The sequence below is a fragment of the Paracoccus salipaludis genome, assembly GCF_002287065.1.
GTDB classification, from domain to species: Bacteria; Pseudomonadota; Alphaproteobacteria; order Rhodobacterales; family Rhodobacteraceae; genus Paracoccus; species Paracoccus salipaludis.
Window position 1 is genome coordinate 110,806 of the sequence record NZ_NSJZ01000007.1, and the last position, 50,739, is coordinate 161,544.

The 50,739-nt window shown below is 69.3% G+C and carries 41 protein-coding genes (1 of these 41 only partly in view); 24 read left to right on the plus strand and 17 right to left on the minus strand.

Annotated elements, in window-relative coordinates:
* From CK240_RS10320 to CK240_RS10330, 3 genes are all read right to left on the minus strand, one after another.
* Positions 1-1,256, minus strand: the 5' portion of a protein-coding gene (locus CK240_RS10320) for a CHASE domain-containing protein (protein ID WP_167650015.1). Its footprint begins 364 nt before the window's first position; the window shows 1,256 of its 1,620 coding nt (coding positions 1-1,256); the start codon lies at positions 1,254-1,256; its stop codon lies beyond the left edge, outside the window.
* 249 nt (positions 1,257-1,505) lie between these two features.
* Positions 1,506-3,557, minus strand: coding sequence for an ATP-binding protein (locus CK240_RS10325; RefSeq protein ID WP_240517372.1), 2,052 nt, complete (start codon positions 3,555-3,557; stop codon positions 1,506-1,508).
* A 92-nt stretch (positions 3,558-3,649) separates the two neighbouring features.
* Positions 3,650-4,801: an RsmB/NOP family class I SAM-dependent RNA methyltransferase gene (locus CK240_RS10330; RefSeq protein ID WP_095640256.1), complete on the minus strand. Its 1,152-nt coding sequence runs from the start codon at positions 4,799-4,801 to the stop codon at positions 3,650-3,652.
* A gap of 254 nt (positions 4,802-5,055) precedes the next feature.
* Here CK240_RS10330 and recA point away from each other — a divergent pair, with 254 nt between their 5' ends.
* The 4 genes from recA to CK240_RS10350 all read left to right on the plus strand — a co-directional run bounded on the left by recA (position 5,056) and on the right by CK240_RS10350 (position 11,121).
* Positions 5,056-6,126 (plus strand): recombinase RecA, encoded by a 1,071-nt coding sequence (gene recA / locus CK240_RS10335; RefSeq protein WP_095640257.1) that lies wholly within the window; start codon positions 5,056-5,058, stop codon positions 6,124-6,126.
* A 130-nt stretch (positions 6,127-6,256) separates the two neighbouring features.
* Entirely contained in the window at positions 6,257-7,474 is a 1,218-nt protein-coding gene (locus CK240_RS10340) for a serine hydrolase domain-containing protein (protein ID WP_095640258.1), read from the plus strand.
* A 77-nt stretch (positions 7,475-7,551) separates the two neighbouring features.
* Positions 7,552-10,212 (plus strand): alanine--tRNA ligase, encoded by a 2,661-nt coding sequence (alaS, locus tag CK240_RS10345; RefSeq protein ID WP_095640259.1) that lies wholly within the window; start codon positions 7,552-7,554, stop codon positions 10,210-10,212.
* A gap of 114 nt (positions 10,213-10,326) precedes the next feature.
* Positions 10,327-11,121 (plus strand): class II glutamine amidotransferase, encoded by a 795-nt coding sequence (locus CK240_RS10350; RefSeq protein ID WP_095640260.1) that lies wholly within the window; start codon positions 10,327-10,329, stop codon positions 11,119-11,121.
* On the opposite strand, the gene aroC is transcribed toward CK240_RS10350, so the two are convergent.
* Together aroC and CK240_RS10360 are read right to left on the minus strand one after the other, a co-directional pair.
* A complete protein-coding gene (aroC, locus tag CK240_RS10355; protein WP_095640261.1) occupies positions 11,118-12,218 on the minus strand; it encodes a chorismate synthase in 1,101 nt (366 codons plus the stop codon). The genes CK240_RS10350 and aroC overlap by 4 nt on opposite strands.
* A 905-nt stretch (positions 12,219-13,123) precedes the next feature.
* Positions 13,124-13,723: a recombinase family protein gene (locus CK240_RS10360; protein WP_095640262.1), complete on the minus strand. Its 600-nt coding sequence runs from the start codon at positions 13,721-13,723 to the stop codon at positions 13,124-13,126.
* Between the two features lie 231 nt (positions 13,724-13,954).
* Here CK240_RS10360 and CK240_RS10365 point away from each other — a divergent pair, with 231 nt between their 5' ends.
* A complete protein-coding gene (locus CK240_RS10365) occupies positions 13,955-14,176 on the plus strand; it encodes a hypothetical protein (protein WP_095640263.1) in 222 nt (73 codons plus the stop codon).
* A gap of 101 nt (positions 14,177-14,277) precedes the next feature.
* Positions 14,278-15,954 carry an RNA-directed DNA polymerase gene (locus CK240_RS10370; protein WP_095640264.1) on the plus strand — a complete coding sequence of 559 codons (1,677 nt, stop codon included), beginning with the start codon at positions 14,278-14,280 and terminating at the stop codon, positions 15,952-15,954.
* A gap of 1 nt (position 15,955) precedes the next feature.
* Here CK240_RS10370 and carB read toward each other — a convergent pair whose 3' ends face one another.
* From carB to CK240_RS18675, 4 genes are all read right to left on the minus strand, one after another.
* Positions 15,956-19,294: a carbamoyl-phosphate synthase large subunit gene (gene carB / locus CK240_RS10375; protein ID WP_095640265.1), complete on the minus strand. Its 3,339-nt coding sequence runs from the start codon at positions 19,292-19,294 to the stop codon at positions 15,956-15,958.
* 424 nt (positions 19,295-19,718) lie between these two features.
* Entirely contained in the window at positions 19,719-20,381 is a 663-nt protein-coding gene (locus tag CK240_RS10380) for a flagellar hook capping FlgD N-terminal domain-containing protein (protein WP_095640266.1), read from the minus strand.
* Positions 20,382-20,389: 8 nt separating this feature from the next.
* Positions 20,390-20,896 (minus strand): flagellar hook-length control protein FliK, encoded by a 507-nt coding sequence (gene fliK / locus CK240_RS18670; RefSeq protein ID WP_167650016.1) that lies wholly within the window; start codon positions 20,894-20,896, stop codon positions 20,390-20,392.
* Positions 20,897-22,094: 1,198 nt separating this feature from the next.
* The gene (locus tag CK240_RS18675; protein WP_167650017.1) at positions 22,095-22,388 is read right to left on the minus strand and encodes a hypothetical protein; all 294 of its coding nucleotides are present in this window, start codon (positions 22,386-22,388) and stop codon (positions 22,095-22,097) included.
* Here CK240_RS18675 and CK240_RS10395 point away from each other — a divergent pair.
* The 5 genes from CK240_RS10395 (at position 22,387) to CK240_RS10415 (ending at position 25,425) form a co-directional block, all read left to right on the plus strand.
* Positions 22,387-22,701 (plus strand): hypothetical protein, encoded by a 315-nt coding sequence (locus CK240_RS10395; RefSeq protein ID WP_095640269.1) that lies wholly within the window; start codon positions 22,387-22,389, stop codon positions 22,699-22,701. The genes CK240_RS18675 and CK240_RS10395 overlap by 2 nt on opposite strands.
* 174 nt (positions 22,702-22,875) lie before the next feature.
* Positions 22,876-23,718 (plus strand): flagellin N-terminal helical domain-containing protein, encoded by an 843-nt coding sequence (locus CK240_RS10400; protein ID WP_095640270.1) that lies wholly within the window; start codon positions 22,876-22,878, stop codon positions 23,716-23,718.
* A gap of 80 nt (positions 23,719-23,798) precedes the next feature.
* Positions 23,799-24,164 (plus strand): flagellar biosynthesis regulator FlaF, encoded by a 366-nt coding sequence (locus tag CK240_RS10405; RefSeq protein ID WP_167650018.1) that lies wholly within the window; start codon positions 23,799-23,801, stop codon positions 24,162-24,164.
* Between the two features lie 86 nt (positions 24,165-24,250).
* Positions 24,251-24,652: a flagellar biosynthesis repressor FlbT gene (gene flbT, locus CK240_RS10410; protein ID WP_095640272.1), complete on the plus strand. Its 402-nt coding sequence runs from the start codon at positions 24,251-24,253 to the stop codon at positions 24,650-24,652.
* Positions 24,649-25,425 (plus strand): DUF1217 domain-containing protein, encoded by a 777-nt coding sequence (locus tag CK240_RS10415; RefSeq protein WP_095640273.1) that lies wholly within the window; start codon positions 24,649-24,651, stop codon positions 25,423-25,425. The genes flbT and CK240_RS10415 overlap by 4 nt, the downstream gene beginning before the upstream one ends.
* Positions 25,426-25,778: 353 nt before the next feature.
* Here CK240_RS10415 and ubiB read toward each other — a convergent pair whose 3' ends face one another.
* Entirely contained in the window at positions 25,779-27,305 is a 1,527-nt protein-coding gene (gene ubiB, locus CK240_RS10420; RefSeq protein ID WP_095640274.1) for a 2-polyprenylphenol 6-hydroxylase, read from the minus strand.
* 1 nt (position 27,306) lies between these two features.
* Positions 27,307-28,071: a bifunctional demethylmenaquinone methyltransferase/2-methoxy-6-polyprenyl-1,4-benzoquinol methylase UbiE gene (gene ubiE, locus CK240_RS10425; RefSeq protein ID WP_095640275.1), complete on the minus strand. Its 765-nt coding sequence runs from the start codon at positions 28,069-28,071 to the stop codon at positions 27,307-27,309.
* Between the two features lie 54 nt (positions 28,072-28,125).
* Between ubiE and mutM the strand changes: the two genes are divergently transcribed.
* From mutM to CK240_RS10460, 7 genes are all read left to right on the plus strand, one after another.
* Positions 28,126-28,968, plus strand: a complete 843-nt coding sequence (gene mutM / locus CK240_RS10430) for a bifunctional DNA-formamidopyrimidine glycosylase/DNA-(apurinic or apyrimidinic site) lyase (protein WP_095640276.1) — start codon at positions 28,126-28,128, stop codon at positions 28,966-28,968.
* Between the two features lie 69 nt (positions 28,969-29,037).
* Positions 29,038-29,814, plus strand: coding sequence for an enoyl-CoA hydratase (locus CK240_RS10435; protein ID WP_095640277.1), 777 nt, complete (start codon positions 29,038-29,040; stop codon positions 29,812-29,814).
* A gap of 160 nt (positions 29,815-29,974) precedes the next feature.
* Positions 29,975-30,244, plus strand: a complete 270-nt coding sequence (rpsT, locus tag CK240_RS10440; RefSeq protein ID WP_090752703.1) for a 30S ribosomal protein S20 — start codon at positions 29,975-29,977, stop codon at positions 30,242-30,244.
* A gap of 509 nt (positions 30,245-30,753) precedes the next feature.
* Positions 30,754-32,178: a chromosomal replication initiator protein DnaA gene (dnaA, locus tag CK240_RS10445; RefSeq protein WP_095640278.1), complete on the plus strand. Its 1,425-nt coding sequence runs from the start codon at positions 30,754-30,756 to the stop codon at positions 32,176-32,178.
* A gap of 93 nt (positions 32,179-32,271) precedes the next feature.
* Positions 32,272-33,390: a DNA polymerase III subunit beta gene (dnaN, locus tag CK240_RS10450; protein ID WP_095640279.1), complete on the plus strand. Its 1,119-nt coding sequence runs from the start codon at positions 32,272-32,274 to the stop codon at positions 33,388-33,390.
* Positions 33,387-34,466, plus strand: coding sequence for a DNA replication/repair protein RecF (gene recF, locus CK240_RS10455; protein ID WP_095640280.1), 1,080 nt, complete (start codon positions 33,387-33,389; stop codon positions 34,464-34,466). Before dnaN ends, recF begins: the two co-directional genes overlap by 4 nt.
* Positions 34,467-34,544: 78 nt before the next feature.
* The gene (locus tag CK240_RS10460; protein WP_095640305.1) at positions 34,545-34,982 is read left to right on the plus strand and encodes a VOC family protein; all 438 of its coding nucleotides are present in this window, start codon (positions 34,545-34,547) and stop codon (positions 34,980-34,982) included.
* A gap of 15 nt (positions 34,983-34,997) precedes the next feature.
* On the opposite strand, the gene ade is transcribed toward CK240_RS10460, so the two are convergent.
* Positions 34,998-36,779 carry an adenine deaminase gene (gene ade, locus CK240_RS10465; RefSeq protein ID WP_095640281.1) on the minus strand — a complete coding sequence of 594 codons (1,782 nt, stop codon included), beginning with the start codon at positions 36,777-36,779 and terminating at the stop codon, positions 34,998-35,000.
* A 70-nt stretch (positions 36,780-36,849) separates the two neighbouring features.
* Here ade and recO point away from each other — a divergent pair, with 70 nt between their 5' ends.
* Entirely contained in the window at positions 36,850-37,749 is a 900-nt protein-coding gene (gene recO, locus CK240_RS19205; RefSeq protein WP_240517373.1) for a DNA repair protein RecO, read from the plus strand.
* Between the two features lie 5 nt (positions 37,750-37,754).
* On the opposite strand, the gene CK240_RS10475 is transcribed toward recO, so the two are convergent.
* On the minus strand, positions 37,755-38,174 hold the full coding sequence (locus CK240_RS10475) for an META domain-containing protein (protein ID WP_095640282.1): 420 nt from the start codon (positions 38,172-38,174) through the stop codon (positions 37,755-37,757).
* Between the two features lie 122 nt (positions 38,175-38,296).
* Positions 38,297-39,925, minus strand: coding sequence for an acyl-CoA dehydrogenase family protein (locus CK240_RS10480; protein ID WP_095640283.1), 1,629 nt, complete (start codon positions 39,923-39,925; stop codon positions 38,297-38,299).
* Positions 39,926-40,098: 173 nt separating this feature from the next.
* On the opposite strand from CK240_RS10480, the gene CK240_RS10485 reads away from it, so the two are divergent.
* From CK240_RS10485 to CK240_RS10500, 4 genes are read left to right on the plus strand one after another with little or no spacing between them, the layout of a single operon-like run.
* A complete protein-coding gene (locus tag CK240_RS10485) occupies positions 40,099-40,875 on the plus strand; it encodes a sulfite exporter TauE/SafE family protein (RefSeq protein WP_240517374.1) in 777 nt (258 codons plus the stop codon).
* The gene (dapE, locus tag CK240_RS10490; protein WP_095640285.1) at positions 40,872-42,008 is read left to right on the plus strand and encodes a succinyl-diaminopimelate desuccinylase; all 1,137 of its coding nucleotides are present in this window, start codon (positions 40,872-40,874) and stop codon (positions 42,006-42,008) included. Before CK240_RS10485 ends, dapE begins: the two co-directional genes overlap by 4 nt.
* Positions 42,005-42,418, plus strand: coding sequence for a GNAT family N-acetyltransferase (locus CK240_RS10495; RefSeq protein WP_095640286.1), 414 nt, complete (start codon positions 42,005-42,007; stop codon positions 42,416-42,418). The genes dapE and CK240_RS10495 overlap by 4 nt, the downstream gene beginning before the upstream one ends.
* A gap of 7 nt (positions 42,419-42,425) precedes the next feature.
* On the plus strand, positions 42,426-42,920 hold the full coding sequence (locus CK240_RS10500; RefSeq protein ID WP_095640287.1) for a hypothetical protein: 495 nt from the start codon (positions 42,426-42,428) through the stop codon (positions 42,918-42,920).
* A gap of 86 nt (positions 42,921-43,006) precedes the next feature.
* Here the strand turns inward: CK240_RS10500 and CK240_RS10505 are convergent, their stop codons facing one another.
* The 3 genes from CK240_RS10505 to CK240_RS10515 all read right to left on the minus strand — a co-directional run bounded on the left by CK240_RS10505 (position 43,007) and on the right by CK240_RS10515 (position 49,583).
* Complete coding sequence (locus tag CK240_RS10505; protein ID WP_095640288.1) at positions 43,007-45,433, minus strand: OmpA family protein; 2,427 nt, start codon at positions 45,431-45,433, stop codon at positions 43,007-43,009.
* Positions 45,434-45,616: 183 nt separating this feature from the next.
* Positions 45,617-49,051, minus strand: coding sequence for a pyruvate carboxylase (locus CK240_RS10510; protein ID WP_095640307.1), 3,435 nt, complete (start codon positions 49,049-49,051; stop codon positions 45,617-45,619).
* Positions 49,052-49,136: 85 nt separating this feature from the next.
* Positions 49,137-49,583 carry a nucleoside deaminase gene (locus CK240_RS10515; RefSeq protein ID WP_095640289.1) on the minus strand — a complete coding sequence of 149 codons (447 nt, stop codon included), beginning with the start codon at positions 49,581-49,583 and terminating at the stop codon, positions 49,137-49,139.
* Positions 49,584-49,982: 399 nt separating this feature from the next.
* Here CK240_RS10515 and CK240_RS10525 point away from each other — a divergent pair.
* Positions 49,983-50,739: pseudouridine synthase (locus CK240_RS10525; protein ID WP_240517376.1), on the plus strand; the 757-nt coding region annotated here is incomplete at its 3' end.

Below are 50,739 nucleotides of genomic sequence, written 5' to 3' on the forward strand. Positions count from 1 at the left end.
ACGACCCCGCCGATCTCGCCCAGCAGAAGCTCGCGCAGGTCCGCCGAGTCGCGCCCGTCGCGGTTGATCGCGTCCTGCGCCTTGGCCATCGCCGACAGCCGCGCCCCGAAGATGCGGCCGAATTCGGGAAGGTCGTTGGCCGAGCGCATCGTCTGGCGGGCGATCGCCTGGATGCGGGCCAGGTGGTTCTTGATCCGGTGCTGCATCTCGCGCAGCAGGAGCGCGCGCTGCTCGGCCTCGCGCCCCGAAAGCGCCGCCGCCCGCTCGGCCTCGGCCAGCGCGCGGATGAAGTTCCACGTCGCTCCCCCGACCGCGATCACCAGCAGCAGCGACAGGACGCCCACCATCAAGCTGGCCGAGTGGTTCATCCATCCCGAGAACTCCGCCGTCGGGGTCATGGTCATCTGCCACCGGCGGCCGGCGACCGAAATCTCGCGCGTGATCGCGTGCGCGGCCAGTGAGGCGGGGATTTTCGCGGAGCTGTTGTCGAAAAGCGGCTGGTCGGGGGCAAGAACGTCCACGGTCCGCAGCCTCAACGGCAGGTCCGGCAGGGTGGCCAGCACGGCGGCATGCAGGTCCCCGGCCCGAAAGGGGGCATAAACGAAGCCGCCATCGCGCCGCGGCCTCATCCCGAACAGCCCGGCCCGGGTCGGGACGTAGATCAGGAAACCCGCCTGCTTGTCGGAGGTGATCTCCTGCACCAGCTCGACCGGCCCCGTGGCCCGCGGCTCGCCCGTCCCGAGCGCCGCCGCCATGGCCTCGCGCCGGGCGGGCTCGGAATACATGTCGTAGCCGATCGCATGGAGGTTCCGCTCGTCCAGCGGCTCCAGCATGGCGATGGGTCCGACAAGGGCCTGGTCGCTCGGGGGGCGGGCCGCGACCCGGCGTCCATGCGCGGCCGCGATCAGGTCGTGCGCCCGTCCGGCCTCGGCTGCGGAAAGCAGCGCGGCGAAGCCGATGCCCTGAATCCCCTGGTAGTCGCCCCGAAGGTCGAGTCCCGCGACATAGCGTGCGAACTCAGGGACCGTCACGGGCTGGGTTCCCGCATCGAAGTAGCTTGCCGTGGCACGCAGCAGCGCGACATGCTGGATCATGCGCTGCTGGACCCGGCCGGACACGAGATCGGCAAGCCGCGCGAAGCGAATGGCGATGGCCTGGTTTTCCAGGCGGACCGTGGCGACGGTCAGCCCAAGGCCCAGGGCCAGCGTGACGAGCACGGCGCCCAACATCAGAACGGTCTGGCGGGCGCGTGTCATTCCGTGCTCGGGAAAAGGAAGGCCGCGTCGGCTGCGGCGATCGAGGGAAGGAGGCGGGACGCGGCGCGCCTCGCCCGCTCCCCTACGCTGCGGGATGAGGCCTGTCCAGAGCGCCCCGGGGCTTTCAGGGCGGGGCTTGTCATTCAGCCATGGCAAGGAGATGGCCGGCTTGCCCCTGCAGCCTGCGTGCCGCATCGGGGGCCTTCCGCGACCTTGCGCAGCCCCCCGGCCTGTCGCCCGAGGAAAGCGTCACTGCAAGGCAAGCCCGCCGCCATCGGCCGGCTGGGCCGGGCCGGGGCGCCCCGCCAGGTGGCTTTCGACGCTGGCGACCAGGTCCGAAAGCGAGAAGGGCTTGGGCAGGAACAGCGCGTTCGGGATCGTTGCATTGCCGTCCGACAGCGTTGCCTCCATGTAGCCGGACATGAAGATGACGCGCGTGCCCTCGCGGGTGTGCAGGGCCGTGCGGACCCAGGCAGGGCCATCCATGCCGGGCATGACGACATCCGTCACGAAGATGTCCACCGCCAGCGCGGCGTCGGACAGGATCTCGATCGCACGTTCCCCGCTGTCAGCCTCGATGACGTCGAAGCCATGCAGCTTCAGGGCGCGGGCGGCGAAGGCGCGCACGGGCGCCTCGTCCTCGACCAGCAGCACGGTGCGCCGGCGCTCTTCGGGCAGGTCGTCCGGGGGGGCGGATGCCGGTGCCGGGGCCGGCTTGGCCGCCGCCGGCCGGGCGTGCTGGGCGGGAAAATACAGGGTAAAGGTCGTGCCCTCGCCCGGAACGCTGTCGCAGAAGATGTAGCCGCCTGTCTGCTTGACGATGCCGTAGGCCGTGGAAAGCCCCAGGCCGGTTCCCTCGCCCTGCTTCTTGGTGGTGAAGAACGGGTCGAAGATCTTGTCCAGCGCCTCGGGCGGGATGCCGCAGCCCTGGTCCGAGACCGTGATGCGCACGTATTCGCCCTTGGGAATGCTGGCCCGTTCCAGCGTCAGCGGGGACCGCAGGCGGACATTCTCGGTGCGGATCGCGACCTCGCCGCCGCCGGGCATGGCGTCGCGGGCGTTCACGACGAGGTTCATCAGCACCTGCTCGAACTGCCGGGCGTCGGCGCGGATCGGCCGCAGCGAAGGGTCATGCGTCACGGTGACCACGACCCGCTCTCCGACGAGACGGTTGAGAAGATGGCTGAGGTCGGACAGCGCGTGCCGCAGGTCGATGAGCTGCGGCGTCAGCGTCTGCTTGCGCGAGAAGGCGAGCAGCTGGCGCACCAGGGCCGCCGCCCGGTTGGCGTTCTGCGAGATCTGGTGCAGGTCCGCGTAATCGGGGTCGGTATTGTCGCGCCGCAGCATCAGAAGGTCGCAATGGCCCGTGATCGCCGTCAGCAGGTTGTTGAAGTCATGCGCGATGCCGCCCGCCAGCTGGCCGATGGCCTGCATCTTCTGGCTTTGCACGAACTGCGCTTCCAGCGTCTTCAGCGCGCTGACATCCGTCAGCACCGCCACGATGCGGTCCGATCCGGGACTTGCCCCCATCGTGACCTGCAGCGCACGCTCGGGCTCTCCGGTGCGGGTTTGCAGCACCTCGCCGCGGCCGGTGTCGCGGCCCTCTCGGACCTCGGCGATCCAGTCGCCCAGGGGGCGCCCGGGACCCTCGACCAGGTCGCCCAGGAAGGTGCCGCGCGCGACCGGGCCCAGCAGCGCCTGCGCGGCGGGATTGGCCGTGAGCACCCGTCCCGAGGCGTCGAGATCGACCAGCGCGATGGGAAGTGTCAGGTAGTCGAAGCCCGCGTCCGTTGCCGGTCCCAGCGTCGAGGGCACCGTCTCGGGGCGCGGGGCCTCGTGCCGCCACAGCTGCAGTTCGGTGCCGGGAAGGCGGCGGGCGGTCAGGCGGGTGCCATCCCCGAGCGGCAATCGGGCGGGCCGATCGTCGCTGACGCGCGCCAGCAGTCCGGCCGCGGCGGCAGCGGGGCGCGCGCGGTGACGGGTCAGAAGTGCCGCGGCATCCCGGCCCGCCATGTCCTGCATCCGCTCGGCCTCGGCCGATTGCGCCCGGATGGCGCCACGGGCATCGACGATCCAGGCGCAGCCCGGTTCGTCCGCCAGCATCCGCCGCGCAGACCGGACCTGCCGCATCACCGTCAACTCAGACAAGAGCCTCTGTCCCGCGAAGATGCCCCCCAGCAGGTACCAGGCCACGGCGGCGGTTCCCGCCACGACCAGCACCCGCGCAGGCACGGCCCCGGGTGCAAGCGCCAGCCACAGCGCCCCGATGATCGTCGGCAGCATCAGGACCGGCACCATCATGAGGCCGCGCGAGGGCAAGATCCCGTTCTGCTTCATTCCCGCCTCAAGACCGATTCGCGCCCGAGGATACTGCCCTGCCGGTTAAGCGACGCTTAACGGGCAAGCTTCGCCAGGAAAAAACCGTCGCTCGCCGTCATGGGCGTCCATGTGACCGCCTCCTGCGGGCGAAATCCGGGATGCTGCGCCACAAATCGGGCGACCTGTTCCTCGTTCTCGCGCGCCAGCAGCGAGCAGGTCATGTAGGCCAGCGTCCCGCCGGGCCGCACATGGGTGGCGGCGCGCGCCAGGATCCCGGCCTGCGTGCGCGTCAGCTGCGCGAGATCCCCGGGCGAAAGCCGCCATTTCGCATCCGGCGTCCGCCGCCAGGTGCCCGAGCCCGAGCAGGGCACGTCCGTCACGACAAGATCGAACAGCCCGGCCGGTCCGGCGGGTTCCGCGACGGTTATCCTGACCCCGGCGCGGGCCGCCCGCGCGGGCAGGTCGCGCATCCGTGCGGGCGCGGCATCCCAAGCCGTCACCCGCGCACCGCGTGCGGCCAGCGCCAGCGACTTGCCGCCGCCGCCCGCGCAAAAGTCCAGGACCGTCGTTCCCGGGCCCGCGTCCAGCGCGGCGCAGGCCATCTGGGGGGACAGGTCCTGCAGTTCCACCAACCCGTCGCGGTAGGCGGCCGAGGACTGGATCCGCCGCCCGCCCGCCGTCACGCGCAGGGCGGTCGCGCAGCGGGGATCGGGCTCGGCCTCGATGCCTTCGGCGGCCAGGGCCGCGCGCGCGGCCTCGGGCGTGGCGCGGGCAAGGTTCGCGCGCAGCCAGACGGGGGCGCGGTCCCGCAGCGCTTCGGCCACCTTAGGAAAACCGGGGCCGAGATCAGCCGCGAGCGCCTGCGCGATCCAGTCGGGCAGGTCCGTCGCTTCTGCGGGGGAAGGGGCGCGGCCGCCTGCGGCTTCGGCGGGCGTCAGGGGGGCGGGGGCGTGGCCTTCCCCCGTGAAGATCGTCGCCGGGTCGGTCCCGGCCTCGCGCAGGGCGCCGAGGATCAGGCCGCGCCCGCTGTCCGCGCCGCCCAAGGCCGCCCGGCTGCGCCGTCGACGCAGCGTGTCATAGACAAGGTCGCGCACGGCGGCGCGGTCGCCCGAGCCCGCAAAGCGGCTGGTGCGCGCCCAGCGGGTCAGCTGCGCCTCGGCCGGTTCGCCCTGGAGGATGGCGTCGAGAATCTGGATGGCGGCGGCCGCGCGGGCTGCGGGGGTCACGGCCGGACCCCGGCGCGGAGAAGAAAAAGGTGCATGGGCGCCAGTTTATCCCCTCGGCGCGCAGGCTCAAGCCGGACCCCGGAAAACGGGTCAACGCTTTCTTAAGATTCTTGCCCCAGACTGTGATTCAAGGGCTGCAAGTCCTTGTGGACAGACGCGTAAATGACCATCTGGGATCCAGAACATCAGGTGAACAAGAGATGGCTGCGCCGCATCGTTGTGCAAGGCCATGCGCTGCAATAGAGTAGGTGAAAATGTCTGGGGCGAGCATCCTGAAGATGGACGACAAACGCAGCGCGGACCGGCAGAAGGCGCTCGACAGCGCCCTGGCGCAGATCGAACGCCAGTTCGGCAAGGGCTCGATCATGAAGCTCGGCGCCGACAACCCGGTGGCCGAGATCGAGGCGACCTCGACCGGCTCGCTGGGGCTGGACATCGCGCTGGGGATCGGCGGGTTGCCCAAGGGCCGCATCATCGAGATCTTCGGGCCGGAAAGCTCGGGGAAGACCACGCTGACGCTGCATGTGGTCGCCGAGGAACAGAAGAAGGGCGGCGTCTGCGCCTTCGTGGACGCGGAACACGCGCTTGATCCGCAATACGCCCGCAAGCTGGGCGTGAACCTGGACGAGCTGCTGATCTCGCAGCCCGACACGGGCGAACAGGCGCTGGAGATCGTGGATACGCTGGTGCGGTCCGGTGCGGTCAGCCTGGTCGTGGTCGACTCGGTCGCGGCGCTGACGCCCAAGTCCGAGATCGAGGGCGACATGGGCGACATGCAGATGGGCAGCCAGGCCCGCCTGATGAGCCAGGCGATGCGCAAGCTGACCGCCAGCATCGGCCGGTCGAACTGCATGGTGATCTTCATCAACCAGATCCGCATGAAGATCGGCGTCATGTTCGGCAACCCGGAAACGACGACGGGCGGCAACGCGCTCAAGTTCTATGCCTCGGTGCGCCTCGACATCCGCCGCACGGGGTCGATCAAGGACCGTGACGAGGTGGTGGGCAACTCGACCAAGGTGAAGGTCGTCAAGAACAAGGTGGCCCCGCCCTTCAAGCAGGTCGAGTTCGACATCATGTACGGCGAGGGGATCTCCAAGGTCGGCGAGCTGATCGACCTCGGCGTCAAGGCCGGCGTGGTCGAGAAGTCGGGCGCCTGGTATTCCTACGGTGACGAGCGGATCGGGCAGGGGCGCGAGAATGCCAAGCAGTTCCTGCGCGACAACCCGCAGGTGGCGCTGGCCATCGAGGACCGCATCCGCGCCAGCCACGGCCTCGATTTCGGCGCAAGCCCGGACGAGGACGACTCGCTGACCGAGGAGTGAGCGGCGTCACCGATCACCCATGATCCTGCCGACTACGGGCGCCCCTCGCGGGCGCCCTTTTTCATTCCGGGGATGGCGCACCGCCGGACGGACGTGCAGGCTGCCGACGAGCCATCATGGAGCCTGCCCGATGAGACCTTCCGCTGCCATCCGCCTCGCGCTTGCCGCCCTTGCCCTCGCGGGGCCCGCGCTGGCCGAGACGCCCTATCGCCATGCGGAGGAACCCATCGGGACGGTCGAGCAGATCTATGACGGCGACCTTCTGCCCGACGATGCGGTGGCGACCTTCCGCAACATCGACCGGCTGTTCCCGACCCGCAGCATCGCCCCCTCGGCCACGCCGCGCGCCCTGGAACCCTCGGACCTGAAGCTGGGGCGGCTGGACCTGACGCTGGACGGCAAGACCTATGACCTCGACGACGTGATCGCGCTGGACAGCATCACCGGGCTGATCGTCCTGAAGGACGGCAAGGTGGTGACCGAGATCTACCAGCGCGGCAACGGCCCCGACACGCGCTGGATGTCGATGTCGCTGGCCAAGTCCGTGACCTCGACGCTGATCGGCGCCGCGATCCGCGACGGCGCCATCGCGGGCGAAGAGGCGCTTGTCACCGACTATGTCCCCGCGCTGAAGGGCAGCGCCTATGACGGAGTGACGGTCGGCCAGATCCTGGCGATGACCTCGGGCGTGCAGTGGGACGAGACCTACACCGACCCGGCCTCGGACCGCCGCGCGTTGCTGGCCGCGCAGATCGCGCAACAGCCGGGCGGGCTGATGAAGGTCATGGCGGCGCTGCCCCGCGCGGCCGAGCCGGGCACCGTGCACAACTATTCGACCGGCGAGACCCAGGTCGCGGGCGAGATCGTGACCGGCGCCACCGGCAAGACGCTGTCCGACTATCTGGCCGAGAAGATCTGGCAGCCCTACGGCATGGAGGCCGAGGCCAAATGGTGGCTGGACAGCCCCGAGGGCCACGAGATCGGCGGCAGCGGGCTTTCGGCCACGCTGCGCGACTTCGCCCGTTTCGGGCAGTTCTTCCTGGAAGGCGGCATGATCGACGGCAAGCCGGTCCTGCCCGACGGCTGGACCGATCGCGCGGGCCTGCCGATCACGCTGAAGGACGGCAGCACGGCGGAATACGGGCTGATGTGGTGGCCCGCATGGACCGAGCAGTCGGTTGCGCACAAGGCCTATGCCGCGGTCGGCATCCAGGGCCAGAACATCTACATCGATCCGGCCGAGCGGGTGGTCATCGCCACCATCGCGGCCCAGCCCGAGCCCCTGGGCAAGGAGCCGGTCGATCCCATGGCCTTCTTCGACGCGCTGGTGAACGCGATCGGCAAGTAAGTCCCGGCGCGCGTTCTGGACAGGAAGGGGCGGCGGTCTTACATGTGACCGCTGCCAATCCCCGCAGGAATCCGCCCATGCCCAGCCTGAACGACATCCGCTCGACCTTCCTCGACTTCTTCGAACGGAACGGCCACCGGCGCGTGGACAGCTCGCCCCTGGTGCCGCGCAACGACCCGACGCTGATGTTCACGAACTCGGGCATGGTCCAGTTCAAGAACCTGTTCACGGGGCTGGAACACCGCGACTACACCCGCGCGACCACGGCGCAGAAATGCGTGCGCGCGGGCGGCAAGCACAACGACCTCGACAACGTGGGTTATACCGCGCGGCATCACACCTTCTTCGAGATGCTGGGCAACTTCTCGTTCGGCGACTACTTCAAGACCCAGGCGATCCCCTATGCCTGGGAACTGCTGACCAAGGACTTCGGCATCCCCAAGGACAAGCTGCTGGTCACCGTCTATCACACCGACGAGGAAGCGGCCGACCTGTGGAAGAAGGTCGCGGGCCTGACCGACGACCGCATCATCCGCATCGCGACGGACGACAACTTCTGGCGCATGGGCCCGACCGGCCCCTGCGGCCCCTGCACCGAGATCTTCTTCGACCATGGCCCCAGCGTCTGGGGCGGCCCGCCCGGTTCCGCCGAGGAGGACGGCGACCGCTTCATCGAGATCTGGAACCTCGTCTTCATGCAGTTCGAGCAGTTCGAGGACGGCTCGATGAAGCCGCTGCCGAACCCCTCGATCGACACCGGCATGGGGCTGGAGCGGATCGGCGCGCTTCTGCAGGGCAAGCACGACAACTATGACACCGACCTGATGCGGTCGCTGATCGAGGCCTCGGCCCATGCCACCAACTCGGACCCCGACGGGCCGGGCAAGGTGCATCACCGGGTCATCGCCGACCACCTGCGGTCCACCAGCTTCCTGATCGCGGACGGGGTGATGCCGTCGAACGAGGGCCGCGGCTATGTGCTGCGCCGCATCATGCGCCGCGCCATGCGCCACGCGCACATGCTGGGCGCGCAGGACCCGGTCATGCACCGGCTGGTTCCGGCACTGGTCCGGCAGATGGGCGCGGCCTATCCCGAACTGTCGCGCGGCCAGGCGATGATCGAGGAAACGCTTAAGGGCGAGGAGACGCGCTTCAAGCAGACGCTCGACCGCGGGCTGCGGCTGCTGTCGGACGAGGTGGCGCGCCTGCCCGAGGGCGCGGACCTGCCGGGCGAGACGGCCTTCAAGCTTTACGACACCTACGGCTTCCCGCTGGACCTGACGCAGGACGCGCTGCGCGAGCAGGGCCGGGGCGTCGAGGTCGCGGGCTTCGACGCCGCCATGGCCGAGCAGAAGGCCAAGGCGCGGGCCGCCTGGGCGGGCTCGGGCGAGACCAAGGACGCCGCGATCTGGTTCGACCTGGCCGAGCGTCACGGCGCGACCGAGTTCCTGGGCTATGACACCCAGGCGGCCGAAGGCGCGATCCTTTCGCTGGTGCAGGACGGCGCCGAGGTCGAGGCGGCGGGCGAGGGCCAGCAGGTCCAGATCGTCGTCAACCAGTCGCCCTTCTACGCCGAAAGCGGCGGTCAGGTGGGCGACACCGGCCTGATCAAGACGGAAACCGGCGCGGCGCAGGTCACGGATACGAAGAAGTCGGGCAACCTGTTTGTCCATTTCGCCACCGTGACCATGGGCCAGATCGCCCGCGGGCAGGGCGCGACCCTGTCGGTTGACGCCGACCGCCGGGGCGCGATCCAGGCCAACCACTCGGCCACGCACCTGCTGAACGAGGCGCTGCGGAATGCCCTGGGCGAGCATGTCGCCCAGAAGGGCAGCCTCAACGCCGAGGACCGGCTGCGCTTCGACTTCAGCCACGGCAAGGCGTTGACGGCCGAGGAACTGGCGCAGATCGAGGCCGAGGTGAACGCGGTGATTCGCCAGAACACCCCCGTCGAGACGCGGGTGATGGCGCCCGACGACGCGCGCGAAATGGGCGCGCAGGCATTGTTTGGCGAGAAATACGGCGACGAGGTGCGCGTCGTGTCTATGGGCCGGCGCGAGGGTTCGGGCAAGGGCACGAACCGCGACATCTACTCGATCGAGCTCTGCGGCGGCACCCATGTCACCCGCACCGGCGACATCGGCGCCTTTGTCCTTCTGGGCGACAGCGCGTCCTCGGCCGGCGTGCGGCGGGTCGAGGCGCTGACCGGTCAGGCGGCGCTGGCGCATCTGCGCGAGGCCGAGCGGCAGTTGTCCGAAATCGCGGGGCTGCTCAAGGCGCAGTCGGGCGACGTGGTGGGCCGGGTCAAGGCGCTGGCCGACGACCGCAAGGCCATGCAGAACGAGATCGCCCAGCTCAAGCGCCAGTTGGCGATGGGCGGCGGCTCCGAGGCTGCGCCCAAGGACATCGGCGGCGTGCAGGTGATCGCGCGGCGGGTCGAGGGCGTCAGCGGCAAGGAACTGGGCGCGCTGGCCGACCAGATGCGCTCGGGCCTTTCGACCGGCGCGGTGGTCGTGATGACCGAGGACAACGGCAAGGCCACGGTCGCGGCGACGGTGACGCCCGATCTGGCGGAACGGGTCAGCGCGGTGTCGCTGGTCCAGGCGGCGGTCGCCGCGCTGGGCGGCAAGGGCGGCGGCGGCCGTCCCGACCGGGCGCAGGGCGGGGCGCCCTCGCTTGATGCGCTGGATCAGGCTATCGCGGCCGTCGAGCAGGTCATCGCCGAGGCGGCTGCCTGAGTTTCGGGCAGGGCGCGGGCTTGTGATCCGCGCCCTGCCACCTGTCCCCCGAAAGCGGCTGAAAACCTGCAAGGGCGCTGCTAGGATGGGGAAAAAGAACGCATGGGGGCAGGAATGTGTCGCTGGGCGGCCTATCTGGGCAGGCCGATCTTTCTTGAGGACATCGTCAGCCGGCCGGGACATTCGCTGATCCGGCAAAGCCACGGCGCCGTCCGCTGCCAGACCCCCGTGAACGCCGACGGCTTCGGCCTTGCCTGGTATGGCGAGCGGGACGAGCCCGGCCTTTACCGCGATGTCATGCCCGCCTGGTCCGACCCGAACCTGCGCAGCCTGACGGCGACGGTGAAGTCGCCCCTGTTCATGGCCCATGTGCGCGCCTCGACCGGCACGGCCACCAGCCGCAACAACTGCCATCCCTTTGCGGTGGGCCGCTGGTCCTTCATGCACAACGGCCAGTTCGGCGGCTATGACGGCTGGCGCCGCGCGGCCGAACTGCTGATCCCCGACGAGCTTTACCCCCACCGCAAGGGCGCGACCGACAGCGAGGCGCTGTTCCTCTGCGCCTTGGGCGAGGGGCTTCAGGACGATCCCTGCGGCGCCCTGGCCCGCGCCACGGCGCGCTTCGAGGCGCTGGCGCGGCTGCGTGGCACCGCGCCCCATGTCCGCTTGACCTGCGCCTTCTCGGACGGACGGCGGCTTTATGCGGCACGCTACGCCACGGACGACCACGCGCCCACGCTGTTCCACCGCTGGTCCGACAGCCGGATGGGCCGGGCCGTCGTCTCCGAGCCGCTGGAAACGGACGAGGCCGACTGGCTGGAAGTCCCGCCCGGTTCCTTCTGCGTCTTCGAGGGCGAGACCGTCACGATCACGCCCTTCGTGGTCCAGCGGTTGCGCGAGGCCGCCTAGCCGATCTCGCCGCGCCGCCCGCCCGTCTGGGCGCGGTCCAGCAGCAGGTGGTCGAGGACCACGCAGGCCGCCATCGCCTCGGCCACCGGCACCGCGCGGATGCCGACGCAGGGATCGTGGCGGCCCTTGGTCACCAGGTCGATCTCTTCGCCCGCGCGGTTGATGGTCCGGCGCGGCGTCAGGATCGAGCTGGTGGGCTTGACCGCGAAGCGCAGCACGATGTCCTGCCCGGTCGAGATGCCGCCGAGGATGCCGCCCGCATGGTTCGACAGGAACTCGGGCCCGTTCGGACCCATGCGGATCTCGTCGGCATTCTCGGTGCCGCGCAGGCGGGCGGCGGCCATGCCCTCGCCGATCTCCACGGCCTTGACCGCGTTGATCGACATCATCGCCGCCGCAAGGTCGGTGTCGAGCTTGCCGTAGACCGGCGCCCCGAGGCCCGGAGGGCAGCCCCGGATCAGCACCTCGACCACCGCGCCGACGCTGTCCTGCTCCTTGCGGATGCGGGACAGGTAGTCGGTCCAGGCGGGGACCGCCGCTGCGTCGGGAAGGAAGAAGTCGTTGCGGGTGATTTCCTCGGGGTCGAAGCGCGAGCGGTCTATTTCCAGCTCGCCCATCTGCACCATGTACCCCGTGATCGTCACCTGTGGCGCCAGTTCCCCCAGGGCCGCGCGGGCGACGCCCCCAGCGGCGACGCGGGCGGCGGTTTCGCGGGCGCTGGATCGGCCGCCGCCGCGATAGTCGCGGTGGCCGTATTTCAGGTGATAGGTGATGTCGGCATGGCCGGGGCGGAAGGCCTGGGCGATCTCGCCATAGTCGCGCGAGCGCTGGTCGGTGTTCTCGATCATCAGCTGGACGGGGGTGCCGGTCGTCCGACCCTCGAAAACGCCGGACAGGATGCGGACGGAATCAGGCTCTTGGCGCTGCGTGGTCATCTTCGACTGGCCGGGGCGGCGGCGGTCGAGGAAGGGCTGGATCGCGGCCTCGTCCAGCGGCACGCCGGGGGGGCAGCCGTCCACGGTGGCGCCGAGCGCGGGGCCGTGGCTTTCGCCCCAGGTGGTGACGGTGAAGATGCGGCCGAAGCTGTTGACGCTCATGCGGAAAACCCCTTTGCGACGGCATAGGCGAGGGGGACGCGGGGCGCAACGGTGTAGGTTTCAGCGCTGACCGGCACGGACCTGTCCGCGCCGCTGTGTGCATCGTCGTCAGCGCAGAGGGCCGATCCGCCCTTGCGTGGTGATCCATCCTTCATAGTCAGGAGCACCACCAGATGCTCGGCATCCTGTGAAACAACAGTGTCATGCCGGAGGAGCGCCGCATCGCCCGCTGCGACAGCCTCCGCGCGACGCTCCTGCCGCAGCCGGCATTGCCGCCTCGGCTTGGGCGCTTCCTGCACAGGATCGCGGCCGCAGCCTTGTGGTGTTCCTGTCGCGCTTGGGCAACATGCGGGTGCGGGCAGGCGCCCTGTTCCGCCGGTTCGGCGCGGAGAGCTGCGCCCGCGCGATCCCTGGCCTGCGGACTACGAGGAGATGATAGCTGGGGCCACGCAGATGCGCGAGCAGGACGGCGCGCTGTCGCTGGCGCCTCGGAATCTGACCGGCACCGGTGCCGTGTTCCACGGCTTGCCGATCCGGGGCATGGACCTGCCCGCCGTGACCCCCAGCTTCCTGCGGCGACGACCTGGCAGGCAGGACCGTGGTCCCCTGCGTCACGCGCGGCTATGGAGCAGGCGATGCGCTTCAGACGGCGCGCCCTCCGGCCCCGAACGCCCGGTTCCTCGCCCCCCTCGTCCTGCGCTGCGGCCATGAACGCGACACCCTGCGCAACTTGGACAAATGCCCGGCTAAGGCCCGGTTCCCCTTCGTCATGCCGACTAACAGCAAGGCGCCGCCGGTTGACCTTGCCCCGGCACTTTGGCGTTCCGTGGTCAGGCAGCCCCGCGCCTCGGGGCAGTCAGCCTTGCCAGCCTGCCGGCTTTTCCCAAGCCGGGGCCGCTATCCCCTCAGGTCGTTCCGATGGGGACAGGCGCGGCGGCCTGACGGTGAAGCGTCCGGTAGACCGTCGGTCGTGAAATCGAAAACAGTTCGGCGAGATCGCTGATCGAGTAATCGCCTGTGTCGTACATGCGCCGCAGTTCCTTCTGCTGGCGCTCGGACAGCTTGGGCTTCTTGCCCCGCAGCTTGCCCTTGGCGCGGGCCACGGCCATGCCCTCGCGGGTACGCATCCGGATGAGATCGGCCTCGAACTCGGCAAAGGTGGCAAGAATGTTGAAGAACAGCTTGCCCATCGGGTCGTTCGGGTCGTGAACGGCCGCGCCAAGCTGCAGCCGAACCCCTCGCGCGGATAGGCTGTCGGCAATCTCGCGCGCGTCGGGAACCGAGCGCGCCAGCCGGTCGAGCTTGGGCACCACCAGCGTGTCGCCCGGACGCAGGGCTGCCAAGGCCTGATCGAGACCGGGGCGGGCGCGGTTCGTGCCGGTGAAGCCGTGGTCGGTGTAGATGCGATCCGGCGCGACCCCCAGCCCCGAGAGGATGTCCTTCTGGGCGGCGAGGTCCTGTTTGTCGGTCGAGCAGCGGGCGTAGCCGATCAGCGTATGGGTCATGGGTCCAGCATGTAACGCTCAAGCCCCCCTCGATGCAAAACATCCAGGTGGGACTCGGGCCGGGCAGGCATTGCGAGCCTGTCCGCATGCTCCTTTGAAGGACGACCACCGCCCCCATAGGGGCCGCGGCGAAGCGCATCCGGGTGACGATCGCGCCGGGGGAGGACGTGGTCCGCTTCTTCCGCGGCATGGGCGAGGGCCCCGCATGAACGCGGTGCGAGCGGCACCTTCATGCGCGCGGCTGGCGGGTCTTCTGCGCGGGGCGAGACGATGGACTACCTGTCGAGCCGCGAGGAGGAGGGGCTGGACGGCCACAAGCCGGGCTGGGGCGAGGCGCAGGCGGCCTACGACGACCTCGGCCCCGACGCCGCCCGGCTGATGAGCGACGAGCAGGGGGGGGGCCTCTGGGCGAGGAGAAGCGCGCAGGCCGCGCGGATACGATGGCGTGGTTAAGGGCGCGCCCTTAAACTGGAGGAGCAAGGCTGCCGTTTTCTGAAAGAAATCTTCATTATCCATTCGTGGCATGGTAGCGATCTTCCCAAGCGTCGTGGAGGATGGATATGGTTGAGTTTGGAAAGCCTTTTGGTCTGGACAAAGGGGTGATTAATAGTCTGAATTGGGACTTAGCTGCTCAAAAAATAATGAACGAAATCAAGTCGGATTTTATCTACGCTCCTCATATAAACGTAATTTACCGATGGAACTCGAGGGGCCTGGCGGAAATAGTTAAGGGCGAACTGCAGGGCGGAACATTTCTTCCAGGGCAGCCACTTACACTCGAGGTGCCAAAATCTGCTAGGATGAGGATAGCGACGAGGCCAGCAAGGAGCGGTCCGAACTATACTCGACCGGGGAGCATATTATTTCCTAAGGACAGAATCTTCTATCAGATATTGGCAGATGGCGCGATAGATGTGATATCTGCGAGAACGGATAAGTCTAGAAGCTTTAGTCATCATATTGATGAAGACAACCCAGAGAAAATGTTTCGCTCTACGAGGGCATGTTGGGCTGATTTTCAAAAGGCTCTCAAGGAGTATGCAGAAGACGATAGTGTTAACTACGTAATTAAGCTCGACATCGCTAATTTCTTCTCATCGATAAACCAGCACACTCTCGTTAATATGCTTTCTGATGCTGGGTATCCTAAGACATTTGTAGACCGGTTGGAGAATGTCCTACTGACTTTTACGACCAATAGATCGTCACGCGGGATTGTGCAGGGGATGTTCCCAAGTGACATGCTTGGCAATTATTACCTTTCTCCATTTGACAGATTCCTGAATGACGAAGGGGTGCAGTCCGCAAGATACGTTGATGATGTCTATATTTTTGTTGATTCCACCGCTTCAGCGGACGCGTTGATCCGAGCTGTCGCTCCCGAGCTTCGCAGCTATGACCTAGCTCTTAATGAAGCCAAGTGCTGCATATTCCCTAAGGCACAGTTGGTCGTTGAGGAGCCAGACCTTGAGCAGCTCTTTCAGGATGCTATCGACGAAGTTCGTGCGCAACTGGAAGATAATGATTTTGAGACTGACTATGGCTTTCAGTCCGGATGGGACGATGATGAAAATGACGGAGAAGACAGGGAAGATGAAGGGGGAGATGCTAGCGAAAATATCGTGAATCTTGAACTCGAGGCAACGAAAGGTCTATTTGATTCCCTCGATGATTTTCCTGGGCACGAAGAGAATATTGAAAGATTCTGCCTTCCTCTGTTTGCCAAGGTAGAGTCTGATCATGCAGTGGATCACGTTATTCGTCATTTCGATGATCGCCCATCTATGGCCCAGATATACTGCGCTTACCTGGCTCGCTTTATAAATCGTGATGATGTGAAGGCAGCATTGGCTGTAAAGGTAAGTGATGATCGTTTGCAGGATTGGCAACGAATGTGGGTTCTGGCAGCGTTAGCGCGGGCATCCGCGGTTTCGGATGTCGCAGAGCAGGCTGCTTATCAGAGCTTTCGAGATGCAACGCGCCACGATGCATTAAGAGCAGCTGCCGCAATTTATCTTGGTAGGTTTGGGGACGCTGCCAGACGTCGGAGCTTGGCCGGCGAATATACCCGTGTAAGTGAATATGTCCAGTCAGCTATTTACTTTATTTCACAGTTGGCATGGAGTGGCCCGGATAAGACCAATGCGCACGCCAACTGGGGTAGGAGAGGTGAGCTCAATCAGCTTATAACTGATGCATTCGCCGCCAATAGGGCAAGCAAAAAAAAGTAGATCACCCCTGCAACGTCCTGACCCCGACGTCCCCTTCCTCCCGCGACTTGATCGCCGCCACGGCGGCGATCGCTCCCGCCGCCGTCGTGAAATAGGGGATCTTGTCGTAAAGCGCGACCGAGCGGATTTCGCGGGAATCAGCGATGGCCTGCGCGCCTTCCGTCGTGTTCAGGACCATCGCGATGTCGCCGTTCTTCATGCGGTCCACGATGTTCGGGCGGCCTTCGTAGACCTTGTTGACCAGCTCGGTCTCGACCCCCGCGTCGCGCAGGAAATCGCTCGTGCCGCGGGTGGTGACCAGCGTAAAGCCCATGGCCGTCAGGTCGCGCATGGCGGCGGCCATCTCGGGCGTCTTGTCGGCCTCCTTGACCGAGACGAAGACGCGGCCCTCGTCCGGCAGATTCGTGCCCGCCCCCAGCTGTGCCTTGAGGAAGGCGCGGGCGAAGTTGCGGTCCCAGCCCATGACCTCGCCGGTCGAGCGCATCTCCGGCCCCAGCAGCGTGTCCACACCGGGGAAGCGGGCGAAGGGCAGCACGGCCTCCTTGACCGAGAACCAGGGCGTGACCGGGTCGGCCAGCGTCAGCGGGTCGGCGTAAGGAAGGGGCGTATCGGGGCCGACGCCCTCGGGGTAGGCGGGGCGGAGGGGGAAGTTCGACATCGGCTCGCCCGCCATCAGGCGCGCGGCGATCGACGCGATGGCGCTGTCGGTGGCCTTGGCGACGAAGGGCACGGTCCGCGAGGCGCGGGGGTTGACCTCGAGCACGAAGATCTCGCCGTTCTTGATCGCGAACTGCACGTTCATCAGGCCGACGACGTTCAGCGCGCGCGCCATGGCGACGGTCTGACGCTTGAGCTCCTCGATGGTGGCGGCGTCCAGCGTGTGGGGCGGCAGCGAGCAGGCCGAGTCGCCCGAATGGACGCCGGCTTCCTCGATATGCTCCATGATGCCCGCGACATGGACGGTCTTGCCGTCCGACAGCGCGTCCACGTCCACCTCGATGGCGCCCGACAGGTAGCTGTCGAGCAGCACGGGGTTCTTGCCCGACACCTGCACGGCGGTCGTGATGTAGCGGTTGAGGTGGTCGGTGTCGCGCACGATCTCCATCGCGCGGCCGCCGAGGACGTAGGAGGGGCGGATCACCAGCGGGAAGCCCACGCGCTGCGCGATCTCGCGCGCCTCGTCGGCCGAGTGGGCGATGCCGTTGACAGGCTGCTTGAGGCCGAGGTCGTTGAGCAGCTTCTGGAAGCGCTCGCGGTCCTCGGCCAGGTCGATGGCGTCGGGGGTGGTGCCGAGGATCGGGATGCCCTCGTCCTTGAGCGCCTGCGCCAGCTTCAGCGGCGTCTGGCCGCCGAACTGGACGATGACGCCGTGGAGGGTGCCGTTCTCCTGTTCCACCCGCAGGATTTCGAGGACGTGTTCCAGCGTCAGGGGTTCGAAATACAGGCGGTCCGAGGTGTCGTAGTCGGTCGAGACCGTCTCGGGGTTGCAGTTGACCATGATGGTCTCATAGCCCGCCTCGGTCAGCGCGAAGCAGGCGTGGCAGCAGCAATAGTCGAACTCGATCCCCTGGCCGATGCGGTTGGGGCCGCCGCCGAGGATGACGACCTTCTTGCGGTCGCTGGGGCGCGCCTCGTCCTCGACCTCGCCCATCGCGGGGGTTTCGTAGGTCGAATACATGTAGGGGGTCTGGGCCTCGAACTCGGCCGCGCAGGTGTCGATGCGCTTGAAGACGGGCAGGACGCCCGCGCCGCGGCGGGCGCGGCGGATGGCGGTCTCGGTCTGGCCGGTGAGGTGGGCAAGGCGCGCGTCGGTGAAGCCCATCATCTTGACGCGGCTCAGGCCGGCGGCGTCCGAGGGCAGGCCGCCGTGCCGGATCTCGGCTTCGGCGTCCACGATCTCGCGGATGCGGGCGAGGAACCAGGGGTCGAAGCTGGTGACGCGCTGGATTTCATCGTCCGAAAGGCCCGCGCGCATGGATTCGGCGATGACGCGGATGCGGTCGGGGGTCTGGCGCGACAGGGCCTTGATGAAGGCGGGGCGGCCTTCCTCGGCGGCGCCCTCGATGGCGATCTCGTCGAGGCCGGTTAGGCCGTTCTCCATCGAGGCCAGCGCCTTTTGCAGCGATTCGTGGAAGGTGCGGCCGATGGCCATGACCTCGCCCACCGACTTCATGGCGGTGGTCAGGTCGGGCTTGGCGCCGGGGAACTTCTCGAAGGCGAAGCGGGGGATCTTGGTCACGACATAGTCGATGGACGGCTCGAAGGAGGCGGGCGTGACCTTGGTGATGTCGTTGTCGAGCTCGTCCAGCGTGTAGCCGACGGCGAGCTTGGCCGCGACCTTGGCGATGGGGAAGCCCGTGGCCTTGGACGCCAGCGCCGAGGAGCGGCTGACGCGCGGATTCATCTCGATCACGACCATGCGGCCGTCTGCCGGGTTCACGGCCCACTGGACGTTCGAGCCGCCGGTTTCCACGCCGATCTCGCGCAGCACGGCGATCGAGGCCGAGCGCATCCGCTGGTATTCGCGATCCGTCAGCGTCAGGGCCGGGGCCACGGTGATCGAATCGCCTGTGTGGACGCCCATCGGGTCCACGTTCTCGATCGAGCAGACGATGATGGCGTTGTCCGCGCGGTCGCGGACCACCTCCATCTCGTATTCCTTCCAGCCGAGCAGGCTTTCGTCGATCAGCACCTGCGCGACGGGCGATGCGTCGAGGCCCGAGCGGACGATGGCCTCGTAGTCGTCGCGGTTATAGGCGACGCCGCCGCCGGTGCCGCCCAGCGTGAAGGCGGGGCGGATGATGGCGGGCAGGCCGATCTCCTCCAGCGCCTCCATCGCCTGCGCGACGCCGGCCGAGATGTCGTATTTGCCGTTCGGCAGCTTGGGGGCGGCGACAATGGTGGCGCGGGGGTTTTCCAGCCCGATCCGGTCCATCGCCTCGCGGAAGAGCTTGCGGTCCTCGGCCATCTCGATGGCGGACCGCTGGGCGCCGATCAGCTCGACGCCGTATCTTTCCAGCACGCCCATGTCGGCCAGCGCCAAGGCCGTGTTCAGCGCGGTCTGCCCGCCCATGGTCGGCAGCAAGGCGTCGGGACGCTCGGCCGCGATGATCTTTTCGACGATCTCGGGGGTGATCGGCTCGATATAGGTCGCATCGGCCATGCCGGGATCGGTCATGATCGTGGCGGGGTTCGAGTTCACTAGGATGACCCGGTAGCCTTCCTCGCGCAGGGCCTTGCAGGCCTGGGCGCCGGAATAGTCGAACTCGCAGGCCTGGCCGATGACGATGGGCCCCGCGCCGATGATCAGGATCGAGGAGATATCGGTTCTTTTCGGCATGGCGGTCCCCTCGGTGATTGTCGGCGTGCAAATCGTCGGGGGTTATAGACAGCGGCAGCGGTTCCGCAAGGGCGGGCTGCACTGCAGGAGGCGGGACGGAGGGCGAAATGCCTGACGGTTCCGCGAGGAGCCGAGGCCGGGGCGGAGAAGGCCGGCCCTGCGCCTTCGGGCGGGGGCAGGCCGTCGCGGGGTGCAGGCGGGCAGGGCGTCACCCGTCGCCCCACAGGATGACGCAGGTGCCTTCCGCCGCGGCGCCGCCCGGCCGGTCATGCGCCCAAGGGGGGCCGGGGGGCGGGCGTCAGTGGCCTGCCCCTGACGTCCTTCCGTTCCTCACGGTGCCACAGGGGATCCGTCCTGCCGCGCCGCCGTCCTGTGGTGCCTTGGGGGCAAGGACCTCGCGCCTGTCCTGCACTTGCGCCGTTCCTCAGGCCTCGCGCAGGGCCGTGACCTCGCTTTCCAGCGCGCTCGCGCCGCCTGGAAGGGACAGGCGGACGCCGTCCGCCGTCACCTCGGCGCCCGTGACGCGGGCAAAGGCGCCGACGGCCTGGGTGCTCAGGACCTCCTCGCCGCGATAGCTCACCAGCTTGAAGCTGTAGAGCCCGTCGGCCAGCGGGCCACCGGCGGTCCGTCCCGCCCAGTCCACCTCGCCCGTGCCGAGCCCGATGTCCTCGCGCAGCGCCTCGCGGCCCTGCGCGTCCATCACGACCAGCTCGACCCGGTCCGCGCCGGTCGCGGGGCGGATGTCCAGGGTCAACGGCTCGCCCTTGAAGCTGACCGGGGCGGTGGTCCGCACCTCCTTTCCGATCCAGCCGGCCAGCGCGCCCAGGCCCCCAATCTGCCCGATCGCCACCTGCTCGAGCAGCTGGTTGGTCCTGACCTGCTGCTCGACCCCCGAGAAGGTCGCAAGCTGGACGGCGAAGTCGGACCCTTCCATCGGGTTCAGCGGGTCCTGGTTCCTGATCTGCGCCGTCAGCATCTTCAGAAAGGTTTCGAAGTCGCCGCCGGCCATGGTGGAGCCGGTGCTTCCCCCCGTCGACAGGGCGGATGGGGCGACGGAGGCGGAGGCAGGGGCGGTGATGCTGCTCATGGGGGCTCCTACAGGCGGATGTCGAGACGGGAAGGGGTGGCCGCGGGCGAGGTGGGCCGGTCGGCCGGACCCGCGCGCGCGCCTTCGGGGGCGGCTGCGGGGGCATGGGGGTCACGGCGGAAGCCGCCGCCGCGATGCTGGCCCTGGCCATCCTGCCGCAGCAGGTCCAGCCGGGCCTCGGGCATCCCGTTGTCGCGCAACTCGCGCAGCAACTGGTCGCTGTGGCGACGGATGAGATCCGCCGTTTCCGGCCGCTCGACATAAAGCCCCAGGTGTCCCGGATCGCCCTCGGCCCCGAGCATCAGCGTGACGCGCCCCAGTTCGACGGGATTGAGCACGACCTCGACCTGACCTTCCCGCGTGCGCACGATAGCATCGGCGACCGGACGTTCGTGCGCGGCGGGGGGCGGGTGGTGTGCGGCAGCCGCCTCGGCCCTTGCAGGAGAAGGGGGACGGGAACCTGCCTCGGCCAGGGGCACGGGCGCGGCCGGGGCGGGCGCTGCGGGATCGATCACGGGCTCGACGGCCGGTTCTGCGGGTCCGAGGCTGACGCTTTCCCATGCGGGCGGCTCGGGCAGGGGAGGGCTGTCGGGCGTAAAGGGTCCGCCCGCCGGTTCGCGGTCCGGGCCGTGAGCGGGCGGTCCCGGGGGACCCGCTGGTGCCGTCGTGTCCCGGACGTTCCTGGTGGGAGCGGGGGGCGCCGCGATCTCGCGGGCGGGCGCAGGGGCAGGCAGGACCGGCTTGGTCCCCGCAGGCCCCCGGAACCTGTCGGATGCAGCAGGGACGCCCGCCGGTTCGCGGTCCGGGCCGCCGCCGGGTCCGGCCGGCGCAGGTGGGCTCGCGGACGCAGTCACGTCTCGGACATTCCTGACGGGAGCGGGCTGCGCCGCGACCTCGCGCGCAGTCGCAGGGGTCGGCAGTGCCGCCTTGTCCTCCGCAGGAGTTCGGGGTGCGTCGGCCGCGGCGGACCCGTCCCCCCAAGGCTCGGGGGACGAGGAGGCCGGCACGGGGTCCGGCTTCCCGTTCCCGGCCGTCTGAGGCCCCTCCAAGGCGGCATCCGGTGTCGGGGGCGGCAGAGGCGGCGCGGCTGCGACGGGTGCAGGGCGGCTCGCCTGTTCCGCCCGGACGGGCGCCGGTCCCGTGGGTGGCCCCTCGCGGGCGGAAACATCCGGGCTCGAGACCATGGACTCCACCAGCGTGGCCAAGGGCCCCGCGGCGCCTGCCACCGCCCGCGCAGCCGGGGCGGCAGCGTCCTGCGCGGACAGGTGCCGCGACTCGGCTGTGACCTGCCCGAGCGGGTTGCCCTCGCCCGGGGCAGGGCGCGCACACCCGGGTTGAGGGGGAGGGGGCAGGCCGCCTGGCGCCAGTGCCGCCTCGGGCCAGCCGGGCGGGCCGACCATTCCCCCGGGATCGGTCTCGTCAGGGAAACATTCATCCCCGCCCGCCTCCTGGGCGGCCGCCTCCGGCCCGGCCGCTTGTGGCACGACCGGGGTGCCGGCCTCCTGCGGTGCGGGGGGCAGGGTGGCGGCGACGAGCAGGTCGAGGACCGTCTCGAACCCGGGGGCCGTGCCCGTGGTGACTGTCTCTGCGCAGGGCGCCCCCCCGCGCGGCACCGGGGTCGAGGCGGGAGGAGAAAGACGTGCAAGTGCGGACGGCATCGCATGGCCCCTGAGAATCATGCCTCAGGACTATGCGCTGCGGGTTACCGAATATTTACCGCTGAAGGGTAATCGGGTGGCTCGGGCGAATTAATTCGGTGAGAACATGAAAATCGAAGGATATGCGGCTGATGTTTCCATCGGCCGCGGGCTTCCGAAGCCGGGGGATCAGCTGGAAACGGCGTTTCTGGCGCAAATGCTCAAGATCGCCATGCCGGATGCGGGGGCGGGCGCCTTCGGCGGCGGGACGGGCGAATCGCAGTTTTCCTCCTTCCTGATCGAGCGGCACGCGTCCGCGCTGGCTTCGCGTCTCGACCTCGGCCTGGCCGGCAAGCTGGGAGCGGATCATGGGTGAGGCCGAGGAGCTGCTTGAAGTCGCCTGCGCCGCCATGGCCCAAGGCGACCCCGAGGCCTGCCGCAAGGCGCTGGAATCCTTCGCTGCCGAGGTCGGACGCGAGCCCCTGGACCCCGAGTCGCGGGCGGCCTGCGAACGCCAGCTGACCCGCCTGCGCGGGCTTGCCCTGGCGGCACTGGAGGGTCTGGACAGCGCGCGGGCGTGGCTGCGCGACCTGTCGGCCCTTCTGGGCGGGCTGGATGTCTACGATCGCGGCGGGCGGCAGCGGGTCGCCACCGCACTGTCCACTCGCGCGCAGCGGTTTTGATAAAATGCCGACAACTCGGCTTTTGGTGGCGCGGCGGCAATTCATTATTCCTTAGGGGGCACCGGATAGAAAGGTGATCGCGTCAAAAGGCGCCGGGCGACGCCCGATGGTCAGAAGGCCGGAATCCACGAAACCCGGACGGGGATAAAACGTCCGCAAGCGAAGGGGGACACAATGTCCAGCATTCTGACCAACAATGGCGCAATGGTCGCGCTGCAGACCCTGAAGGGAATCAACTCGAGCCTGGCCAAGACCCAGAACGACATCTCGACCGGCAAGTCGGTGGCCACGGCCAAGGACAACGCGGCGATCTGGGCCACCTCGAAGATCATGGAAAGCGACGAGTCCTCGTTCCGGTCCATCCGCAGCCAGCTGAACGTCGCCGAGGCCACGGTCGCCGTCGGGCGCAACGGGGCCGAGCAGATCACCAGCCTGCTGCGCGAGATGAAGGAACTTGCCGTTTCGGGCGCCAATGACAGCGCCGATCACGGCAAGATCAACACCGACATCGTTGCGAAGAAGGCCCAGATCACCGCCATCATCGACGCCTCGCAGCTGAACGGGATCAACCTGCTCAAGACCGATGTCGGCAACGGCAGCGGCAACTTCACCGTCCTGGCCTCGCTGGACCGGGGCACCGCCGCGGCGACGACGGCGAACATGATCACCGTTGCCTCGACCAACTTCGAGACCAGCATCGAGGCCGCGACGATCACCGGGATCACGAGCGCGACGAGCGCCCAGACCGCGATCGGCGAGATCGAGGGGCTGATCGAGCTGGCCGTCAACGGCGCGGCCGCACTCGGCTCCAGCGGCAAGCGCATCACCGACCAGGCGAGCTTCGTGGGCCAGCTCGCGGATTCGCTCAAGTCCGGCATCGGCTCGATGGTCGACGCGGACATGGAGGAAACCTCCGCCCGGCTGCAGGCCCTGCAGGTGCAGCAGCAGCTTGCCACCCAGTCGCTCTCGATCGCCAACCAGGCGCCCCAGGCGCTGTTGTCGCTGTTCCGCGGCTGATGACCCTGTCCCGGGGCCCCGAGAAGGGCCCCGGACCCCCGCCATCCGACTGACACCCTGCGATCTGGAAAGGAGCGTCCGTGAACGCACAGCTTCCAAATGGCTACGACGCGGCCACCTCGGTCGAGGCCGATCCGCGCCGGGCCGAGGCTCTTATCCTCTCGAAGCTCGCTGCCGGCATGATCCGCGCCTCGGCCCCCGGCAACGGCTTTGCAACCCTGGCTGCCGCCGTTCACGACAATCGCCAGTTCTGGCGCCTCGCCTCCCACGACCTGGCGCAGGATGGCAATCGGCTGCCCGCACAACTGCGGGCGCAGCTGCTGTCGCTCGCAGGGTTCGTCGAAAGGGAAACGGGCCGCGTCCTTGCGGCCGGCACGACCCCCGCCGCGCTGATCGAGATCAACCGCGCCCTCGCGCGCGGGCTCTTCAACCAGCCCGCAAGCTGACGCGGCAAGGAGCCGACGGCGATGCCACTGTCCTTCCTCATCTTCTGCAAAGCTCGCCGCCACTCTGGCCCGGGCAGGACCATCCCATGACCGGACTCATCCTCAAGCTCGCCCCGGGCGAGCGTGTCCTGATCAACGGCGCGGTGATCGAGAATGGCGACCGCCGCTGCAGGATCTCGATCAAGACTCCGAATGCCAGCATCCTGCGGCTGAAGGATGCGATCCACCCGGACGAGGTCGCAACGCCCGTGAGTCGGGTGTGTTATGATGCGCAACTCGTGCTGTCGGGGGATACCGATCCCGCACAGGGATCGCGCAATCTGCTGCAAGGGATCGAGCAGCTGTCCCGGGTGTTCGACGACCGCGAAAGCCGGGACGCTCTGACCGCGGCAACCGAGGATGTGATGGCGGGCAACGTGTATCGCGCGTTGCGCCAGTTGCGCCGCCTGCTGCCGCAAGAGGCGCGGATCTTCGCGCGGATCGCATGAGCTTCCAGCCCCTTGTCGGACAGGGCGGCTATGCGGGCTGGCGGCTTCTTGCCCGCACGGGCGAGGCGCAGAAGGCGCTGGTCGCGCGCGATCCCCAGGTGGCGCGCGACACGGCCCTTGTCCGTGCCAAGCTGGGGCAGGTGGGCAGCGCCGAGGAACTGGTGTCGGATTTCCGTCTGTTGCGCACCACGCTCAGCGCCTTCGGACTGGAAGCGGACGCGAGCAACCGCTTCTTCATCCGCAAGGTGCTGGAATCCGATCTGGACGATCCGAAAAGCCTGGCGAACCGTCTGGGCGACAAGCGCTATCGCGCCATGGTCGAGGCATTCCGTTTCGCCTCGGGGGCGGGCCCTTCGGCGAAGCTTGCCGACGAGATCGCCGAACGCCATGTCTCGGCCGAACTCGAGCGCCGCGTGGGCACGATCGACGGCAACCTGCGCCTCGCGATGAGCGCCAAGCGTGAACTCGGCGCGCTGGGCGGATCCGGCGCGACGGACAACACGCGATGGTACAACATCCTCGGGTCGGCGCCGCTGCGGAAGGTGGTCGAGGGCGGGCTGGGCCTTGGGACCGAGTTCGGCAAGCTGCCGATCACCCGCCAGCTTGACGAGATGAAGCTGCGGAGCGGCAGGCTGTTCGGCTCTGAATCGCCCTCGGTCTTCGCCGATCCGGCCAATGTCGAAAAGCTGATCCAGCGGTTCCTGATCCGCGCCCAAGCCGTCAGCCCGGCGCAGTCGTCCTATAATGCGGCGCTTGTGCTGTTGTCGAAATGACGGGCAGCAAGGGCCGCCGCGATCAGGCAGGGCTGCGACGTCTGCGGGCGCAGGGGTCGCGGACCCTGACTGGGCCGCAAGCATCTGCCGGCGACGGCGCGGGATCGCCGCCGGGGTTCCCGCAGAATCCCGTGCAGCGGCAGGGCAGGTTGCGGCACTCCTGCCCCGGCAAGCGGCCAGGCTGGCCCGCAGGTCAGGACGGCCCGTCCGTCTCATGGATGGCACCGGTCGCGGCAGGTCCAGCATGGCAGCGGGCGAGAAGAGGGGAAGTGGGGCGTCCTGCGAAGGCGGGGACAGGGGCCGCGGGACCGGCGCCCTTGCGACGCCAGCGCGGAAAAACCCGGAGGCGTGCCTCAGGACAGCAGCGCGCCCAGGACGACGCCTGCCGTCAGCAGGGTCACGGCCAGAGGCCAGCGCGGGCTGGTGGACTCGACGATGATCGCAGTCGGTTCGGGGCGCGACAGGCGGTCGATCTGGCGGTCCACGACCTCGGGCAGCAGGGGGCCGCGGCGGCCCAGCGCCTGCACGACCTTCAGCCCGTCGCGCAGGGCGGCGCGGGGGCCGAGGTTGTCGCGGATGTAAAGCTCGACCACCGGCCTCGCGGCGGCCCAGATGTTGATCTGGGGGTCGAGCGTCCGGGTCACGCCCTCGACCACGACCATGGTGCGCTGCAGAAGGATCAGCTCGGTCCGGGTGGCCATGCCGAAGCGTTCCGTCACCTCGAACAGATAGGCCAGAAGGTTCGCCATCGAGATGCGGCTGGCGTCGGCGCCGAAGATCGGCTCGCCCACCGCACGCAGGGCGCGGGCGAACTGCGCCATGTTGCGGTCGGGGGGGACATAGCCCGCCTCGAAATGGACGCGGGCGACGCGGTGATAGTCGCGCTGGATGAAGCCGTAGAGGATCTCGGCATAAACCCGGCGGGTGTATTCGTCGATCTGCCCCATGATGCCGAAGTCGAAGGCGATGATGTCGCCGTTCGGGCCCACGCGCAGGTTCCCCTGGTGCATGTCGGCGTGGAAGAAGCCGTCCCGCAGCGCGTGGCTGAGGAAAAGCTGCAGCAGCCGTTCGGCGATGCGCGCCGTGTCATGGCCCGCCGCGCGGATCGCGGGCACGTCGGCCATGGGGATGCCCTCGGCCCAGTCGCTGGTCAGCACCCGGCGTCCGCTGAGGTCCCAATGGGGGTTGGGGACGGAAAAGCCCGCGTCCTCGCGCGTGTTCTCGGCGAACTCGGACGCCGAGGCGGCTTCAAGCCGCAGGTCCAGCTCCCCCAGGACCACGGATTCGAAATGCGCGATCACGTCGCGCGGACGCAGGCGGCGGCTGGACGGGGACAGCCGCTCGATCATGCCGGCGGCGAAGTGGAAGGCATCGATGTCGCGGCGGAAGGCGGCGGCGATCCCCGGCCGCAGCACCTTGACCGCGACCTCGGCCCCCGTGTCGGCGCGGCGCGCGCGGTGGACCTGCGCGATCGAGGCGGCGGCGACAGGTTCCGAGAAGTCGGAAAACAGCGTCTCGACCGGGGCGCCCAGGTCTTCCTGCACCTGAAGGCGCGCGATCTCGGTCGGGAAGGGGGGCAGGCGGTCCTGCAGCATCCTGAGCTGCCCCGCCATCTCGGCCCCCACCACGTCGGGGCGGGTCGAAAGGATCTGGCCGAACTTGATATAGGCCGGGCCCAGCGCGGTGATCGCGCGGGTGATCGGCGGCAGGGCGGGGTCGCCCTTGTAGCCGAGCCAGGTGAAGGGCCAGGCCAGTGCGCGGGCCGCCAGCCGCACCCGGGCCGGCGCGTTCATCGCGTCCAGCGCCTGGCCCATCGCGCCCGTGCGCTGGAAGGTCGCGCCCGTGCGGATCAGGCGCCAGATGTTGTGGGGGCCGCGCATCTCAGATCTTCCAGCCCGAATGCAGCGCGGCGATGCCCATGGACATGTTGCGGTACTGCACGCGCGCGAAGCCCGCGTCCCGGATCATTCCGGCGAAGGTCTCCTGGTCGGGGAAGCGGCGGATCGATTCCACGAGATACTGGTAGCTGTCGCGGTCGCCCGCGACCAGTTGCCCCAGCGGCGGGATCACGTTGAAGGAATAGCGGTCATAGGCCCATTGCAGCATGGGCACGGGAAGCTGCGAAAACTCCAGCACCATCAGGCGGCCGCCGGGCTTCAGGACGCGGAAGGCCTCGGACAGCGCGTCGGGGATGCGCGTCACGTTGCGGATGCCGAAGCTGATCGTGTAGCGGTCGAAGCTGGCGTCGGCGAAGGGCAGGGCCATGGCGTCGCCCGTCACCCAGGCGAGCCGGTCGGCAAGGCGGTCGGCCTCGGCCCGCTTGCGCCCCTCGACCAGCATGGACTCGGTCATGTCGCAGACCGTGACCCGCGCCCCCGGCGCCCGCTGAAGGAAGCGGAAGGCGATGTCGCCCGTGCCGCCCGCCACGTCCAGCAGGTGCTGGCCGTCCTGTGGCGCGAGCCAGTCCATCATGGCGTTCTTCCAGATGCGGTGGATGCCCACGCTCATCAGGTCGTTCATCACGTCGTACTTGGAGGCCACCCGCGAGAAGACGCCATGGACCATCCCCGCCTTTTCGCCCTCGGGCACATCGCGGAAGCCGAAATGGGTGTGCCCTTCGGATTGTTTCGGGGTGTCTTCGGTCATAGCTGAGCATCCAGTCGCCGGTCAGGGCGGCACCATGCAGCGGATGGGCGGGAAATGCCAGAACTGCCAGAAGTGGAAACGGTGCGTCGCGGCCTTGCGCCGCATCTTGTCGGGCGGCGCATCGTCCGGGTGGACCAGCGCCGTCCCGACCTGCGCTGGCCGATGCCGCCGGACCTCGTGCAGGTGCTGACCGGGGCGCAGGTGACAGGGCTGCGGCGGCGGTCGAAATACATCCTGGCCGACCTCGACCGCGACGCGGCGCTGCTGCTGCATCTCGGCATGTCGGGGCGGGTCAGGATCGAGGGCGAGGGGCTGGGGCAGTTCCACCACGATCCCGCCGTGCTGCCCCGGCACGACCACCTCGTGCTGACGACCGAGGACGGCACGACCATCACCCTGAACGACGCCCGCCGCTTCGGGGCGGTGGACCTTGTGCGCAGCCAGGACCATCCGCTGCTGGCGGCGCTGGGCCCCGAGCCGCTGGACGAGGATTTCACGCCGGCGCGGCTGGCGGCGGCGCTGGCCGGGCGGCGGACACCGATCAAGGCGGCGCTGCTGGACCAGCGGATCGTCGCGGGCCTGGGCAACATCTATGTCTGCGAGGCGCTGTTCCGCGCGGGCATCCACCCGACCCGCCCCGCCGGCCGCATCGGCCCCGACCGCGTCGCGCGCCTGCACGCGGCCATCCGCGAGGTGCTGTGGCAGGCGATCGAGGCGGGCGGCTCGTCCCTGCGCGACCACCGCCAGACCTCGGGCGAACTCGGCTATTTCCAGCACAGCTTCCGCGTCTACGGGCGCGAGGGCCAGCCCTGTCCGCGCGAAGGCTGCGGCGGCACGCTGAAGCGGATCGTGCAGGGCGGGCGGTCCACCTGGTACTGCCCGGCCTGCCAGCGGTGATGCTGGAACCCGGGGCCCCGCTTTGCTAAGCCCATGGGAAACCGCCATCGTTCCGGGGAGCACGCTTACATGGCCTATCAGACCCTGATCGTCGAAATCGCCGACCATGTCGCGCTGATTCGCCTCAACCGCCCCGAGGCGCTGAACGCGCTCAGCGGCCAGCTGGTGTCCGAGCTTGCCGCCGCCATGAAGGCCGCAGATGCCGACGAGGCCGTGCGCTGCATCGTCCTGACGGGCAGCGAGAAGGCCTTCGCCGCAGGCGCCGACATCAAGGAGATGGCGTCGAAATCCTATGTGGACGTGCTGACGGACGACCTGTTCGGCCCCGAGATCGAAGCGATCCAGCGCATCCGCAAGCCGGTCATCGCGGCCGTCGCGGGCTATGCGCTGGGCGGGGGCTGCGAGCTTGCGATGATGTGCGACTTCATCATCTGCGCCGAGAACGCCAAGTTCGGCCAGCCCGAGATCAACCTCGGCGTCATCGCGGGGATCGGCGGGACGCAGCGGCTGACCCGCTTCGTCGGCAAGTCGAAGGCGATGGACATGAACCTGACCGGCCGCTTCATGGACGCGGCCGAGGCCGAGCGCTCGGGCCTCGTCAGCCGCGTGGTGCCGGTGGACCGGCTGCTGGACGAGGCGATGGGAGCGGCCAAGAAGATCGCCTCGAAGTCGGCCATCGCCGCGATGGTGGCCAAGGAGGCCGTGAACCGCAGCTACGAGACGACGCTGCGCGAGGGGCTTCTGTACGAACGCCGCGCCTTCCACGCGCTGTTCGCCACCGAGGACCAGAAGGAAGGCATGAGCGCCTTTGCCGAGAAGCGCGAGGCGCAGTTCCGCGACCGCTGATTCGGGGCTTTCATTTCGCGCCCGCAGCGTTTATAGGCGGGCGCTGAAATGCGCGTGGGCCCGCTTAGGCATGAATCAGGACCGCTCTCGGAAACGAGGGCGGCTGTCCGGGTCTTTTGCGCACTCACCTGAACGCAACTGACCGAGAAAGACGACCCACATGGCCAACACGCCCCAGTCCCAGAAGCGCGCCCGCCAGACCGAGCGCCGCACCGCCGTCAACAAGGCCCGCCGCTCGCGCATCCGCACCTTCCTGCGCAAGGTCGAGGAAGCGATCGCCGGTGGCGACGCCCAGGTGGCGGCCCAGGCGCTGCAGGCGGCCCAGCCCGAACTGATGCGCGGCGTCACCAAGGGCGTGGTCCACAAGAACACCGCGTCGCGCAAGATCTCGCGTCTGGCGGCGCGCGTGAAGGCGCTGTCGAAGGCCTGATCGGGCATATCCTGCCTGCCTTTGCAAGGGCGCTCCGGGCTTCCGGGGCGCCCTTCCTCATTCTGCGCCGCAGCGTCATTATTTCGGATAAGTCATTGATTTCATTTGTTTCATAAAAGCGGTGCAAGACTGCCACAGATTCGACGGGCAAAGGGGCTGTCAAGGCGATAGTTCGGTTGCGGGCCTCCGGGCCTTGCCGCTAGCTTGATCCAAGCGATTCACGTCGCAACAGGGGATGAACGCCCGGACCTCCAGCTGCCAGCACGGGTCCGGGCAGGCGCCAGCCGATGCCGCGGCCCGCTGCCACGGGCCAGTCCGGCGCGCCTTTGGTCCGCTTCCGGCTGCCACCGGGACGGGCCGACCCGGAACAGACAGAAGGGGCCACCGGCCCGGCGCGCCAAGGGCTTGCCTGTGGCGTCCCTGTCCTGTTCGTCCCCGCGTTGCGGCGTGATCGCAGTGTCCTGCCGGCGTTCCCGGCGGGGGTTCGGGGACGAAAAGGAACGATTCGGATGGATGATCTTTGGACGGGCGCACGATCCGAACTCGAAGCTCGGGTCGGGACCCACAACTACGTCACCTGGCTGGCGCCGTTGAGCCTGCGCGCCATCGACGGGGGGGCGGCCGACATCGCCTGCCCGACGCGCTTCCTGTCGGACTGGGTGTCGCGCCATTATGCGCGCCCGATCCTTGACGCGCTGGTCCACCAGGGCGCCGAGGTCGAGCGGCTCAGCTTCACCGTCGCCGCACCCGCCCCCGCCGCGGACAACCGCCCGGCCGAGCTGCGTCCGGTGGATTCGATCCCGCGCGCGGTGGCCAGCCCGATGCCCGCCGCCGCTCCGGCGGCTGCGGCTGCGCCCGCACCCGCTGCGGTCCGCGCGCCCCTGCGGGACGAGGAGATGACGGCGCCGCTGGACGCGCGCTTCACCTTCGACAACTTCGTGGTCGGCAAGCCCAACGAACTGGCCCATGCCGCCGCTCGCCGCGTGGCCGAGGGCGGGCAGGTCACCTTCAACCCGCTGTTCCTTTACGGGGGCGTGGGCCTCGGCAAGACGCACCTGATGCACGCCATCGCCTATGAGCGGCAGACCCGCGACCCGCAGGCGCGCATCCTGTACCTGTCGGCCGAGCAGTTCATGTACCGCTTCGTCCAGGCGCTGCGCGAACGCACCGTCATGGACTTCAAGGAACTGTTCCGCACCGTGGACCTGCTGATGGTGGACGACGTCCAGTTCATCGCCGGCAAGGATTCCACGCAGGAGGAGTTCTTCCACACGTTCAACGCGCTGGTCGATCAGGGCAAGCAGATCGTCATCTCGGCCGACCGCGCGCCGGGCGAGATCAAGGACATGGAAGAGCGGATCAAGTCCCGCCTGTCCTGCGGGTTGATCGTGGACCTGCACCCCACGGACTATGAACTGCGCCTGTCGATCCTGCAGTCCAAGACGGAACAGTTCCGCCAGACCTATCCGGGCCTGCGGCTGGGGCAGGGGGTGCTGGAATTCCTTGCCCACCGCATCACCTCGAACGTGCGCGTGCTGGAAGGCGCGCTGCAGCGGCTGTTCGCCTTCGCCAGCCTCATGGGGCGCGAGATCGACCTGGACATGACCCAGGAATGCCTGACCGACATCCTGCGCGCGTCCGACCGCAAGGTCACGGTCGAGGAGATCCAGCGCAAGGTGGCCGAGCATTACAACATCCGCCTGTCGGACCTGGTCGGCCCCAAGCGGGTCCGCACGCTGGCCCGGCCCCGCCAGATCGCCATGTACCTGGCCAAGCAGATGACCAGCCGCAGCCTGCCGGAAATCGGCCGCCGCTTCGGCGGGCGCGACCACACCACGATCATGCACGGGATCCGCAAGATCGAGGAGCTTCGGACCGAGGACCGCAGCCTTGCCGAGGACATCGACCTGCTGCGCCGCTCGCTGGAAGCCTGAGCCTTCACGGGCGCTTGACCGCCGACCAACATTGACGAAACTGAGCGCGCCGCCCTTCGGGGCGGCTTTCGCGACCAAAGGGGCAAGGACGCCATGAAATTCTCGATCGAAAAGGCGGTTCTGAACAAGGCCGTGTCGCAGGCCCAGTCGGTCGTGGAACGCCGCAACACCATCCCGATCCTGTCCAACGTGCTGATCGAGGCCACGCCCGAGGGGGTCAGCTTCCGCGCGACCGACCTGGATACCGAGGTCGTGGACCGCGCCCCCGCCACCGTGGAACGCCCCGGCGCCACCACCGTCAGCGCGGCCCTTTTGAACGACATCGCCCGCAAGCTGCCCGACGGGGCGCTGGTCAACATCGCCTTCGATGCGGCCTCGGGCCGGGTCAGCGTGCAGGCCGGGCGCGCGAACTTCAACCTCGCCACCCTGCCGCGCGAGGATTTTCCGGTCATGGCCTCGACCGAATACACGGCGAACTTCACCGCCCCGGCGCCGGTGCTGCGGCGGCTGTTCGACAAGTCGCGCTTTGCGATTTCAACGGAAGAAACGCGCTACTACCTGAACGGCGTCTACATGCATGTCGCGGATGGCGAGGGCGGGCGCACCCTGCGCTGCGTGGCGACCGACGGGCACCGCCTGGCCCGCATCGACGCGCCCCTGCCCGAGGGGGCCGAGGCGATGCCGGGCGTGATCGTCCCCCGCAAGACCGTGGCGGAACTGAAGAAGCTGCTGGACGACGACGAGGCGGAAATCGCGGTGTCCGTTAGCGAGACCAAGGTGCGCTTCGCCAATCCGACCATCACCCTGACCTCGAAGGTCATTGACGGGACCTTCCCCGACTATACCCGCGTGATCCCGCGCGGGAACACCCGCCGGCTGGAGGTGGACGCGGCCGACTTCGCCCGCGCGGTGGACCGGGTTGCGACGGTCAGCAGCGAACGGTCCCGCGCGGTCAAGCTGGCGCTGGACGAGGACCGGCTGGTCCTGTCGGTGAACGCCCCCGACGCGGGCGCGGCGGACGAGGAACTGGCCGTGGCCTATGCCGACGAGCCGCTGGAGATCGGCTTCAACGCGAAATACCTGCAGGAGATCGCGGCCCAGATCGACCGCGAGAATGCCGTCTTCCTGTTCAACGGCTCGGGCGATGCGGCGCTGATCCGCGAGGGCGGGGACGAATCCGCCGTTTATGTCGTCATGCCGATGCGCGTGTGACGCTTTCCCGGCTGGCCCTGGCGCAGTTCCGGTCCTGGCCGCGGCTGGCGCTGGAACTGGACGCGCGGCCGGTCGCCATCTTCGGTCCGAACGGCGCGGGCAAGACCAACATCCTGGAAGCCCTGTCGATGCTGTCGCCGGGCCGCGGGATGCGCAGCGCCGCGCCACAGGACCAGGCCCGGCGCGGCCCCGAGGCGGGCTGGCGCATCCGGGCGACCATCGACGACCGCCAGGTGGAAACGGGCGCGGCCCCCGGCGAGGGGCGGCAGGTCACCATCGACGACAAGCCCGCGCCGCAGGTGGCCCTGGGCGCGCTGCTGCGCCTGATCTGGCTGACGCCCGCGATGGACCGGCTGTGGACCGACGCGCCCGAGGTGCGCAGGCGCTTCCTCGACCGCCTGACGCTCAGCTTCGCGCCGGGGCACGCAGAGGACGCGCTCGCCTATGAAAAGGCCATGCGCGACCGCAACCGCCTGCTGCGGGACGAGGTGCGCGACGACCGCTGGTACCGCGCGCTGGAATCGCGGATGGCCGAAGCCGGCGCCGCGATCACCCGCAACCGGCAAGAGGCCCTGGCCCGGATCATGCAGGCGCAGGCGGAGGCGGAAACCAGCTTCCCCTCGGCCCGGCTGGTGCTGCTGGCGGGGGACGGCGAGGCCGACGACGCCGACCCGGACAGCATCGCCGCGCGCTTGGCCGCCATGCGCCAGCGTGACATGGCCGCGGGCCGGACGCTGACCGGTTCGCACCGCGCCGATCTCGGGGCAAGCTGGGGCCCGCAGGACATGCCCGCCGCGCTGAGTTCCACCGGAGAGCAGAAGGCGCTGCTGCTGTCGCTGATCCTCGCCAACGCCCGCGCGCTGGCCCCCGAACGCCCCGTGGTCCTGCTGGACGAGGTCGCGGCCCACCTGGACGAAAGCCGCCGCGCCGCGCTGTATGACGAGATCACCGCCTTGCCCGCGCAGGCCTTCCTGACCGGCACGGGTCGCGAGCTGTTCGCCGCGCTGGACGGCCGCGCCCGCTTCCTCCACGTTGAACGCGAGGACGACGCCTCGACCCTGACGGACGAGGGCTGAGGCGCCGCTGCGGCCGCAACCGCGCCAGCCCCGCGGGCGCGGGGCGGTGCCTTGGACCGAGGAGAGCTGCGCATGACCCTGCCACGCAACCGCGTCAGCCTGATCACGCTGGGCGTGGCGGACCTTTCCCGCGCCCGCCGCTTCTACCGCGACTGGGGCTGGACTCCGTATCCGGACGCGCCCGAGGGGCTGGCGCTGTTCCAGATGCCCGGCCTCGCGCTGGCGCTGTTCGCGCTGGACGAACTGGCCGAGGACCAGCGCCGCCCCCTGGCCGAACTCGGGACCGGCGCCGTCACGCTGGCGCAGAACTGCCGCGACGTCGAGGAGGTCGAGGCGGTCTTCCAGTCCGCCGTTGAGGCCGGCGCCACCTGCCTCAAGCGCCCCGAGAAGGCCGCCTGGGGCGGCACCTCGGGCTATTTCGCCGACCCCGACGGTCATGTCTGGGAGATCGCGCACAACCCCTTCTGGCCCCTGGCCGAGGATGGCGCCCTCACGCTCCCCCGAGGTTCTTCCTGACCCAAATACCCATTGCTACCGCGACGCCATCACCACGTCGCAGATCTCGAACCGGGTCACGTCCACCAGCCCCAGGTCCGAAATCCGCAACTCGGGGATCACCACCAGCGCCAGCAGGACATGCTGCATGATCGCGTTGTTCAGCGTGCAGCCGCAGTCGCGGATGGCGCGGTTCACGGCCTCGGCGGCCTCCGCCACCTCTGCCGCCGGACGGTCGGACATCAGCCCGGCGATGGGCAGGGCGACATGGGCGAGTTCCGCCCCATCGCGGAAGACGGTGATGCCGCCGCCAAGCTCGGCCAGCCGGCCCGAGGCGGCGGCCATGTTCTCGCCGCAGGTGCCGACGACGATCATGTGGTGGCTGTCATGCGCGACCGTCGAGGCGACGGCCATGCGTCCTTGGTAGCCGAAGCCCGAAACGAAGGCATTGACCACGCCGCCGGTCCCCTTGTGTCGTTCCACCAGCGCGATGCGCTCGACGCCCTCGGGGACCACCTCGCCGTCGCGGATCGGCAGGGTGGCCGTCAGCGCGCGGGTCGGGGCCTGGTTCTCGATGACGCCGATGACGCGGACGTCCGCCTCGCGCCCTTCGGCGGGCACGCGGAAGTCGGCCGCCGTCAGCACCCGGCCGAGATGGACCGAGTTCCGCGCCGAATCCGGCCAGTCGATGCGCGGGCAATCGACCAGCAGCCGCCCGCCCTCGGCCACCAGCCGGCCCTGCGCGACGACCATCTCGACCGGCAGCGCCCTCAGGTCAGACGTCAGGATGACGTCCGCGCGCCGTCCGGGCGTGATCGAGCCCAGTTCCCGCTCGACCCCGAAATGCCGGGCGGTGTTGATCGTCGCCATCTGGATCGCCACCAGGGGATCGCAGCCGCAGTCCACCGCGTGGCGCACCACGCGGTCCATGTGCCCGTCATGCACAAGCGTCCCCGCATGGGAATCATCGGTGCAGAGCATGAAGCCCGCGGGGTCGAGCCCCCTCTGCGTGATGGCCGTGATCTGCGCCTGAACGTCGTGCCAGGCCGACCCCAGCCGCATCATCGCGCCCATGCCCTGCCGGACGCGGGCCACGGCCTGCGCTTCGGACACCGTCTCGTGGTCGTCGGCGGCGCCGCCCGCGACATAGGCCGAAAAGGCGCGGCCCAGGTCGGGGCTGGCGTAATGGCCGCCGACCGTCTTGCCGGCGGCGCGGGTCGCCGCGATCTCGGACAGCATCGCCGGGTCGCCCGCCGAGACGGCGGGAAAGTTCATCATCTCGCCCAGACCAATGACGCCGTCCCAGCCCATGGCCTGCGCGACCTCCCCGGCCGTGATCGGGTGACCGGTGGTTTCCAGCCCCGGCGCCGAGGGCGCGCAGGAAGGCATCTGTGTCAGCATGGTGATCGGCTGGATCAGGCTTTCGTCGCGCATCAGCCGCACGCCCTCCAGCCCCATGACATTCGCGATCTCGTGCGGGTCATGCATGATCGTGGTGGTGCCGTGCGGGATTACCGCCGCGGCGAAGCCCGCAGGCGTCAGCATTCCCGATTCCACGTGCATGTGCGCGTCGATCAGGCCGGGGACCATATAGCGCCCCTCGGCCTCGATCACCTGCGTCTCGGGGCCGATGTTGGCCGAGGCGTCGTGCAGCACGCAGGCGACGCGGCCGTCCGCGATGGCGATGTCCTGACCGGGCAGCACCTCGCGCGTGTGGACGTTGACCCATTGGCCGCCCCGGATCACCATGTCGGCGGGCGCGCGGCCTGCGGCGACCTCGACCAGACGCGCCTGGGCCTCGATCCACGGTTTCAGCATCGACGGGTCCCTTTCCCTTGTTCGATAATGCGGCGCAACTTGCGCCAGCGGGCGCGGGAAAGGAAGTCGGATGGAATGGCAGGGCGAGGCGACCGCCATCGCGCGGCGCCGGCATGGCGAGCACGCGGTCATCCTGACCGCGCTGACGCGCGATCTGGGGCTGATCTCGGGCGTCGTGCCGGGGGGCGCGAGCGTCCGGCGCGCGGCGATGCTGCAACCGGGCAACCGCCTGTCCCTGCGCTGGCGGGCGCGGCTGGACGACCAGCTTGGCAGCTTCACGGTGGAACCGGGGCGCACGCGGGCGGGGCTGATGGCCGACGCCGATGCGCTGGCCGGCCTGAACGCGGTGACGGCGCTGATCGCCTGGGCGCTGCCCGAGCGCGACCCGCATCCGCGGCTGGTGGATGCGACGGAGGACTTGCTGGATGCGATGGAGGGAGGCAGCGGAGGGGGCGCTGGCGGCACTGCCGGAGCCGGGGGGCTGTCTGCCCCCCTTGCCGCTACCGCGGCCTTCCTCGCTGAAAACGGTCCACCGGACCGTTTTCCGGGCGATCGGAAGCCCCGACGATATTCGGGCGAAGAAGAAACACGTGGGCCGCCTTGGACCGAGCAGTATCTTCGTTGGGAGCTTCTGCTGCTGGACGAACTGGGCTTCGGCCTGTCGCTGGATCGCTGCGCGGTCAGCGGCGCGCGCGAGGGGTTGGCCTATGTCTCGCCCAAGACCGGCCATGCGGTGACGGCCGCGGCGGCGGGGGAATGGGCAGCGCGGCTGCTGCCCTTGCCGGGCATCCTGGGCGGGCCGGAAGCGGAGGGCGGCCTTGCCGCCGGCTTTGCGCTGACAGGGCACTTCCTGAACGCGCGGCTGGCCGAGGCGCAGGTGGGCCGCCCCTTGCCTGCCGCCCGCGCGCGGCTGGTGGCGCGGCTGACCGCCGCCCCGAAGGAAAAGGACCGCCCCGAGGAGCGGCCCTGAGACGGTCAGTTGCCCGAGCGTTCCAGCGTCATCCAGCCCAGCGGGCTTTTCACCTTGAGGACGCCGCCGGACCATTCGGCCTGGCTCGCCTGGGTCAGCGCCTCGAAGAAGCGACCCTCGAAGCCCTTGTGGCCGCAGGGATTGTCGGTCCAGTTCATGGTGCTGACGCTGATCTGCGGCAGCGTCGCGGCGTTGACGGCCGTGAAGGTGTTGCACGGGCCGTTGCCGCTGATCTGGCCCGGCGTCAGGCGGATGCGGGCGTCGCGCGTGGGCACGGCTTCCTGGCCGAAGCCGACCATGGTGTAGGTGCCGAAGGGAATCCCGCCTTCGAAGCCGGTTCCATCGGCGGGCAGGGGTTCGGGGCCACAGGCGGCCAGCGTGGCAAGGGTCGTGGAAATGGCGACGATGCGGAGGGCGGAGATCATGGAAGGCTTCCCCAGGACAAACGGTTCAACATGGATATCGCCCTGCCCTGCCACCCGGTTGCAGCAAAGTCCATGCACGGGCGCGCAAGTCTGGCGCCCGTGCCATTCGCGCAACGCAAGGCTCAGCCCAGCAGGCGCCGCGCGATCACCTGTGCCTGGATCTCTGCCGCGCCCTCGAAGATGTTGAGGATGCGGGCGTCGCACAAGACCCGGCTGATCGTGTATTCCAGCGCGAAGCCGTTGCCGCCGTGGATCTGCAGGGCGTTGTCGGCCGCGGCCCAAGCGACGCGGGCGCCCAGCAGCTTGGCCATCCCCGCTTCCAGGTCGCAGCGCCTGTCGTGGTCCTTCTGCCAGGCCGAGTGATAGGTCAGCTGGCGGGCGATCATGATTTCCACCGCCGTCAGCGCCAGCTTGTCGGCAACGCGCGGAAACTCGATCAGCGGCTTGCCGAACTGCTTGCGGTCCAGCGCATAGCGCATCCCCAGTTCCAGCGCCGACTGGGCCACGCCGATGGCGCGGGCGGCCGTCTGGATGCGGGCGGATTCGAAGGTCTGCATCAATTGCTTGAAGCCCTGCCCCGGTTGGCCGCCCAGCAGGTTGTCGGCCTTGACCTTGAAGGCGTCGAAGCCGAGTTCGTATTCCTTCATGCCGCGATAGCCGAGCACCTCGATCTCGCCGCCCGTCATGCCGGGGGTGGGGAAGGGCTCCTCGTCGGTGCCGGGGGTCTTCTCGGCCAGGAACATGGACAGGCCGCGCCAGTCGGTGGTGTCCGGCTCGGTCCGCGCCAGCAGCGTCATGACATGGGTGCGGGCGGCATGGGTGATCCAGGTCTTGTTGCCGGTGATCTCCCAGCCGTCGGCGGTGCGGACGGCACGGGTGCGCAGCGAGCCCAGGTCCGAGCCGGTGTTGGGCTCGGTGAAGACGGCGGTGGGCAGGATCTCGCCGCTGGCGAGCTTGGGCAGCCACTGTTCCTTCTGCTCGGGCGTGCCGCCGACGAGGATCAGTTCCGCCGCGATTTCCGAACGGGTGCCCAGAGAGCCCACGCCGATATAGCCGCGCGAGAGTTCCTCGGAGACGACGACCATCGAGGCCTTGGACAGGCCGAGGCCGCCGAACTCCTCGGGGATGGTCAGGCCGAAGACCCCGAGTTCGGCCAGCTCCTCGATGATCTCCATCGGGATCAGCTCGTCCTTCAGGTGCCATTCATGGGCGTTGGGGATCACCCGGTCGTCGGCATAGCGGCGGAACTGGTCGCGGATCATCTCCAGATCCTCGTCGAGGCCCGTGGCTCCGACCGTCGCGCGGCCCGCGTTGTCCTGCATCAGGGCGACCAGCCGCGCGCGCGCCTGCGGGCTGTTGCCCCCCATCGCCGCGCGGGCCGCGTCCGAGGGCTGCCAGTCGATGCCGAGGTCCGACAGGCGGGCGAACTCGGTCTGGCTCATGGGGATGCCGCCGGCGATCTGCGTCAGGTATTCGCCGAAGCCGATCTGCAGGATCAGCCCCTCGATCTCTGCGAAGCCCTCGCCCAGCCGCCCGGCCCAGGCCGACAGTTGCTTCAGCGATTCCACGTAGGTCGCCAGCCAGGACAGCGCATGGGCCGCGTGCTGTTCGGTTTCCAGCGCAGCCGAGTCGATCCTGCCGCCGCCGACCCGCGCCCGCAGCGCCTCGGTTGCGCGGGAAAGAAGCGCGTCCAGTTCCGGGACAAGGGCCTGCGCGTCGGCAGGGGTGAGGGTGGCGCGGGCATCGAGCATGGGGCTGTTCCTGCGAGAAAGGGTCGAATCTGCCTAGCCCTTTCGCAGGTGCAGCGCAACTATGCTGCGCAAGCGCAGGCGTCGGCGCATCTTCATTGCGCAAGCGTCAAGGCGCCGCATCCCCGGCAGCCTGCCGTTGCCGGCACCCCTTGCCGCGGCGGCTGCGCGCAGACATGGTCCGCGCCATGTTCGGCCTCGACCCCCAGACCATCCTGCTTATCTCTGCCATCACGCTGGGCGCGGGCGCCATCAAGGGCGCGATCGGCTTTGCGATGCCGATCATCCTGATGTCGGCCTTGGGATCTTTCCTTCCCCCGCAGGTGGCGTTGGGGCTGATGATCCTGCCCGTGCTGCTGACGAACGTGCAGCAGGCGACGCGGCAGGGTGTGGGTGCCGCATGGGCGACGGCGCGCGATTATCGCTGGCATATCGCAATGGTGGCGATCTTCATGTTCGTCTCGGCGCCCTTCGCCCGGGTCATTCCTCAGCCGCTGATGTATCTGGCGCTGGGCCTGCCGATCCTTGGCTTCGCGCTGTGGCAGCTGTCGGGCCGCCCGATGACCCTGCCGATCCATCACCGCCGCCGGGCCGAGATCACCAGCGGCATCATCGGCGGGCTTTACGGCGGGGTGTCCGGCATCTGGGGGCCGCCGCTGATCGTCTATCTGCTGTCCATCGGTGCCCCCAAGCTGGAACAGATCCGGGTGCAGGGCGTCGTCTTCCTCATCGGCGGGGCGGCGCTGACGGCGGCGCATCTGGCCTCGGGCGTGCTGAACGCGCAGACGCTGCCGCTGTCGCTGCTGATGGTGATCCCCGCCTTCGCCGGGATGCAGCTTGGCTTCTGGCTGCAGGACCGGATGGACCTGGCGCAGTTCCGGCGCTGGACCCTGGTGCTGCTGGCGCTGACGTCGCTGAACCTGATCCGCCGCGGCATCGAGGTAATGTCATGATGAATCCCGCGGACCTGACCGCCCGCCTGATCCGCTGCCCCTCGGTTACGCCCGACGCAGGCGCGGCGCTGGAGCTGCTGCGATCGGTGCTGGAACCTGCGGGGTTCGACTGTCGCCGCGTGGATCGCAACGGCGTGCCGAACCTTTATGCCCGCTGGGGGGCCAGGGGCGCGCGCAGCTTCGGCTTCAACGGCCATGTGGACGTGGTGCCGCCGGGCGACCCGGCCGGCTGGACCCATCCGCCCTTTTCCGGCGCGCTGGCGGACGGGATGATCTGGGGCCGCGGCGCCACCGACATGAAGTCGGGCGTGGCGGCCTTTGTCGCGGCGGCGGTGGATTTCGTGACCCTGACGCCGCCGGATGGCGCGGTGATCCTGACCATCACCGGCGACGAGGAGGGCCCGTCCCGCGACGGCACCCTGGCGATCCTCGACTGGATGGCGCAGGCGGGCGAGCGCATGGACGTCTGCATCGTGGGCGAGCCCTCGAACCCCGAGGCGATGGGCGAGATGATCAAGATCGGCCGCCGGGGCAGCCTGACCGCGCAGATCACCGCCATCGGCCGCCAGGGCCACGCGGCCTATCCGCATCGCGCGCTGAACCCGCTGCACGCGCTGGTGCGGCTGCTGGGGGACCTGACGGCGCGGCCGCTGGACGAGGGCACGGCGCATTTCGACCCCTCGGGGTTGCAGGTCACGACGGTCGATTGCGGCAACCCGGCCTCGAACGTGATCCCGGAACGCGCGACCGCGACCGTCAACATCCGCTTCAACGACGCCCATACCGGTGACAGCCTGACCGCCATGCTGCGCGAGCGGGCGGCGGCGGTCGAAACCGAGACCGGCGTCCGCATCGGCGTCGCCGTGACCGTCAGCGGCGAATCCTTCGTGACCGAGCCCGGCCCCTTCGTGGATCTGGTGGCAAGCGTCGTGACCGAGCACACCGGTCGCGTCCCCGTGCTGTCCACCTCGGGCGGCACCTCGGACGCGCGCTTCGTCAAGGACCACTGCCCGGTGGTCGAGTTCGGCCTTGTCGGCGCCTACATGCACCAGGTGGACGAGCGCGTCCCCGTCGAACAGGTCCACCAGTTGAAAGCCATCTACCACTCCATCCTGCAGCGGTTTTTCGCATGAAGATCACCGTCACCGACGATTTCCCCGCCTGCGCCGCGATCCGCCGCCGCGTCTTCATCGAGGAACAGAACGTTCCCGAGGAGCTGGAACTGGACGAGCTGGACGCCACCGCCGTGCACCTGCTGGCCGTGCAGGACGGCCGCCCCGTCGGCACCGCCCGCCTGCTGATCGAGGGCGAGAGCGCCAAGATCGGCCGCGTCGCGGTGCTGCCCGAAATGCGGGGCACACGCGCGGGTGCGGCGCTGATGCGCGCGGCGCTGGACGAGCTGCGTGCGCGCGGCGTCACCAAAGCCAAGCTGGGCGCGCAGACCCACGCCATCGGCTTCTACGAGAAGCTGGGCTTCACCGTTCATGGCCCCGAATACGATGACGCGGGCATTCCCCACCGCGACATGAGCCGCAGCCTGTGAGGCACGGGTGATCCGCCCCGAACTTGTTGCCCGCTTCAAGCCCTGGCGCGAGGTGGCCGCGGCGGCCCTGACCGGCGCCTTCGGCATCTGGGTCTTCGCCCGGGGCGGGCTGCTGTTCCAGCCGCTCGGCGCCGCGATCCTGGCGCTTGCTCTGCTCTGGGGCCTGGGCGCCTGGCGCCGCCGCCGCTTTGCCGCGCCCATCGGTGCGCCGGGGCTGGTCGAGGTCGAGGAGGGCGCGCTCCGCTATCTCGACGCGCGCGCACTGGGCGGAGAGATCGCCCTGCGCGACCTGTCCCAGATCCGGCTGATCCGCCTTGATGGCCGCGCCCATTGGCGCCTGAAGACCCAGGGGGGCGAGGCGCTGCTGATCCCGGTCGAGGCCGCGGGCGCGGCGGCCCTTGCCGATGCCTTCGCCGCGCTGCCGGGCTTCGATCTCGGCGCGGCCTCGGCGGCGCTCGCGGCGAACGACGCGTTCCGGATCGTCTGGCAGCGGAAAGACTGACGCAAAGGAAAAGGCCGGGGAAAACCCCGGCCCCTTCGTTCTGATCCAGATACCCTGGGGGTGCGGGGGCAAAGCCCCCGGCTTCCTCAGTTCCGCGCCAGCAGGTCGGTGATCCGGCGCACCGAGGCGCGGCGGTTGGAGCGAATGTCGCCTTCCTGCGGCACCTTCAGGAACTGCTCGCCATAACCCTGCACGACCATGTTTTCCGGCGGCACGCCGAAGAACTCGGTCAGGGCCAGGGCCACCGACTCGGCGCGACGGTCCGACAGCGCCAGGTTTATCGCGCCCGACCCCACCGTGTCGGTGTGCCCCTCGATCATGTAGATTTCCGAAGGGTTCTGCCGCACGCTGTCGGCGATCACGCGGCCCAGCGAGGCCAGCGCCTGCGCCTGGTCCGCCTTGATCGCGGCCGAGCCGGTGTCGAAGGTGATCGCCTGGATCTCCACCGGGGCGACCAGCGCCCGCACCTCGGGGATGTTGCGGATCTGCCCCAGCGTGAAGGTCCGGTCCACCTGCGTTTCGCGCCGCAGCGCCTCGCGCAGCGCGTCCTCGGACAGCTGCTCGCCGGGCACGACCATGACCGGCCGGGCGGGCGGGGGCAGGGCCGCCACGTCCACGGGCGCCACCTGCGCCGTCTCGTCGATCAGCGCGGTGGTGGTGCCGTCGGGCCGCACCAGCGTCCGGCGCAGCACGCGCAGGTCGGCGTCGCGGATCGTGACGACCTGGCTGCCATCCTCGCGCGTGACAATGGTCCGGGTCGAGCCGTCCGCATATTCCTCGGTCTGCGCGGTGGACCCGGGACGCAGCAGCAAGGCGTTGTCGTCCTTGATGATCTCCTGGCTTCCATCGGGGCGGGTCACCACGACACGGTCGCCGGTGTTCAGCTCGACCTGCCGGTTGTTCGACAGAAGCTGTCCCACGGCCAGCCCCGCCAGCGCGGGCAGCACGGCCTGGCGCAGCACCTTTTCCAGGTCGCTGCGGTCGTCGTCGCCATCATGCGCCTCGGTTCCGGCACCGTCCGCCACGACGGGCTGGCCGTCCGCGCCGACCACCACCGGCGCGGTCGAGCCTTGCGTGCCGCCGACCACGGGGATGTCGCCTTGGCGCAGCGTGCCGCGCACGTCGGTCAGGAAGTCCTCGGTCGCGCTGCGCGAGGTTTCCTCGGTCACCTGCTGCTTGTCCGAGGTGACGACCGGCGCGGCCGCCTCGGCCAGCGCGGCGGCGGCCGGCGGGGCTGCGGCAGCGGCGGCCTCGCGCGCGGCGTCGGTCGGGCGCGCCTCGGCTTCGGGGACCTCGCGGGCGCCCGCCAGCGCGGCGGCGAGTTCGTCCTCGCTGGGACCGGGCTGCGCCGCCGCCCCGCCCTGTGTGACGACAGGGACCGAACCGCCCCCTGCGCCTGCCGGTGCAGCCGGGGTAGGCGTCGCCCTTCCCTGGGCCGTGGCGTCCGCCGCAGGCGCGGCTTTCACACCCGTGCCGCCGGACCCGGCCGCAGCGCCCCCGACAACCGGGGCCGGGGCTGCGCCCGCCGCCCCCTTGCCTTCTGACGCGGCCTGTTCAGCCGCATCCGCCGGATCGGCCGGACGGGTTGCCCTGGCAACGGGCGCCGTGCCCTTGTCGTCCTCGGCGTTCGCGGCAGCGCCCGCCGCGCCGCTCTCGGCCGCAGCGCCCGCCGACGGGGGCGCGGCATCGGTGCCGGCCTCGCCTTCGCTGCGTTCGGCCAGGGCGCGGGCCAGATCGGCCTCGGACGGGGCATCGACCACGGCAGGGGCCTCGGGCGCCGCAGCGCGCTCGGGTTCCGGGGCGGCTTGCGCCTGCGGTGCCGGCGTCGGCGCCTCGGGGGCAGGTGCCGCCTCCCGGGCGGCCTGTGCAGGCGCCTCGGCGGCGGGCGCGGCCGTGGTGATCGGCTCTTCGACGGGTTCGGGCGAGGCTTCCGCCCGGGCTGCCGCGGCTTCCTCCGGCACGATCTCGGGCGCCGGCTCGGCCACGGGTTCGGCTGGGACGGCCTCGGCCGGGGCCTCTTGCGCAACTGCCGGAGCTTCTGCGGGCGCTGCCACTTCGGGTTCGCCCTCGGGTTCTGCCGCCGGCTCGGCGGCGGGTGCTTCCGCAGCCGGCTCCTCGACCACGACCGGAGCCTGCGCGGCCGCGGCTGCCGCCGCTGCCGCGGCATCGGCGGCGGCGTTCCCTTCGGCGGCCCCTCCGGGCAGCGGCACGGCATCCGTGGCCGTCGCTGCGTCCGCCTGCGCGAGCCGGACAGGGGCCGGCGGACTGGCCTCGGACCTCGGCGCGCCGTCAGGCTTGCCATACCCCGGCACCAGCCCGCCGGCCCCGATCTTCAGGCCCGCGGGGATCTTCTTGTCCAGCATCCGGGCCAGTTCCGGCATGTTGCCTGCGCGGGTCGGGACGAACTGCGCGGCATCCCCTGCGGGCAGGGCCTGTGCTCCGCTGGCATGGGGCAGGGCAAGGCCCAGGCCCAGGGCCAGCGCGGTGGTGTTGCGGAAAAAGGTACGAGGCATTGCGATTCCCATGTCTCGGGGCGCGGCGACGGCGCCGCGCGGTTCCGGCCCGCAAACTGGCGGGCTGTCCGGGAATGAACCACGAAAACCGCGCCGCGTTCCCGCCACGCCTGCGTGAGGGCGGCCAAAGCCTTGTGAACGCTGCGTGATCGGCCGCGCCGCCCCAAGGCGGCACGGCCCCTGTCACTCCAGTTCGACTAGCAGGTCCTTGGCGTCGATCTGCTGGCCCGGCGCGACATGGACGGCCTTCACGGCGGCCTCGCGGTCGGCATGGATGCCGGTTTCCATCTTCATCGCCTCGATGGTCAGCAGCAGGTCGCCCGCCTTGACCTTCTGCCCCGCCTGCGCCGCAACGGTGGCCACCACCCCCGGCATCGGCGCGCCGATGTGCCCGGGGTTGCCCGCGTCCGCCTTGGGCCGGGCGGCGGTCACGCCCTTGGCCGCGCGGTTCGGCACGCGGACGGTGCGGGGCTGGCCGTTCAGTTCGAAGAACACCCGCACCTCGCCCGCGTCGTCGGTGTCGCCGATGGTCTGCAGCCGCACCTCGAGCGTCTTGCCGGGGTCGATCTCGACGCTGATCTCCTCGCCCGGCTGCATCCCGTAGAAGAAGGCGGGCGTGGGCAGGGTGCGGACGGGGCCATAGACCTTGTGGCGTTCCGCATAGTCGCTGAAGACCTTGGGATACATCAGCCAACCGTTGAAGTCCTCGTCGTCGAGGTCCACGTCCAGCTTCGCCTGCACCTCGGTCCGGGCGGCGGAAAGGTCCACGGGCGGCATCAGCGCGCCGGGACGCTCGGTGATGGGCGTCTCGCCCTTGAGGACCTTGCGCTGCAGCGCCTCGGGCCAGCCGCCGGGGGGCTGGCCGAGGTTGCCCTTCATCATGTCCACGACCGAGTCGGGGAAGGCGACCTCGACACCCGGGTCCTCGACCTGCGCCCGCGTCAGCCCTTGGGCCACCATCATCAGCGCCATGTCGCCCACGACCTTGGAGGACGGCGTGACCTTGACGATGTCGCCGAACATCCGGTTCACCTCGGCATAGGTTTCGGCCACCTGGTGCCAGCGGTCCTCAAGCCCCAGGCTGCGCGCCTGCGCCTTGAGGTTGGTGAACTGCCCGCCGGGCATCTCGTGCAGGTAGACCTCGGAGGCCGGGGCGCGCGAACCCGCCTCGAAGGCGCAATACTGGTCGCGCACCCGTTCCCAGTAGTTCGAGATCTCGCGGATCGCCCCGATGTCCAGCCCGGTGTCGCGGTCCGTCCCGTCCAGCGCCTCGACGATGGAACCGAGGCAGGGCTGCGAGGTGCCGCCCGAAAAGGCGTCCATTGCCGCGTCCACGACCGCCACGCCCGACTCGGCCGCCGCCAGCACCGTGGCGCCCGCGATGCCGCTGGTGTCATGGGTGTGGAAGTGGATCGGCAACCCGACCTCCTCGCGCAGCGCCTTGAACAGCACCCGCGCGGCGGCGGGCTTGAGAAGCCCCGCCATGTCCTTGACGCCGATGAGATGCGCGCCCGCGTCCCGCAACTGCCGGCCCATGTCCACGTAATAGGAAAGGTCGTACTTGGACCGATCCGGGTCCATGATGTCGCCGGTGTAGCAGATCGCGGCCTCGCAGATCTTGCCCGAGTCCACCACGGCGTCCATGGCCACCCGCATGTTCTCGACCCAGTTGAGCGAATCGAAGACGCGGAAGACGTCCACGCCGGACCTGGCGGCCTGCGCGACGAAGCTTTGCACCACGTTGTCGGGATAGTTGGTGTAGCCCACGCCATTGCTGGCCCGCAGCAGCATCTGCGTCATGATGTTCGGCATGGCCGCGCGGATGTCGCGCAGCCGCTGCCAGGGGCATTCCTGCAGGAAGCGGTAGGCCACGTCGAAGGTCGCGCCGCCCCAGCATTCGACCGAAAAGAGGCCGGGCAGGTTCGCCGCGTAAGCCGGCGCCACGCGGATCATGTCGATGGACCGCATCCGGGTGGCCAGCAGCGACTGGTGCCCGTCGCGCATGGTGGTGTCGGTCAGAAGCAGCCGCTGCTGGCGGGACAGCCAGTCCACCACGCCCTGCGGCCCTTCGCGTTCCAGAAGCTGCCGCGTGCCCTCGGGCGGCTCCTGCCGGGGGGCAGGGGGGACGGGGATCTTCGCCTCGGCGGGGGCGGGGCGGCCCTTGGTCTCGGGGTGGCCGTTCACGCTGATGTCGGCCAGATAGGTGAGGATCTTCGTCGCCCGGTCCTGCCGGGGGCTGAAGTCGAACAGTTCCGGCGTCGTGTCGATGAACTTGGTCGTGGCCCCGTCCGACAGGAAGACCGGGTGCTTCAGCAGGTTGATGACGAAGTCGATGTTGGTGCTGACGCCCCGCACCCGGAACTCGCGCAGGGCTCGGTCCATGCGGCGGATCGCGGCTTCGGGCGTCTGTGCCCAAGCGGTGACCTTGACCAGCAGCGAGTCGTAATAGCGGGTGATGACCGCCCCCGCATAGGCGGTGCCGCCGTCCAGCCGGATGCCGTTGCCGGTGGCGGTGCGATAGGCGGTGATGCGGCCGTAGTCGGGGATGAAGTTGTTCTGCGGGTCCTCGGTCGTCACGCGGCACTGGATCGCGTGGCCCGACAGCGTCACGTCCGCCTGCGAGGCCATGCCCGTGGCCTCGGCCAGCGTCGCGCCCTCGGCGATGCGGATCTGGGCCTGCACGATGTCGATGCCGGTGACTTCCTCGGTCACCGTGTGCTCGACCTGGACGCGCGGGTTCACCTCGATGAAGTAGAAGGACCCCGAATCCATATCCATCAGGAACTCGACGGTGCCCGCGTTGCGGTAGCCGACGGCCCCCCCGATCTTCAGCGCCAGCCCGCAGACCTCGGCCCGCTGTTCGTCGGTCAGGTAGGGGGCGGGCGCGCGTTCCACGACCTTCTGGTTGCGGCGCTGCACGGTGCAGTCGCGCTCATACAGGTGATAAAGCCCGCCGTGGCTGTCGCCCAGCAACTGAACCTCGACGTGGCGGGCGCGCAGGATCATCTTTTCCAGATAGCCCTCGCCGTTGCCAAAGGCGGCCTCGGCCTCGCGCCGGCCCTCGCGGACCTTTTCGGGCAGTTCGGCGGCCGACAGGATCGGACGCATTCCCCGCCCGCCGCCGCCCCATGACGCCTTCAGCATCAGGGGATAGCCGATCTCCTCGGCCTGGCGCGCGACTTCGGCCATGTCCTCGCCCAGGACCTCGGTGGCGGGGATCACCGGCACGCCCGCCTGGATTGCCACGCGGCGCGCCGAGGCCTTGTCGCCAAGCGCCCGCATCGTCTCGGCGGTCGGGCCGATGAAGGCGATGCCGGCGGCGGTGCAGGCGTCCACGAAATCCGGGTTCTCGGACAGCAGCCCATAGCCCGGATGGATCGCATCCGCGCCCGAGGCCTTTGCCACCCGGATGATCTCGGGGATCGACAGATAGGCCGCGACCGGCCCCAGCCCCTCGCCGATACGGTAGGCCTCGTCGGCCTTGAAGCGGTGGAGGCCCAGCTTGTCCTCCTCGGCATAGACCGCGACCGTGCGCTTGCCCATCTCGTTGGCCGCCCGCAGCACGCGGATCGCGATCTCGCCCCGGTTCGCCACAAGGATCTTCTGGAACACTGCCACATCTCCTTCATTCTGCGGCGCAGCATTCCGCAGCCTTTGCGCCAGCGCAAGCACGACGAAAGCAAGGCTGTGCGGTCCGGGGCGCTCAGCGCCGGCGGGCGAAGAAATCGCGCAGCAGCCCGGCGGCGGCATCGGCCGCGATGCCTTCATAGACCTCGGGGCGGTGGTGGCACTGGGGATGATCGAAGACCCGCGCGCCATGGGCGACGCCCCCCATGCGGGGATCGGAGGCGCCGTAATAAAGGACCTCGATCCGCGCGGCGGAAATCGCCGCGGCGCACATGGGGCAGGGCTCCAGCGTGACCCACAGCCGGTGGCCGGGCAGCCGCTCGGACCCGGCCGCCGCGCAGGCCTCGCGGATGGCGAGGATCTCGGCATGGGCCGTGGGGTCCGACAGCTCGCGCGTGCGGTTGCCGGCAGCGGCGACGACGCGCCCCGCGGGGTCGGTCAGCACGGCGCCCACGGGCACCTCGCCGCGCCGGGCGGCGGCGCGGGCTTCGGTCAGGGCGGCATCCATGTGGCTGCGGAACATGGGGCCGGGATGCCGTGGCGCGGCGCCCGGCGCAAGAACCGCTTTCCCCTGATCTGCGTTGGGGCTAGACGCGGCGCCTTGCCGCCACACCGCCGCAGCGATGCGCAGGAGATCGCCATGACCGACCCGAACACCCCCCGCAACGAAGACGAAGACGAGATGCTGCCGCCCGCCGAGGGCGCAGAGGAAGAGAACGCCGACGAGATCGGGCTTGCCGCCGAGGGCGAAGCGGCCGAGCCCTTCGACGACGACGACGACGACGACGACGACGACGACGACGACGACGACGACGACGACGACGACAACGGGGAGGACGAGGACGAGGCGCCCGCGAAGGGCGGTGCGCCGAAGAAGGCCGCGCCTGCGCAGGCTTCGGGGGGCGAGCGCATCGCCAAGGTCATGGCCCGCGCGGGCGTGGCCAGCCGCCGCGAGGCCGAGCGGATGATCGTCGAAGGCCGCGTCACCGTGAACGGCCGCAAGATCGCCAGCCCCGCGCTGGACGTCCTGCCCTCGGACAAGGTGACGGTGGACGGCAAGGCCATGGAGGCCGCGCAGGAAACGCGGCTCTGGCTGTATTACAAGCCCCTGGGCCTCGTGACCTCGGAGTCGGACGAAAAGGGCCGCCAGACCGTCTTCGACGCCCTGCCGCGCGAACTGCCGCGGGTGATGAGCGTGGGCCGGCTCGACCTCAATTCCGAAGGCCTGCTGCTGCTGACCAACGACGGAGAGCTGAAGCGGCGGCTGGAACTGCCCTCGACCGGCTGGCTGCGCCGCTATCGCGTGCGGGTGAACGGGCAGCCCAACGACCTGACCTTCGACCCCCTGCGCCGCGGCGTCACCATCGAGGGCGAGGACTTCGCCCCCATGGAGATCAAGCTCGACAGCCAGCAGGGGGCGAACGCCTGGCTGACCGTCGGCATCCGCGAAGGCAAGAACCGCGAGATCCGCCGCGCGATGGCCCATGTCGGGCTGATCGTGAACCGGCTGATCCGCATCGGCTACGGCCCCTTCAAGCTGACGGGGATGGAGGAGAACGAGGTCCGCGAGATCAAGCGCCGCGTGCTGCGCGACCAGTTGGGCGGGCTGCTGACGGGCGAAACGGACGAGGCGCCGCGCGCCGCGGGCCGCGGCCGCCCGGCGCGGGCCGAGGCCGCGC

What these genes read in the sequence shown, in the direction of transcription:
- CK240_RS10325 (WP_240517372.1), bottom strand. Translation starts at nt 3,557, where the DNA reads ATGATGGTGCCGGTCCTGATGCTGCCGACGATCATCGGGGCGCTGTGG.
- recA (WP_095640257.1), top strand. Translation starts at nt 5,056, where the DNA reads ATGTCTGGGGCGAGCATCCTGAAGATGGACGACAAACGCAGCGCGGAC.
- CK240_RS10340 (WP_095640258.1), top strand. Translation starts at nt 6,257, where the DNA reads ATGAGACCTTCCGCTGCCATCCGCCTCGCGCTTGCCGCCCTTGCCCTC.
- alaS (WP_095640259.1), top strand. Translation starts at nt 7,552, where the DNA reads ATGCCCAGCCTGAACGACATCCGCTCGACCTTCCTCGACTTCTTCGAA.
- CK240_RS10350 (WP_095640260.1), top strand. Translation starts at nt 10,327, where the DNA reads ATGTGTCGCTGGGCGGCCTATCTGGGCAGGCCGATCTTTCTTGAGGAC.
- aroC (WP_095640261.1), bottom strand. Translation starts at nt 12,218, where the DNA reads ATGAGCGTCAACAGCTTCGGCCGCATCTTCACCGTCACCACCTGGGGC.
- CK240_RS10360 (WP_095640262.1), bottom strand. Translation starts at nt 13,723, where the DNA reads ATGACCCATACGCTGATCGGCTACGCCCGCTGCTCGACCGACAAACAG.
- CK240_RS10365 (WP_095640263.1), top strand. Translation starts at nt 13,955, where the DNA reads ATGCGCGCGGCTGGCGGGTCTTCTGCGCGGGGCGAGACGATGGACTAC.
- CK240_RS10370 (WP_095640264.1), top strand. Translation starts at nt 14,278, where the DNA reads ATGGATATGGTTGAGTTTGGAAAGCCTTTTGGTCTGGACAAAGGGGTG.
- carB (WP_095640265.1), bottom strand. Translation starts at nt 19,294, where the DNA reads ATGCCGAAAAGAACCGATATCTCCTCGATCCTGATCATCGGCGCGGGG.
- CK240_RS10380 (WP_095640266.1), bottom strand. Translation starts at nt 20,381, where the DNA reads ATGAGCAGCATCACCGCCCCTGCCTCCGCCTCCGTCGCCCCATCCGCC.
- CK240_RS10395 (WP_095640269.1), top strand. Translation starts at nt 22,387, where the DNA reads ATGGGTGAGGCCGAGGAGCTGCTTGAAGTCGCCTGCGCCGCCATGGCC.
- CK240_RS18675 (WP_167650017.1), bottom strand. Translation starts at nt 22,388, where the DNA reads ATGATCCGCTCCCAGCTTGCCGGCCAGGCCGAGGTCGAGACGCGAAGC.
- CK240_RS10400 (WP_095640270.1), top strand. Translation starts at nt 22,876, where the DNA reads ATGTCCAGCATTCTGACCAACAATGGCGCAATGGTCGCGCTGCAGACC.
- flbT (WP_095640272.1), top strand. Translation starts at nt 24,251, where the DNA reads ATGACCGGACTCATCCTCAAGCTCGCCCCGGGCGAGCGTGTCCTGATC.
- CK240_RS10415 (WP_095640273.1), top strand. Translation starts at nt 24,649, where the DNA reads ATGAGCTTCCAGCCCCTTGTCGGACAGGGCGGCTATGCGGGCTGGCGG.
- ubiB (WP_095640274.1), bottom strand. Translation starts at nt 27,305, where the DNA reads ATGCGCGGCCCCCACAACATCTGGCGCCTGATCCGCACGGGCGCGACC.
- ubiE (WP_095640275.1), bottom strand. Translation starts at nt 28,071, where the DNA reads ATGACCGAAGACACCCCGAAACAATCCGAAGGGCACACCCATTTCGGC.
- mutM (WP_095640276.1), top strand. Translation starts at nt 28,126, where the DNA reads ATGCCAGAACTGCCAGAAGTGGAAACGGTGCGTCGCGGCCTTGCGCCG.
- CK240_RS10435 (WP_095640277.1), top strand. Translation starts at nt 29,038, where the DNA reads ATGGCCTATCAGACCCTGATCGTCGAAATCGCCGACCATGTCGCGCTG.
- rpsT (WP_090752703.1), top strand. Translation starts at nt 29,975, where the DNA reads ATGGCCAACACGCCCCAGTCCCAGAAGCGCGCCCGCCAGACCGAGCGC.
- dnaA (WP_095640278.1), top strand. Translation starts at nt 30,754, where the DNA reads ATGGATGATCTTTGGACGGGCGCACGATCCGAACTCGAAGCTCGGGTC.
- dnaN (WP_095640279.1), top strand. Translation starts at nt 32,272, where the DNA reads ATGAAATTCTCGATCGAAAAGGCGGTTCTGAACAAGGCCGTGTCGCAG.
- ade (WP_095640281.1), bottom strand. Translation starts at nt 36,779, where the DNA reads ATGCTGAAACCGTGGATCGAGGCCCAGGCGCGTCTGGTCGAGGTCGCC.
- recO (WP_240517373.1), top strand. Translation starts at nt 36,850, where the DNA reads ATGGAATGGCAGGGCGAGGCGACCGCCATCGCGCGGCGCCGGCATGGC.
- CK240_RS10475 (WP_095640282.1), bottom strand. Translation starts at nt 38,174, where the DNA reads ATGATCTCCGCCCTCCGCATCGTCGCCATTTCCACGACCCTTGCCACG.
- CK240_RS10480 (WP_095640283.1), bottom strand. Translation starts at nt 39,925, where the DNA reads ATGCTCGATGCCCGCGCCACCCTCACCCCTGCCGACGCGCAGGCCCTT.
- CK240_RS10485 (WP_240517374.1), top strand. Translation starts at nt 40,099, where the DNA reads ATGGTCCGCGCCATGTTCGGCCTCGACCCCCAGACCATCCTGCTTATC.
- dapE (WP_095640285.1), top strand. Translation starts at nt 40,872, where the DNA reads ATGATGAATCCCGCGGACCTGACCGCCCGCCTGATCCGCTGCCCCTCG.
- CK240_RS10495 (WP_095640286.1), top strand. Translation starts at nt 42,005, where the DNA reads ATGAAGATCACCGTCACCGACGATTTCCCCGCCTGCGCCGCGATCCGC.
- CK240_RS10505 (WP_095640288.1), bottom strand. Translation starts at nt 45,433, where the DNA reads ATGCCTCGTACCTTTTTCCGCAACACCACCGCGCTGGCCCTGGGCCTG.
- CK240_RS10515 (WP_095640289.1), bottom strand. Translation starts at nt 49,583, where the DNA reads ATGTTCCGCAGCCACATGGATGCCGCCCTGACCGAAGCCCGCGCCGCC.